Origin of the sequence: uncultured Brachyspira sp. (assembly GCF_910588665.1) — a bacterium.
In the GTDB taxonomy this organism is placed as follows: Bacteria; Spirochaetota; Brachyspiria; order Brachyspirales; family Brachyspiraceae; genus Brachyspira.
Genome location: NZ_CAJUPR010000013.1, coordinates 160 through 45265 on the forward strand (window position 1 = coordinate 160; position 45106 = coordinate 45265).

The window sequence follows — 45106 nt, forward strand, 5'->3', positions numbered from 1 at the left end:
CAATAATATTATACTATAAAATATATTCTCTTTCCTATAAGAATCAATTGCTATTGCAAAACTTTTTTTATAATAAATATATATTAGTTTTTAAAAAAAATTATTTGATCATTAAAAATAAAATTATATATTTTAATATACGCTTTAAATATGCATGCATAATAACTCTTTTCTGCATATATATAATCTGATAAATATTTTTCATCAATTATATATCTCATAAATTAAAGGAGTTTTTTATGTACTTGGCGCCTGTAGGCTTAGTGGTTTATAATAGAATAGAACATACAAAAAGAGTAATTGAAGCATTAAAGAAAAATACTTTAGCCTCTGATACGGACTTATATATATTTTCAGATGCTCCAAGCAGAAAAGAAGATGAAAAAGCCGTTTTTGAAATCAGGGAATATATTAAAACGCTGAATGACGGATTTAAAAATGTTTATATATATGAATCTCAAAAAAACTTAGGCATAAAATATTCCACAATTAAAGCCGTAAATACAATATTTGAAAAGCATGAGTATTTTATCGGTTTGGAAGATGATATTGAAACTAATAAATATTTTCTTGAGTTTATGAATAATGCCTTAAATTATTATAAAGATGATGAAGATGTTATTTCAGTAACAGCATTTTCTCATAAGCATGCCACTGAAAAACATAAATATGATGTTATATTTACTTATGCTTTTCATAGCTGGGGCTGGGGTACTTGGAGAAGTAAATGGCAATGCATAAATTGGGATACATGCGATATTTCTTGGTATAATAAAAGCATTAAGCATAAAATATTAGGCTCTGTTTTTTCTTGGTTTCATTTACTGGCTGTAAAAAAATCGGTGAAGCATAATTATAAAAATAATTTATGGGATGTTTATTTTTCATTTATTATGTATAAAAGAAAAAAATTATGCGTTTGGCCTTCAAAAAAATCTTTTACAAATAATATAGGTTTCGACGGTACAGGATATCATAAGTTTAATTTTCATCATGGTTATTTTGAAATGAATTTAGATAATGATAATATGCATATAGAGTTTTCATCAGATAAAAAAATGAATTTTTTTGAATATTTAATTATATCTATAAAGATAGGAATATTCAGCTGGACTAAAGGATTTATAAGTATGTTTTTCAATAATTTTTTAAAAAAATAATAAACTATAATACAGACCATTTTTCAATCTTTATAACCCAAGCATTTGTTTTATTAGCAGCTTCAAGTCCTACTCTGCTGTCTTCAAATATAATGCTTTCTTTCTCGGACACCTTAAAATGCTCCATACATTTAAAGAATATTTCAGGGTCAGGTTTTTTATTTTCTATATCATCTCCAGTTAAAATTAAATCAAATAATCCGTTAAGGTTAAACTCTTTTAGTATGCCGTATACTCCGTTAGGAGAGGCGGTTGTTGCCAATGCCGTATATTTCTTATTTTCTTTTTTATCTTTATTTTCAATTAAAGTTTCTAACATAAAAGGATGCATATTAATCATATTAAGATTTCCTAAATATATTTCTTCTTTTTTGTTATGTATTTCTTCTATAAGCTGATTATTTTTACCGTCATCATCTGCAAGCTTATTCTTTAATTTTAAAATACTTCTTATAAATACTTTATAATGAAGCCCGAAACATTTATTATAATAATATTCTTTATCCAATTCTATATTAAATTGCTTTAAAGCATTGTAATATGAATAATAATTTAAGCAGGCGCTGTCTATCATAGTACCGTCCATATCGAATATCAAGAGCTTTATTTTTTCTAATTGAATCATTTTTTATTTCCATTTTGAAATTTAATATTAGTCAATTATATCATAATAAAATAAATAATTCCAATTTATAATAAAAATGCTATAATAAATATTATGAAAGATACTAAATCAAGAATAGAAAAAATTATTAAGCTTCTTTCTGAAGATCTTTATGAAAGAGAGGAAATAGCGGCATTAACTTTGCTTAGCGCTTTGGCAGGAAAGCCCGTGTTTTTATACGGTCCTCCGGGTACGGCTAAAAGTTTTATAGCAAAGAGAGTATCTTCGGCATTTAAAGATTCTAAATATTTCGGATATTTGATGCATAGATTCAGCACGCCTGAGGACATATTCGGACCTATTAGTTTAGAGGAATTAAAAAACGACAGATATGTCAGGAAAACAGAAGGCTATCTGCCAGATTGCGATTTTGCATTTTTAGATGAAATTTGGAAAAGCACTCCTGCAATATTAAATACGCTTCTTACAATAATAAATGAAAGAGTTTTTAAAAACGGTTATGAAGAAATAAAAGTTCCGCTTAAGGCATTGATTTCGGCAAGTAATGAAACTCCGCCAGAAGGACAGGGACTTGAGGCTTTATATGACAGATTTATTATGCGTTTAATGGTAAGCCCTATAAAAAATAAAAATAATTTTGAAAAAATACTTCAGAATACTGAAAGTCATTCATATATAGATATTGATGATGATTTAAAAATTTCATCAGATGAATGGATAAAAATAAGAAAAGAAGCAGGCAATATAAAGCTTTCAAAAACGGTTATTGATATAATTCATAATATAAAGCTTTCCATAGAAAAATTTAATGAAGATAATAAGAATATCGCAATATATGTGTCAGATAGAAGATGGCAGCATATTTCATATTTATTAAAAATGTCAGCATATTTAAGCAGAAAAAACGAGGCGGATATTTATGAAGCTTTTTTAATAGAATATTGCTTATGGAGCAGCGAAGAGCATATTGATGCTGTAAAGAAAATCGTTGAAAGCTCTATTAAAAAATCATGCCGTTTTTATAATGATAATATTAATGAATGGAGAGAAAACTTTCAAAAAATTCAGAAAAATATTGATGAAGAGTTTTATAATTTAGAAAAAAAATATGATACGGAAAATATTGATGATAAGCCGCATATAGCTAAAACTTTATCAGTAAATATAGATAAATACGGCAATAAGGGAGAAACAATAATTTATATACCTATAAAACAATTAGGAAAGAAAGGATATTTTTATCCGTTGGATATAGGGCGAAATCAAACCAGAAAATTCAGATGCAATTTTAACTCTTCTGATAAATGCACTGTTGAAATAAACTCAGCCTTATTTGCCAATGGTTTTTCTGCCGATATGCTTTCAAAAAATTATGAGTTTTTAGATTATGCAGAACCTGAATATTATATGAAGAAAACAAGTATGAAAAAGCAGACTAAAGAGAAAAAAGAAGAATATTTAAATCTTATAAACTCTCTGCTATTAAGTATTGAAAATATTATAAATACTTCAAAAAATAATTTTAATAAAAGTAAATCATATTCAAAGAGCGTTTTTATGCCCGGAGAAAAATTCTGCTTATATGAAGATATATTTAATTCCTATACGGCAGGTCTTGAAAGCGAAAAATTGGATGCCGAAAGATTAAAAAGCGAAATAGAAAATTATGAAGCAATTTAATATAGATTCTTATAACAAAGAGATAAATAAAACAGAAGTTATGGCTAGAGGCTTATTTTACGGCTCTTTTAACAATATTGATGATGACAGATTGAAAAATGAACTTGAAATAAAGATTACAAAATGGAAAAAAGATTTAGATACTTTTGTTCATGAAAATAATCCTTATAATGATAATAAAATAGAATTAGATATTGCATTAAAAAAACTAAAAAATAAATATGCATCCGAAGAGGATATATTAAACGATTTAAATAGCTTTAGTATTTTATCAAGTGATGCAAATACCGATTTTTGGAAAGATAAAATAAATAGCGGTTATAATTTAAATATTATTAAAAATAATATTGTTTCATTATGGGAAAAAAATTATAATATAAAAAATAATGATTGGCTTGTATATACCGTAAAAGAAAGAAGAAAAAAATTTATTAATGATATAGAATCTTGGATAATTTTATTAAAAAAATTAAAATATATGTCAAATATTTTAAGAATAAAAACGGGAGTATTATGGGATTTCAGAGCAGGAGAACTTGAGGAAAAGGATATATCTTTATTAAATAGATGGGTTGATTTTATTAATGAGTATAAAGATATAGAAATTATATGCGATACTATGGGAAAAAGAGCTGATGCTGAAAAATCTTTAACGAATATTGAGTTTAAAAATACATACAAATATACAAATAAGATGATAAGTTCTAAAGAAGAGATTGTCGGAATATATTTTGCAAAAGACATAGAAAATATTATTCCAGAGGAACTTTCTCTTTTATGCAATGAAAACAGTGAGAAGCTATTTAAACTAAAATATATAGAAAACAGACTTATGTGTTTTGATAAAAAAGCTTATGCATTTAATGAAAATGAATTTAACAGAATTAAAGCTGGATATAAAGAAGGCAAAGGAGATATGATTATATGCATAGACACAAGCGGTTCTATGAAAGGCATTAATGAATATATCGCCAAAGCCGTAATGTTTAAAATGGTTATGCAGGCTTTATCGGAAAACAGAAATGTTTATCTTATCAATTTCAGCACAGAAATATATTCATGCAGATTCAGCAGATATAACGGGATTGAAGATTTAATAAAATTTTTAAAGCTTAGCTACTATGGAGGATCCGATATATATAAGGCTCTTTATGAAGCAAATAGGATTATGAATACTTCAAGCTTCAAAAATGCCGATGTGCTGGTATTATCCGATTTTATAATGGAAGATATTCCTAATAATTTAGCTGCTATATGCTTAAGCCAGAGAAACAGGGGAAATAAATTTTTTGCAGTATCAATAGGAAAATTTCCATTCGGATATTCATATAGAAAAGTATTTAATAAGCATTGGATATTTGATATTGATAAAGGCATAAAAGAAATTTATTAATTTATAATTTTATTTGATTAAAATCATATATTTCGTCTTTGGACATAAATATATTTATGATTTTTTTTTCTCTTTCTATATTTTCAGTTGTGTATATATTTATTTTTTTTTGATTTCGCATATTAAGAATATTGTTTTTTTCTAAATATTTTTTTACGGATAAGGCTGTATAATAGGAAGGATCTATTATATTTTTTATTGAATTACTAATATCGGTTTTCAGTAAATTTTGTATATCGTTAATTATATGAGGATAATGAGTGCATGCCAGTATTAAAGTATCCGATTCTTTATCTATATTTTTTAAATAATTTTTCAGCACATCGAATCTGTTTTTATGACTATCCCAATTATTTTCTATCATAGGGCATAATTCTTTGCATATTACCTGAGTAACTTCAGCATTCCTGCTTTGTTGTGTTATTTTATCTTTGTATATATTTGAATGTATTGTAAACTCTGTGCCCATTATTGATATATTATTGTTTTTTGTATTATTCAAAGCTTCTCTTATGCCATTTGATATAACCTCTATTATAGGAATTTCATATTTCTGCTTTAAAATGTCATAAGCGCAGGCAGATATGGTATTGCATGCTATTATTAAAATTTTGCATTTTTTGCTTATTAGAAATTCCGTCATTTTCAATGTAAGATTTATTATTTCATCTTTTGATTTGTCTCCGTAGGGAATGTTGATATTATCTCCGATATATATATAATTTTCATTAGGCAGTATTTTTAATAATTGTTTTAAAACTGTTAATCCTCCAAAACCTGAATCAAAAATTGCTATCGGCATATCTGATATAGATGAATTAATATTCATATATTACCTTAATTTAAGCTGACTAAATCGGTATTATTATATAAAGTATTTATATAAAGTCAATAATATTGTGAAATAAACATTGTATTTTGTAATAAAATTACTTGTATATAAGTAAAAAATAGTGTATAATTTAATAATTGAAATTTATATAAATAGGAGTTTTTAATGAACAGCAGTATCATAGAAGCGCTACAAATAATGATCATAGGAATAGTCATTGTTGTATTGTTTTTAATCATATTAGTATATGTTATGAAGCTAGTTGCAGCTATAGTTGCTCAGGTAGATAAATTAATGCCTCCTCCTAAAACGGAAGCTGCTCCTTTACCTTCGGCAGTTCAAGCATCGGGTAATGATAAAATGACGGCTATTGCTATTGCTTTGGCGCATATTCATATCGCTAAAAAATAAAAAAGTTATATAATAGTAAAATAAGGAGAAATGATAATGGCTAAAAAAGAAATAAAATTTATGCTAACGGCATTCAGAGACGGTTTTCAATCCGTTTACGGCGCTAGAGTATTATCTAAAGATTTTATGCCTGCTGTAGAGGCATTTGTAAAAGCAGGCGTTACATATTTTGAATCGGGCGGAGGAGCTACTTTTCAAAGCGCATTTTTCTATAATAATGAAAATGCTTTTGATGTAATGGACACTTTCAGAAAAACTGTCGGTAATGATGTTAATTTACAAACTTTAGCCAGAGGGGTTAATGTTGTAGGTTTGGAATCTCAGCCTAGAGAAATGATAAAAATGCATGCTCAGTTATTTAAAAAGCATGGCATAACTACAATAAGAAATTTTGACGCTTTAAATGATGTAAATAATCTTATTTTCAGCGGAAAATGCATTAAGGAAGCAGGACTTAAGCATCAGGTATGCGTCAGTATGATGGCCTTGCCCCCTGGATGCGAAGGCGCTCATGATGCCGATTTTTATATTAAAGTATTAAAGCAGATTAAGGATAATGTTGATTTTGATTCCGTATGCTTTAAAGATGCTTCAGGCACTACCACTCCTCAAGTTGTTTATGATACAGTTAAAGAAGCTAGAAAACTTTTAGGTTCCGATATGCATATACAAGTTCATAGTCATGAAACTGCAGGCATAGGCGCTGTTCAATACAGAGCCGCTTTAGATGCAGGATGCGATTGCATTGACCTTTCAGCCGCTCCTGTATCAGGAGGTACCTGTCAAACCGATTTAATTGTTATGTGGCATGCCTTGAGAGGCACAGATTATACTCTTAATATAGATATAGATAAAATAAGAGAGGCTGAGGAAGTATTTAAAGACTGCATGAAAGATTATTTCCTTCCTCCTGAAAGCAGAACCGTAGAGCCTATGATTCCTTTTGCTCCTATGCCGGGCGGTGCTTTGACTGCAAATACTCAGATGATGAGAGACATTAATGTTATGAATAGATTCCCTGAAGTTATAAAAGCTATGACTGAGGTTGTTAAAAAAGGAGGATTCGGTACTTCCGTAACTCCAGTATCGCAGTTCTATTTTCAGCAGGCTTTTAATAATGTAATGCAGGGAAATTGGAAAAAAATAGCCGATGGTTACGGCAAAATGGTATTAGGTTATTTCGGCAAAACTCCTTCAGCTCCAGATCCTGAAATAGTAAAAATAGCAGGCGAACAATTAGGCTTGCAGCCTACAACAGAACTTGCTATGGATATAGATGATAAAAATCCTAAAAAAGGAAGAAAAGCCGCTGAACAGGCATTAAAAGATGCAGGCATAACAGATCTTTCCGATGAAAATGTATTTATAGCAGCCGCTTGTAAAGAAAAAGGCATACAATTTCTTAAAGGAGAAGCTAAACTCGGCATTAGAAAAAATGCAGGAGCTTCTTCTTCAGACGGTATTAAAGCTGCAGGTAATGAGGTTACAGTTACTGTTGGGGGGTCAAGCTACGGTATAAAAATAGAAAACGGAAAAGCTCTAGTTGATGGCGTAAGCTATGATTATACAATTAAAGACGGTATTGCTGCAGGCTCCGTTCAGTCATCAGCTCCTGCTTCAGGAGGTTCTGCTACACCTGTTACTGCAGGTTTGCCGGGTACGGTTCTTAAAATACTTGCCCCAGCAGGAACACAAGTTCAGGACGGTACTACTATATTGGTAGTGGAGGCTATGAAAATGGAAGTAGAAATAAAATCAACTATTAACGGCACGGTAAAAGAAGTTAAAGTTAAACCGGGCGATGCTGTAGTTGCAGGTCAGGAATTAGCTATTGTCGGCTAATAATTTATACCTGTCTTTAAGGAGATAAAAAATAATGAAAAAAATATTTTTAGTATTTGCACTTATCTTTATGACAGCATCTGTGGTGCTGCCTCAGGAAAGTACTGATAAACCTCTTAATATAAAAGATTCGCTTATTTCTTTAGTGAGAAATACAGCTTTTGGAGGACTATTTCCCAGAAGCGAGCAGGAAATAGCCGAAACTAAGATGAAAGCTGAAAACAGCAGGCAGGAAAAATATCAAACTAAATTAAACGATATTAAAGTAAAATCTGTACCTCTATGGCAGAATGCAGTAATGATTTGTGTGGGGCTTCTTTTAGTTTATCTTGCAATTGCTAAAGGATTTGAACCTCTTCTTCTTATTCCTATAGGTATGGGCGGAATACTTGCCAATATCCCTATTGCTAATATTGCCTCTTTGCCTATAGTGGAAATTATTAATGGAATACCTATAACTTTAAATAGCGGAGGCTTTTTAGGTCAGATTTATACTTTTGGTATTGAATCAGGATTATTTCCGTTATTTATATTTATAGGTGTAGGAGCTATGACAGATTTCGGCCCGCTTATTGCAAACCCTAAAACTGCATTATTAGGCGCTGCAGCTCAAATAGGAATATTCGGTACTTTGCTAGGTGCTATGATTATATCCGCTTATGTGCCTGTTATTTCCTTCTCTCTAAAAGATGCCGCTTCAATAGGTATAATAGGAGGAGCCGACGGTCCTACAGCCATATTTACATCTTCAAGACTTTCTCCGCATCTATTGGGAGCTATAGCTGTTGCCGCTTATTCATATATGGCTTTAGTTCCTATTATTCAGCCACCTATTATGAAAATGCTTACTACCGAAAATGAAAGAAAAATTGAAATGAAGCAGCTTCGTCCTGTAAGCAAAAGAGAAAAAATTATTTTCCCTCTTGCAGTTATAATTTTGGTTGCTCTGCTTTTGCCTGATGCAGCGCCTCTTATTGGGGCTTTAATGTTCGGAAACCTTATAAAAGAATCTGGAGTTACTGATAGGCTTTCAAAAACGGCTCAGAATGAATTAATAAATATAGTAACAATTATGCTCGGATTATCTGTAGGAAGTAAATTGGCTGCCGATAAATTCCTACGCTTTGAAACGCTTGGTATATTGGTATTAGGCTTAATAGCGTTTTCTATGGGTACTGCAGGAGGAGTTTTTCTTGCTAAATTTATGAATGTATTCAGCAAAGAAAAAATCAATCCGCTTATAGGAGCAGCAGGAGTGTCCGCTGTACCTATGGCTGCAAGAGTTGCTAATAAAGTGGGTCAGGAATCTAATCCTCATAATTTCCTGCTTATGCATGCTATGGGTCCTAATGTTTCAGGCGTAATAGGTTCTGCAGTTGCCGCAGGAGTGCTTTTGGCTATACTTGGTTAATATAATTAATTTAATATTATAAGGGAGTAAATCTTATTTAGATTTACTCCTTTATTATTTGCTAAATAAAAAAAGTGTAAAATATAAAGCAGTCAATATATACCGCATTTTTCCAGTAAATAAAAACAAAAAATATAATTGTAAAATATTAATATTGTATTATAATTAACATAATATTTTTTTATTTTGAATTAAAATGGAAATAAAATGCAGGATATATTAAAAGTAGAAAATTTAAAAATGTATTATCATACTTCAAACGGTATAGTCAAATCAATTAATGATATTAGTTTTGAAATAAAAAAAGGAGAAACTTTAGGAATTGTCGGAGAATCGGGATGCGGAAAAACTAGTCTTGCTGCATCTATTTTAAGAATGCCTCCTGTACCCGGAAAATATGAAGGCGGGAGAATTATTATTGACAATGAAAATATCATTGATATGAAAGAAGAATATATCAGAAAAAATATAAGATGGTCAAAAATTTCTATGGTTTTTCAGGGGGCTATGAATTCCCTTACTCCTGTATACACTATAGGCAGTCAGATGCTTGAAACTTTAAATAGGCATATTGATATGGATAAATCTCAGGCATATAAACTTATAAAAGAATACCTAGAATATGTAGGTCTTCATTCAAGCACCGCTGAAAGATATCCTCATGAACTTTCAGGAGGCATGAAGCAGAGAGCCGTTATAGCATCAGCATTATTTTTAAAACCTAAACTAATTATACTTGATGAGCCTACTACAGCATTAGATGTTATAGTTCAGGCTCAGATAATAAATTTGCTTAAAAAATTAAAAAAAGATTTCGACTTATCATTTATATTTATAACTCATGATCTGGCATTGGAGGCTGAAATTTCAGACAGAGTATGCGTAATGTATGCAGGAAAAATAGCGGAACTTGCATTTAATGAGGATATATATAAAAATGCAAAACATCCGTATACAAAAAGACTGTTAGCAGCTACCCCAAGACTAAATAAATCATTAAGCAAATTAGAGTTTATAGAAGGCGCTCCTCCTGATTTATTAAATCCTCCGAATGGCTGTATGTTTTATGAAAGATGCAAAGAAAAAATAGATAAATGCAGATATGAAGAACCTATACTAAAAGATACAGGAAATAATCATTTATGCGCTTGTCATTTAATTTAATAATATTATTCAACTTTAATTAAAAAATAAAATTATATAAAATAATATTAAAATACTTGATTTCTGTATTATAATATATTACTATTATTTAAGAATTAAACTATTAAGAGATATAAATGAATCCTGATATAATATTAAAACTTGAAAATGTAAAAAAATACTTTACTGCGCATACCAATATTATTGAAAGTTTTATAAAAAAATCAAAAGTAATAAAAGCCGTTGATGATATCAGCTTCAATGTAAATAGAGGAAAAATATTCGCAATTATAGGAGAATCAGGAAGCGGAAAAACCACTGTAGGAAAACTTATAATGAAATTAATAACTCCTACCTCAGGAAATATTATATTTGAAAATGAAAACATTAATAATTTCAACAAAGAAGAAGCATCAAGATATAGAAGAAATGTTCAGATGATATTTCAGGATCCCTATGCTTCTATGAATCCAAGATTTAAAATAAAAGATGTATTAAAAGAGCCTCTTTATATTCATAATATTGAAGGCGATGAAAAAAAATATAATGAAATGGTTATTAAAGCTTTAAGCGATGTAAAGATAAATCCGCCTGAAGAGTTTATGGAAAGATATCCGCATATGCTTTCTGGAGGTCAGCGTCAGAGAATAGCAGCGGCAAGAGCTTTGATACTAAATCCTAAATTGATAGTTGCAGATGAACCTGTTTCTATGATAGACTTATCCACCAGAGCGGAAATTTTATATATGATGAAAGAACTTCAGATAAAAAAGAATTTAAGTTATATATATATTACTCATGATCTATCAACTGCAGGATATTTTGCAGACACAATAGCCGTAATGTATTTAGGAAATATTGTAGAGATAGGCAATTCTGATGAAATAATAAATAATCCTAAACACCCTTATACTAAAGCATTAATTGCCGCAGTGCCTGACGCCTCTTCAGGAAGAGTGAATATAATAAAAGAACTTCCCATCAAAGGAGAAATACCAAATGATGTACCATCAGGATGCAGATTTCATACAAGATGCATATATGCCAAAAGTGAATGCAGAAATACCATTCCTAAATCAAAAAATATTAATGATAATCATTTCGTATCATGCTTATTTGCAGGTTGATAAAATATATTTAATATAATAGGAGATTACAGATAATGGAAAAGCTTAGTAATAAAGAATTAGAAATTATAGAATATATAAAAAAATTTCTGCCTTTTAGAGAAAAACATATATTATCTGCGAGAGAGCTTTCTGTAGAAATATCCAAAAAATACGGCATAGACATATATAAAGCCTCAATTGCAGCTTTATGCCATGATTTGGGAAAAAGATACAAAGACGATGAAATGAAAAAAATAATAATAGAAAATGATAATACAGAATATCCAAGCTATATAACGGGAGCTTTGATACATGCAAGAGTAAGTTCCATAATAGCTGAAAAAGAATTAAACATAACTGACAAAGAAATTTTAAATGCTGTGGAAAGCCATACTGTCGGACATGGAAATATGAGTATGCTTGATAAAATAATATACGCCGCCGATTATCTTGAGCCTACCCGTAATCTTGAAGCAGCCGATAAAATCAGAGAAAAAATTTTTATAGATTTTGATAATGCATTTCTTGAAATTGTATTGGAATCGGTTATTTTTGTTATGAGCAAAAGGCAGTATTTATCTGATAAAACTATAGAACTTTATAATTCACTGATAATTAGGCAGTAAATTTTTTATGCATAGTAAAAATAATATATTAAAAAAAGCATATATAATACTCATACAGCATAAAAACAATAAAATAAATGCAGATAATATTTTAAATGAACTATATATGCTATGCAATACGGCAGGATACGAAGCTGCAGGCAGATACTCATTTATACAGCAGAAAATATATTCAGATGCTTATATAGGAAAAGGTAAATTGGAAAGTCTGAAAGAGAAAGCTTACATTGAGGATGTAAAATATTTTATATTTGATAATGAACTTAGCGGCTCTCAGGTAAATAAAATAGAAGAAGGTTCAAATATAACGGCACTTACAAGAACGGAAATAATATTAGAAATATTTGCCATACGGGCTAAAACTATGACTGCAAAGATGCAGGTAGAATTAGCTTTTTTAGAATTTGAATATCCGAGATTAAAAGGAAAAAGAACAAATTTAAGTCAAATAAAAGGAGGCATCGGATTAAGAGGAGGTGCAGGTGAAAAACAATTGGAATATGACAGAAGAAGGGCAAGAGAAAGAATACATAAATTAAAAAATCAATTAAAAAAAGCAGAAAAATCCGCTGTTACTGGAAGAAAAGGAAGAGAAAATACATTTAGGATTGCAATAGTAGGATACACCAATGCAGGGAAAAGCACATTATTTAATTTGCTTTGCAAAGAAAGCGTATATGTTGAAGATAAATTATTTGCCACTTTAGATACTCATACTAGAAAATTATATATAAGCGATGATGCCCCTATGGAAGTTATAATAAGCGATACAGTAGGTTTTATAGACAGACTTCCGCATACTTTAGTGGCATCTTTTAAATCCACATTGTCTGAGGTTGCAGAGGCTGATTTGCTTTTGCATTTATCCGATGCAGGCGACAAAAATATAGATGAAAAACTTATTCATGTTGAAAGTATTATTAAGGAAATAAATGCATCTCATATAAAAAGTATTCTTGTATTTAATAAATCCGACAGCATAGATGAAATACAGAAAAATAAAATACTAACTTCTTATGATGATGCCCTATTTATAAGTACCAAAAACAATATTAATATAGAAACTTTGAGAAAGAAAATACTTGATATTATATTAGAATTAAAAAAATAATCTGTTTTATCTTACTAACTGTGCAAATATTACAGCCCAATAATCTTCTCCGTTGCTGTAATAATGAGCTATACCTACATGCGTAAATTTATCGCTTAGAATATTAAGTTTATACTGATTTGAATTCATCCAATAACTTACAACAGTCTGAGGATTTTTAAATCTGTAAGCTATATTTTCATCAGACGAATAAACAATCACTCTGTTCTCATAAATTAATTCATCATATTTAGTATTATTCGGTCTGATATGCGAAAAATTAACGGATAGTTCTTTAGCTCTTATATCGGCAATTTCATTTAAAGTATCATTAATTTCCAACGGATATAAATTTTTCTTTTCTCTTATATCATTAAATATTTCTAATGTATCGGCTATATCGCTATTTTGAGTATACAAAAAACTAAATCCGAAAATCATTATAAAGGCAATTTTTATAAAAATATTAATCATATATAATCACTTCATTATTTTTTATATATTTAAAAATATATAATGTTTTTTTATTATTTTTCAAGTCTAATTAATAATTTATTTTTGCTTGTTTCAGAAATATTTGAATGCTTTATATTATAAATAATTCTCTGTTTTATTTTATAAATAATACTTATTTCATTATTACAGTAAGATATAATATCTAAAATACTGCTGGTAATATCAATCAAATATTCGCTGGATTTTTTAGTGCATAATCTGCTGTAAACCTTAAGTACATATTCTCCGAAATATTTAATAAGCCTCACATTATTAGAAAGAATGGCGCTGTTAAAATGATAAAAATATATTTTAAGAGCCTCAACGCTGTTTTCTTTTACATATTTATCCAAAAACATAGAAAACATTTTTATATAATCTAAATTCTTATTTTTAAGACTATTGCATATCTCATCTTTATTTATTATATGAGTTGAATACTGCAAATTTAATATTATTATATTTTCTTTATCATAATCAAATGTAATATTATCTTTAGAACAATCTAATGGATTATCAAGCTTTAATCTTATATCCTCTATATACTTTAAATTCTTATTAACAGAACTTAATTTTTTCTTTTCCGTATCAATTACAAATAAATACTCTATATTTTTAGTTCTATTAACTATAGATCTTTTGGCTCCCCTATACTTAGTGTACTCAGAGCTTACAATACTTAAATGTCCCCTATTTTCTAATATAGATATTAAATCGTCATATTCTATTATACCGTCAGTAGAATAGCTCATAACCACATGCTTTGAATCTATATTGTCCAGCAGACTTATCAAAGTGTCTTTTGCTGTTTTTTTATAGCAATATAAAGATCTTGTCTTTATCCAATCTTTTCTAATACCGCCTTTATTTATTTTTTTACCGTTTAAATAAATATTTTTATTAATATCGGGTTTATCCCATAAAGCTATTGTATTTAACAGATGATAATTGCTTCCGTATTGATGCTGATTATAAGGAGGATCTAAATATACTAAATCAAAATGATTATTCTTATTTTTTACAACAAATTGATTAGCATCTTCCATACTTACATGGCAATTCCTGCCAGAATATAAAGGTATCTGCTTTAATGATATACGAGCCAATATTCTATGCAAAGCATCTTTATTTCTTCCTCCAAAACCTGCATGAAAAGCTTTGAATACTCCTGAAGTATTTGTATGAGTAGCGGCTTCATATATAAGAGAAGCTATTAAATAATAATATTCTTTTTTATCCAAAACATTATTTTTATAAAGTCTCTCTATATTATATCTTATAATATCAATTTTCTTGGCATTGTAATGAGTGTAAAATAATCTTTCATTTTCCAAATCAGGATTATTATCATCTAAAGGAGCATAATATTTGGATATATATCTCTCTTCATCGTCTATATGTTCAATATTATTAATCATATTTATGGTATTAATAAGCCCGCCTGTATGAACAAACATATTATCTAAATCTTCAATATTTATGGATAAATGAGCGTAGTTTAAAATATAAGAATAATATTCCCAATCATTAGAATAAACTTCCAAATTTAAAGTTTTTAAAAGTCTGGATACACTTCCGCTGCCTGCAAATAAATCCAATGCATTTTTTATTTTATTATTTTCTAATATTCTCAAAATTGTACTTTCTATAAATGGAAGAAGTCTTCTTTTATTGCCAATATATGCTATCAAATTTTCTTTTAAGTATTTATCTTTTATACTGTCTTTAGTATTAATTATCATAATCTTATTATCATAATATAGTTTACATAACTATATTAACATAATACAAATAAAATATCAATATAATAATAAATATTTATTTTATGTAAAGTATTTAATATTTTTGCATAATTAAATTATAATATTTAAGTTTTAATGAGAGAAATAAATTTAAATAGGTTATATTTATATTCAATGATAAAAATAATTAAAAAATAAGAATAGCTTAGTCCTTAAATTTTTACTGCTGTATATGGCGGTGTTATTCTTACTCATACTTAAATTTTAATTAACAATTAATAATAAAAAACATACAGATAATATTTCAGTATGTTTTTTATCTATTTTATTATTATACCTTTCATCGGTATATTTAAAACTTTTATTTCAGATTCTATTTTCTTTTTAGAAAAACTATTTTTCATAGCATAAGATACTTCTTTAATTATTTTTTCATCATTTCTGACTAAAGCAAGTATTGAAGAGCCAGCTCCACTTATAGTAACAGAATATGCGCCGCACTTTTTTGCCTTTTTAAATAATTCTTTTAATCCTGGTATAAACTTTGCTCTGTAATCTTGATGAAGTTTATCATCGGTTGCAACTTCAAGCAAATCAAATCTATTTGAATAAAATGCAGATGTGAGAAGAGCAGCTCTGGAAATATTAAACACTGCATCTTTAAAATCTATCTCTTTTGGCAATGCATCTCTTGCAGTTTCAGTGCTTAAATAAAAATCAGGAACGGCTACTACAGCTTTTAAGCTTTTAGGAGGATTTATTTTTACATATTTAAAATCTTCATTTTTACGGACAACTCCTGATATTATACCGCCCAATATTGCAGGAGACACATTATCCGAATGACCTTCTAATTGTACAGCCATATTTAATATATCATATTCAGCCGAAAGCTTATTTCCTAATATATAATTAGCGCTGAGAAGTCCGCCTATTATAGCCGCAGAACTGCTTCCAAGACCTCTTGAAAGCGGTATTCTGTTTATGCATTTTATGATATATCCTCTATTTGGTTTTTCCTTTAGTCTTTTATATACTAATTTCATAGCAGAAAGTATCATATTATCATCTTTAGATATTTCTTTTTCGCCCTCACCTATTATTTCAAATTCTATTTTTTTTGAATTTTCATTAGAGTAAATATGTATTTCATTATACAAATCCAAAGCAATCCCGATACTATCAAATCCGGAACCGATATTTGCAGATGTTGCTGGTATTTTAAAAGTTGCAAGTTTATTATTTTTTAATATTTTAGATTTGCTGTCCCAAAGTCTCTTCATTATTATATTCCTATAGCCTTTCTTATATCTTCCGCATTATTATCAACTTTTATAGGCTTTTCGGATATTTTTACCGCATTATCAGCATCCTTAAGTCCGTTCCCAGTCAGTACGGAAACTACTAAAGAGCCTTTTTTTATTTTTCCTGCTTTGCATGATTTTATAATACCTGCAATAGAAGCGGCAGATGCAGGTTCTGCAAATATTCCTTCTTCCGAAGCAAGCATTTTATAAGCTTCTAATATCTCATCATCAGTAACGGAATTTATAAAGCCTTTTGACTGCTTTGCTGCATTAACTGCAAGTTTCCAGCTTGCAGGATTTCCTATTTTTATAGCGGTGGCTAATGTTTGAGGATTCTCTATAACCTTATTCTGCACTATAGCAGCAGAGCCTTCAGCCTCAAAACCTATCATCTTTGGAAGATTGTATATTTTACCATTTTCCTTATACTCTTTAAATCCAAGCCAATAGGCGGATATATTTCCTGCATTTCCGACAGGTACGGATAAATAGTCAGGCGCCTTGCCCAATACATCGCAAATCTCAAATGAAGATGTTTTCTGTCCCTGAAGTCTGTAAGGATTTATAGAATTTACCAATGTTATAGGAGATTTATTTGTAATATCCACAGCCGCTTTCAAAGCATCGTCAAAGTTTCCTTTAATAGCTATAACCTTAGCTCCGTACATTAAAGCCTGAGCTAATTTTCCTAAAGCAATATTTCCGTCAGGTATGACTACCACACAGCTTATACCGCTTTTAGATGCATAAGCTGCGGCAGATGCAGAAGTATTTCCTGTAGAAGCACACATTATAACTTTAGAACCCTCTTCAATAGCCTTAGAAACGGCCATAACCATTCCTCTGTCTTTAAATGAACCTGTGGGATTAAGCCCGTCATATTTTAAATATAATTCCAAGCCTAAATCCCTGCCTATTCTTTCGGCTTTTATCAGCGGAGTATTTCCTTCATGCAAAGTTATTAATGGAGTTTTATTTGTAACAGGAAGATATTTTTTGTATTCTTTTAAAAGTCCTCTCCATGCTTTCATAATATTGTCCTTTCTTATTTGTTGATTATTTTATTATCATTAATAGTATAGAATATAATATAAATTATATTTTTTCAAGTTTTTAATTAAAGTCAAAATATAAAATATTATATAATCACTGATTAATATAGATTTATTATGCAGTATTAATCTTATATTATTTATTATTATCTGATATTATAAATAAAAATCGGGAGAATTAATTTTTAACTTTACCCCATTTTATAAGCATATATATCTTTATTCGTCTAAAGTTATTAAAACCTCTCTGGGTTTGCTTCCGTTTTCAGGTCCTACTATGCCCTGACGCTCCATTATCTCAACTATTCTTGCGGCTCTGTTATAACCTATTTTTAAACGGCGCTGTAAAAATGAAGCGCTTGCTTTTCCCGTCCTTGCAACGAGCTTCACAGCATCTTCCCAAAGCTCTTCGTCAAGTATATCTTCTTCGTCCGTATTTTTATCGTCTGCATCGCTTCCCTCTAAAGCTGCAATCAAACTCTCATCAAACATAGGAGACATTTGTCCTGATAAATAATCAACAACCTTCTTAACTTCATTATCGGATACAAAAGCCCCCTGAACTCTGTCAGGCATCTGACTTCCTGAAGAACAAAATAAAGCATCTCCTTTGCCTAATAATTGTTCGGCTCCAGACATATCAATTATAATTCTTGAATTGGTTTTATTAGGCACTTGGAATGCCACTCTTGTAGGCAAATTAGCTTTTATAACACCTGTAACTACATCTGCTGAAGGTCTTTGAGTAGCTATAATCAAATGTATTCCAACTGCCCTGCTCATCCCTGCCAAACGAGATATCAAATCCTCAACCTCTTTTGATGCAACAACCATTAAGTTATGAAGCTCATCTATAACAAGAACTATATACGGAAATAACTCTAAGGGCTCTCCGTTAAATTCTGTTTCTCCTTCTTTTAATAATTGCCTAACCTTCTCATTATATGTTTTTACATTTCTTACAAAAAATCTCTCCATTCTCTCATATCTTTTTTCCATTATATCCACAATATATCTTAATACTATAGTGGCTTTTTTCTCATCGGAAACAACAGGCGACATTAAATGAGGTATACCGTTATATATGGAAAGCTCTACTCTCTTTTTATCCACAAATATAAACTTTAATTCATCTGGTCTGAACTTATATAAAAGCGAAAGTATTATTGTAGATAAGCATACGCTTTTACCCGAACCCGTAGTGCCTGCAACAAGTAAATGCGGAGCTTCCGACATATCTGATACAACATTATTTCCGTATATTCCTTTTCCAAGCACAAAAGGTATATCCAATTTTGACTGTCTGAAATCGGTACTTTCCAGAACATCTCTCAAAAAAACTGCATTTCTGACTTTATTAGGTATCTCTATTCCTATAACAGAGCGTCCTGGTATAGGAGCTATTATTCTTACACTCTCAGAAGCTAATGCTAATGCTATATTATCCGTAAGGTTTGATATTTTTGAAACTCTTATTCCTGATGCGATTTCAAGTTCATATCTTGTGATAACAGGTCCTCTTGATACTCCAGTAACTTTTGCCTCTATATTAAAATCAAGCAATGTATGCTCCAGCTGCATTGCCGTTTGCTTAATTGACTCCATCATAGCGCCATCATTAACGGGTATGGATCTGTTCAGCAAATCAAAAGGCGGATATTTATAATGCTTATCAACATATTTTGTATCAAAATTTGATTGTATTCTATCCGAATCAAAATTATTCATTGATTTTGTACCTATAACAGATTTCATAGGTTTTAATGTATCAACCGTTTTCTGAGATTCTATATTTATAAACCCTGCTTCTTTTTGAGGGTTATCTTTTATATATTCTTCTATATTTTTATTTTCTTCATATTCTTCATCTGCTGTATTATACGAAGCAGTATTTTCAGATGATTTATTATAATCTGTTAAATCATTATCAGACTCCAGAAATTGCCCATCGGTATTTACTTTGCTGCTATAATTATCTGCTGTTTTTAATCTGTTATCCTCCATACTGCCTGCATTATAAAGCTCTTTTTCATCTAAATCAAATTTATCTATTTTACTATCTGCAATATTATTATAATTAGGTATATGATTATATCTGTTATACTCTCTTTTTGCTCCGTAGCCCATAGCAAATTCAAAAGCTTTTCTTTTGCCGTTATCTGATGCTGCTGAATTATTATAAGGTGAAACATATTCAATATTTTTATCTGTACTATGCTCATTATTTAATTTAATTAGTATCTCAGCTTCTTCTTCACTTTTTTTATTTTCTTTACTGTCCGTATTTTCTTCAGTTAGTGCTTGAAGTTCATTAAAACCATATTCTTTATCTGCTGATATTTTTTCTATATAATTATAATCATATAGAAAATCATCTGTATTATTTGCTTTTATATATTGCTCTTCAACATTATACTTTGCATAATTATTAACAGAATCATTATAAGCCGCTCTTTTAAACTCGGACTTTTTTAAATAATTAATATTATAATCAAGATTCTCGAATTTATTTAAATCATCTTCAAATTCCTTACTTTTTTTTTTATCTGTAAAATCTATACAAAAATTATATTCCTTTTCAATACTATTTTTATAATAGGTATTATTTCCGCTGCCGAATACGGCTTCCGCCAAAGCTAATCCCAAATCTTCTTCTGTATTTTCCAATGTATTTACATTTATACCATTAAATTTAATATCTCTTAATTCATTTAAAATATTATCAGCTTCTTTATTATCTGAATTTGCATCATTAAAAAATGTACTGGTAAAATTATTTCTATTTAAAAGTTTTTCTCTGTATTTTTTTTCATCAAAATAATAATTTTTATTCTCTATTTTTTCTATAAAAGGCAGAATTTTAAAATCCAAATCTGAAACTTCTTTTGCATAAAATATAGGTATATAATCTTTAGTATAAACTTTTTCATTATTAGAACTATTTATATGAGATTCATTATTTTTTACAGACTTTATATCCAAATCTTTTATTCCGTTTACAACTTTTTCTTCTATATATCTAATTTTTTCAAAATCAACATTTTTTAAAATATCTCTAAAATAATGAACTAAATCCATTATGGAAACTTTGGCAAAAATTATAGCAGTTATTATAAGAGCTGATATTACTATCATAACAGCGCCTGTTTTTCCGAATATTAACACTAAAGAGCCCCCGATAAACTCTCCAAGCATACCGCCTTTATTATAAAAATCCAAACTTCCTAAAAATATATTTAATAATACGCTTAAAAGTATCATTAATACAGATGAAGATACGGAAGACATTAATATTTTATCAGTTGAATTTTTTAATATAATATTAACTCCAGCATATATAAAAAATGCAGGTATAACATAACAGGAAAATCCGAATGCTAAAAATGAATAGCTTGATATATAAGCCCCAAATATACCAAGCAAATTTCTAATTTCATTATTAGAATTCAAATCCTCCATATTCATACTGAAATATGAAAGCAGCAATATTCCCGCAGACAAAAAACATAAAAATCCCGCTATATCAAAAAAAGGATTTCTATTTTCATATTCTTCATAAAAATTATTATTATAATTTTCATCTTCTATATTTTTTTCAAATTTCTTATGCTCTGCTCTCTTTTGTATTGTTAATTTCTTTTTAAATAATCCTAACATAATAAAACTCCAATACCTAAAAAATCATACTTTCATGAAATAAAAGAAAACAGCCATTCCAGCTATAATACAATAAAAACCGAAATAGAAAAGTTTTCCGTTTTTTAAAAATGACATCAAAAACTTTAAAGCAATAAATCCGAATATAAATGCAGTAATAAAACCTACAGCTGCATATTTAATATCAAAATATACAATATCTTTTAATGATAAAAGAAGCGCTCCGAATATTGCAGGCAAAGATATTAAAAATGAAAATCTTCCAGCCAAATCTCTATTAAGTCCTAAAAATAAAGCAATACTTATAGTCATTCCAGATCTTGATATTCCCGGAAATATAGCTGCAGACTGAGCAAGCCCTATAAAAAATGAATCTTTATATGTCATAGTAAATATATCTTTTAAATCATTGCCGTAAATATTTTTATCTAATCTTCTGGTAAGGAGAAGTATGGAGCCTGTTATAATAAGATTAATACCTATTCTGTCTAAATTTAAATTGCTTAAATACTTTTCTAAAAAAAGACCTGTTACGGCAATAGGTATGGAAGCTATTATTACCATAACAGACATTCTGAACCCTTCATTATTAACGCTTGAATTACGGAAATCTTTAAGTCCTAAAAAAAATCCGCTTACAGCTTTTATTATATCTTTATTAAATATAATGCAGGTTGCTAAAAATGTTCCGAAATGAAGAGCAATCTCAAATGATAATATATTTTCCGAATAAAAATTCAGAAAATACTCAGCTATTCTCAAATGCCCCGAACTTGATACAGGTAAAAACTCCGTTACCGCTTGTATAAAACCTAATATTACAACTTTATTCATTAAACTACCCCGACGTTTACATAATATCACTATAATTTTCGGATTGTTTAAAAAAAACAATAGAAAAAAATTATGTAAACTCAATTAATAAAAATAAACTGAAAATAAAAAAATATTTTGCAATTTTTATCTACTCTAGTATAATTTAACGATACAAAATTATGAGTATTTTTTATGAAAGATATATTAAAATATATAAAATACAGAATTGACCGAATGCTTAATAGAGGCTTATTATACCAGTTAATACTATTAATATTTGCAATAATAATTCTTCTTTTAATAGTTTCAGTATTTATAATAATATTTTTTAAATATCCTGCAAAAGATGCATTTTGGGATAGTTTAATGCAGTTTATTGATACCGGCAATATATCATCTGTGGAGGGAAATAAAGGAATATTAATAACTTTTTTAATTGTTACTTTTATAGGAGTATGCGGATGGGGTTCTCTTATAGCTATGATAAATAAAGCGCTTCAGGACAGAATTAATAATCTAAGCAAAGGAAATGCTTTTATTATGGAAAAGAATCATTCTATTATTTTAGGATACGGAGAGGAAGCCCTAACTATAATAGAAAACTTTATAAAAACCAAAGCAAAAACTATTGTAATACTTTCTGAACATAATATTGATATAATAAGAAAAAGAATATCTTTTATAAAAGGATATAAAAAAACTAATATAATAATAAGAGAAGGAGCTCTGGGCAGAATTGAAAATATTAAATTACTTAATATAGCAAAATCATCAAGCGTATCAATAATAAATAATGATGATACAGAATCACTTAATATACTTTTGGCTTTAAAAAAAATTGTAGAAGAAGAAAAAATTGACAGCAGAATAAATATATGCATGCTTGTGCATGAAGAAGATACAATTGAAATTATAAAATCTATTGAAGATAAATATTTTGTCATACATATAATTTATAAGTATGAAATATTATACAAGCTTATAGCTCAAAGCATAATTTATACGGGGCTAAGCAATGTTTATGAGGAATTATTTTCCAATGATGGAAATGTGTTTTATATAGAAAAAGATCATAATTTTAACGGCTCTAAATTTGAAGAAGCCGCTTTAAAATATCTTGACAGAGGAATGATATTATTGGGCATAACCAAAGAAGACAGAAGTCAATTATTAATACCAAACTATGAGCATTTATTAAAAAAAGAAAACAGACTTGTACTGCTTTCAAAAAACAATAATGATGATTATTCAAAAGAATATGATAATATAAAGCCGAATATTATAAAATATAAAAATAATATATTACTGATATGCGAGGAAAAAAGATATGATGAAATAATAAAAGAAATTTCTGAATATATGGAAAATCATAATATAAGCATACTCAGCTATAATTTAATAAAATCTCAAAAAAATAAATATAAGTTCATAAGGCAGAAATTAAAAGATGAAGCTATAACAAAAATAGTATTAATATCCGAAGACAATATTACTGATGTTAAAAGCATCAATATACTTCTGATTATAAGACAGGTTATAAGAAAAGAAAATTTAAATATAGCCATATTATCTTTATTGAACTCCATACAAAAAAGAAATTTAATATACTCCGATGATGTGAGAGATTTTATAGTAAGCGGTAAATTAATAGGAATGCTTATGGCTCAGGCATCATTAAGTTCAAATATATTATATATTTTCTACGGACTTTTAAGCAAAAACGGAAAGGATATAATAATATCGCCTTATTCAGATTACTTTGACGAATCTAAAATTTTTAAAGAAGCATATTTATATTTGCTTAGAAAAAAAATTATAATAATTGGAATAAAAAGATATAATGATATTGTTTTAAATCCTAATAATAGCTGCATGCTAAACAGAAAAGATGAAATTATAATAATAACAAATTATATTTTATAATAAATGAAGCTATTCAAGCAGTTTTATTATATCTGTATAATTTTTTTGCTTAGCGTAAAACAAAGCATTATTTCCGTATTTATTTGCTATTAACTTATCGGCATTAGCTTTTATAAGCAATTCAACCGATTTTATATGTCCACCCATACTTGCTAGTATAAGAGCTGTATTTCCTACATCATCTTGTATATTAATATTGATATTTTTATCAATAATTTTTTCTATAATATCCTCATCGCCGAAAACTGCAGCATCTAAGAAAGCTTCCTCATCTTGACTTAAAGCGTATATATTACTAAAAGGGATTAATATAATGGACAGCATCATAGTTATGGATAATAACATCTTCATAATTCTGATAAGTTCTTAAAATCATAAAATTATATTGTATTTAAAAATTACTTTTTAATAAAAATATGGAGGTTATGGGGATCGAACCCACGACCTACTGCTTGCAAGGCAGTTGCTCTCCCAAACTGAGCTAAACCCCCGTTATATGCAATAAAAAAGGAACCTGAGCGTGTGGGCCTGGGAGGAATTGAACCACCGACCTTTCGATTATCAGTCGAACGCTCTAGCCATCTGAGCTACAGGCCCTTAGAATCATTTATTAATAATATGGGCTGAATTATACCACAAATAAAAAAAATAGCAATACCATTTATTAAAAAATACAATATTTTTCAATAAAGTTTATAAATATCATTGTAAAAAAAATATTTATATTATATTATTAACATAACTAATTTAAATAAAAAATATATTATATGATTAACAAAAACGGTTATACTTCCAAAGACAATAATAATTCTCTGACACATAACAGAGTTTTAATTATAGGAGGAGATATATTATTAATAGCAATAATAACCAGTGCTTTTTTTTATTTTTGCTATTTAATAAAAAATATAATAAATCCTATTATCTTATTTATTATTATTATAGCAGCATTAATACCTTTTTGGAAATATATATGGGCAAAAATTTCATTAGTATTAATATTAGCGCTGTTCTCTTTATGGATTATAAAAGAAGCAGGATATTTAGTTGCACCTTTTATATGGGGTATATTTACTGCATATTTATTTAATCCTCTGATAAGTAAAATACAATATAAAATGCCTAGAATATTAGCGGTGCTAATGATATTCATACCGCTTTTAATAATAGCTATAATATTCGTTGTATTTATAATACCAAGAATCATAGAAGAGATTGGAATAATATTAAAAAGCCTGCCTCAATATGTGGATAAAACATATAACTTAATTTCATCAGTTTTAATTTCAATATCAGATAAATTAAACAGAACCATAGGAAAAAGTTTTGATATAAACTTAGAAATAGATTCTAATGCAATAAAAGATTTTCTATTTGGAAATAACGGAATTATGACTTTATTTTACAAAAAAGCAATGGATTTAAGATTTCAAAATATAAACAGCGTTATTTCCATATTCAGCATTATATTTTCATATTTTGTAATACTGCCTTTTGTTACTTTTTATTTAATGCTGGATTTTAAAAATATACAGGTAAATATAATAAAATTAATACCTATAAGATGGCAGAAATATGTAAGTAATATAATAAGAAGATCAAATTATATTATAAACAGCTATATAAGAGGAATGACAGTACTTGCTGTATCATTCTTTATAATAACTTATATGCTGCTTTCTATAGCAAATATGAAATACGCACTTGTACTAGCTTTACTTAGAGGATTATTAAATTATATACCGTTTATAGGACCTTTCATCGCTTTTGCAAGCGCATTATTTACAGGAATTATAACCGATATTGTATGGTGGCATGGAGCTTTAAAAATATGCGCTATATACGGATTTATACAGATACTTGATTCAGGACTTATTGCGCCTAAAATACTTGGAGATTCCGTTCAAATTCACCCTATTGCCGTAATGTTCAGCACAATTATAGGAGGCGTATTATTCGGATTTTTAGGAGTTTTATTTGCAGTGCCTTTCTGCAGTATAATACTGTTAATACTAAAAAATTTCTTTGATAAATATTACAATTCAAAATTTTATACTTTAAATAGAAGGGAAAATAAATGATTATTTATGTAATACCTATATTCATAATACTGCCTCTGATACTTATGGCTGTTATGATATTTCTTCCGACTTTTATAGGAAAAAGAATCCCTCCTTCTTTTTCAAAAGAAAAAACTCAAATACTTAATATGCAAAGAAATGAACTATATAATCTTATCATAAATTATGAAAATTATCCCGCTTGGTTAAAATATATTTCCACAGTTCATACCGAAAAAATATCTGGAAACAAATTAAAAATTATGCAGACTTATTCAAACAGAAGAACTTATCAGGAATTAATAGAGGTAAGAAGAATAGAAAACAGCGAAATATCTATAGTAAAAACAGAAAATGAATTTACGGCTTTATGGACTTATATATTTGAAGATGCAGAAAACGGCAAAACCAAAATGACTATAAAAGAAACTATGTATGTATATCATCCATATTTGAGATTTATGCTTAAATATATACTTACAGATGAAAACTGCAAAAGCGATTTTTTTAGAAGAGTAAAAATCTTTATTAATAAAAACAGCCAATAGTATATATGCATCATTTACATTAATTAATTTTGATATATAATATGCAGTCAATAAAATAAAAAGGATAAAATATATGCTTGATTTTGAGCCTATCACTTTAGAAAAACAAGAACTTTATAATAAATATTTTTCCATAACTCCTCAGCAATCGGCAGATTATACATTTATGAATATGCTTGGACTGAAAGATATATATATGATTGAATGGGCATTTACTGAAAAATTAGTTTGGATAAGACAGAAGTCTCCGTATACTATATATTGGGCACCTGTCGGAGATTGGTTTAATTCCGATTTCTGCAATGGTATCAGTCCTTGCGAAATATCAGGAGAGGCTATTATAAGAATACCGAAAGAACTTGCCTTATTTTGGGAAAAAACTACAAAAATAAAAATGAAAGATTCCAGAGACGAATGGGAATATATATACGATTTTAATGAGCTTGCATCCCTCCCTGGCAAAAAATTTCATAACAAAAAAAATCTGTATAATCAATTTATAAAAAATGAATTTGAATACAAACCTATAGATAAAACCATTATACAAGATATACTTGATTTTGAATCCGAATGGGAGGAATATGAAAAAAATAATCAAAATTATATGGAAGAATGCGAAACTTTCAAAAGCGGAAAATTATTATCGCATGAAGTAAGAGCTGAGGCTGATACTATAATGATAAAAACATTGCTTGCTAATTGGGATATTATAAAAAATATAATAGGAGGTGCTATTTATATTGATAAAAAAGTTGCGGCATATACGATAGCTGATTTGAGTATGAGAGATACTATAGTAGTTCATTCTGAGAGAGGAGATAGAAACTATAAAGGAACTTATCAGGCAATAAACAGAATGTTTTTAGAAAATTTAAAAAATTATATAAGCGATTATGAAAGATTTAAATTTGTAAACAGAGAGCAGGATGTTGGGGATTTGGGACTTAGAAAGGCAAAACTGTCCTATAATCCGATTAGCTATATAGAAAAATATAAAGGTTTTTGCACAGACTTTTAAATAAAAAAAATATATATATATGCATTTTATTTTATACAGCTCTTAAATATAATAATAAATAATTATACTTGACAGATTTTTATTTAAATATATATTATTCAAAATAATTTAAAATAAGGAAAAACTATGCCTACTTATGAATATAAATGCGAAAATTGCGGAAATGAGTTTGAAGAGTTTCAGTCAATAACAGCCGAAGCTAAAGCGTACTGTACTAAATGCGGAAGCGAAGCTAAAAGAATGATATCATTAAACAGCGGTATTATTTTTAAAGGCAAAGGATTCTATGTTAATGATTATAAGTCAAAAAATGATAATTCAAGTTCTGCCGGCAATAATGATAATACCCCACCTAAAATAAGCTGCTGAGTAATATAAGTTTATAGAAAAAATAAAATTATTAATAATAAAAATAATAAACTTTTAAGAATAATTATGGCTAAAAAGATATCTATAATGAATATATCGGAAAATGAATTATCAAGATTCTGTATAGAGAATAATTTTCCTAAATTTCATGCCTCGCAAATACTTAATTGGATATATAAAAAATATGCATTAAGTTTTGAGGAGATGAGCAATATACCTAAAAATTTAAGAAACTTATTAGATGAATACTATTTTATACATAATTCAAAAATAGAAAATATATCGGAAGATGAATACGGAACGCAGAAATTATTAATTTCATTATATGATAAGAAAAAAATAGAATCCGTTATACTGAATAAAAAAGACAGAGTAACTTTTTGTTTATCATCTCAGGTAGGATGCGGATACGGCTGTGCCTTCTGTGCAACGGGAAGTATGGGCTTATCTAGAAACTTAACAGCAGATGAAATACTTGCCGAGTTTATTTTAATGAGAGCTGTAACTAAAAAAGTTAATTCTATTGTTTTTATGGGTATGGGAGAGCCTTTAGCAAATACAAAAAACCTTTTCAAAGCAATAGAAACCATCAATTCTTTTAAAGGTTTTAATTTAGGTATAAGACATATAACAATATCAACTTCAGGAGAGGCTGCAGGAATAAAACAGCTTATAGAAAAAGATTTAGACTGCAGATTAGCTGTTTCATTACATTCTCTGAAAAATGAAATCAGAGATAAAATTATGCCTATAAATAAAAGATATCCGATAGAAAATCTTACAGCTGTTCTTAAAAGATACAGTAAAAACGGAAAAAGAATGATAACTTTTGAATGGGTTCTTATTAAAGATATAAATGATTCGGTTAATGATGCATACAGAATAGTTAACTTAAAAAAAGAATTTCCTTTCAAAGTTAATGTCATACCTATGAATCCTGTAGATCATGCGCCTCATTTACAGAGACCTAATAAAGATATTATATTAAGATTTAAATCCATACTTAAAGATAACGGAATTGAAGTAATTGAAAGATTTAAGCAAGGTCAGGAAATACTTGCAGCCTGCGGACAATTAGCTGTTAAAAATTTTTAAGTTAATATTATAGTATTTATTTTAATAATAGTATAATATTAAAAACAGATAATTTTTATAAATAAAGGGTAATTTATGGAGAAATTTAATAGTTCTTTATTCAGCAGAAGATACGATGGCTATAATTTAGAAAAAGAGATATGCATTATTAATAAAGGAATAATTGAAAATGATGTATATGCTTTAGACTTTTTAAGAGAAGCCAATTGTACTTATAATAGAGACAGAGAATATTTCTATTCATTATATAAAACCTTAGAAAACAGCAGCAATTGCGGAATGTATCTAATATTAACAGCCGTACTTTTAAAAAATGAAGATGAAAAAGCTAATTTGGAAATAGCCGATAAAAAAATAGATTTACTTATTCAAAAAATGTACAATTCATACTATGTAAAATATAATATTGCGGAACATATAGGAACTCCAAACAGTATAACTGTAATAAATAATGATATTATATATGAAGATGATAAAAGATATGAGTTAATAAAAAAATTTCATACAAAAAAATCGGCATTCGGATATTACAGTGCTTTAAGACCATATAGACCTTACAATATAAAAAAAACTCCAAGCGCAGATGATATAGAGTTTATAAAAAAATGTATATTAAACAATTACAGAATATATTATATTTTACTGCTTTCCGATTACTCTAAAAAATCCAAAAAACTTCTTAATATAATACTAAAAACCAATAATTATAAATGCTTAATATATTTAATTTTAATCAGAAAAGAAGGCTTCAATATAACATATCAGGAAAGTTTAGACTATCTTCTTAATCTTGATATGCCTTTATCAGATATTATTATTTCTTATATATTTTTCTATTCATATAATGATAGAATATCATATTACAATTCATTTGCAGTACAAATAAAGAATAATGATTTTAATAATTTCTTCTATTCTATTATAAAGAAAAACTCTGAATATTTTGAAAACTTATTCTCAAATAAAAATTTCATAAACAGAGTCACAAAAAACAGTAGAAACTTTATTCCGTTTTTAAATGAACTTTACAGCAAAGAAATAGATTTTAAATCAAGCAAGATATTATGTTCTCTTTTAGGAAGTAAATCGCCTAATATAAGAAAAGCATCTATAAAAATAATAAACCGTAAAAAAAATGAATCTTATAAATACCTAAAAACTTTAAATAGCAATTTAGCTAAAGATATATTAAAAAAATGGAAAAATAAAAAGATAATTAAATCGGGCTTCAAAGATATTAATAGCATAGTAGCTTTTGTTAATAAAAATTATAATAAAAAATATGAAAAAAATCTATTATGCTTAGACGAATCATTATTATACGGCGTTAAAATGAAAGATTCTAATGAAGTTATACCAATAATTATTATAAAATATATATATTTGGAATATTCAAAACTCAAACTGCCTACAAAGATAAAATATTTAGATAAAATTATTTCATATTTCAATTTTGATTCATTTATCAATGTAATAAAAAACATATATGACAGATGGATATTTGAAGGAGCTGATATAACTTATAAATATGTTATGATGCTGTATTTAGTATATGAATCGGAATATAAAATAGAAAAAGTAATTTATAATTTAAAAAATTGGTGCGAATCTGGAAGAATTTCGCTTGCAAATTATGCTATATCAGCATTAGCTTTCAATGGAAGTATTTACTCCCTCATTCTTATAGATTATATACAAACTAATTTTAAATACTATCAAATAAAAAATACTTCCAAATCGGCATTTAAATCCGCTGCAAAGAAACTTAATATTTCAGAAGATGGATTAGAAGATAAAATAATACCTAATTTTTCTATAAATAAATACGGTAAAAAAATATTAAAAGACGATTTTAATTCATTTACTTTAACTATAAATGAAAAATTATATATTGAAAAAATATACGATAATAAAAATAAAGAATATATATCAAAAATAGATAAATACTGCAATATAAGTGAAAAATTACTAGATGAATTTCATAGCTTAAAAAACAATATAAAGTCTATATATAGATTTCAATCTCTAAGACTGCATAAAGCATTGATGACTGGAAAAAAATGGCAGGCAAATAATTGGAAAAATATATTTATAGAAAATTATATTATGAGTCTGCTATCGGATATTTTTATATGGACTGTATATAGTAAAAATGATAAAATATTAAAACATGTCAGATATGATAAAAAATCAAATAAATTCTTTACATTAGATAACGAAGAATATAAAATAAACAGTCGTCATAAATTATCATTAGCAAGCTCTATAGAAATGACAGATGAAGAAATTAAAAAGGCTAAAAAACTATTGGCTAATTTAAATATAAAACAGCCTTTTAATCAAATGCAGAAAATTAATTTTAATTTTAAAGAGGGAGATATAAAAGAAAATATTATTATAAAATACAGAAATAAAGAAGCAAAAATAAAAGTATTCAAAAAATTAGCAGATTCTATAAATATGGAATTAGACTATGAAAACTCATATATAGTGGGATATAAGATTATAGAAACATCAATATCTGTTGGTATAAAAATTAATTTAATAGGTATAGATAATGCTATAGATGATAATGATATAATTATGTTCGGAGATATCGTATTTTATAATATAGATAATAATGAAGTATTTTCATATAAAAATATAATGGATCCTAGAACATCTCATGAAAGATATGTAAAATACATAATGTTTAATATAGATAATCATATAAGAAAAAATAAAATCAATAAATTTTAAGGAAAAAAATGAAAGCCGTTATAGTACTTCCAACATATAATGAAAAAGATAATATAGAAAAAATGTTAAACACCGTGTTAGAACTGCCAAAATATATAGAGATATTAGTTGCAGATGATAATAGTCCTGACGGTACCGCAAGTATAGTTGAAAAATATCTTAATAATAACAGAGTACATCTTTTAAAAAGAGAAAAAAAGGAAGGACTTGGACCTGCATATATTGCGGGGTTTCAGCATTCATTTAAATACAATCCTGATTATATAATAGAAATGGACGCAGATTTTTCTCATGATCCTAATTTTGTAATAAAGTTTATAAATAGAATGGAAGAAGAAAAACTTGATTTGGTTATAGGCTCAAGATACTGTAATGGAATAAGTGTTGTAAACTGGCCTCTAAGAAGACTTTTTTTATCATACTATGGAAACAGATATGCCTCATTTATATTAGGATCTAAAATTATGGATATTACAGGCGGATTTAAATGCTTTAGAGCATCCGTATTGAAAAATATGAATTTCAAAAATATACTTTCTGCAGGGTATTCCTTTCAAATAGAGATGAATTACTCTTTTGAAAGCAACGGATATAAGGTGAAAGAAGAACCTATAATATTTTATGAAAGAAGAAACGGGCAATCAAAAATGTCTAAAAACATAATAGCAGAGGCTTTATTCAGGGTAATAAGGTTAAGATTTAGAAATAAGAAAAAATATTTTAATAGTTAGATAATTACAGCGCCTATACTTCTGAACTGATCTATAAAATTAAAAGAAGATTTATTAATAGACATAGCATCATCTATTACAATATCACTCTCAGAAACAATTGAAGCTACTGCAAGAGACATAGCTATTCTATGATCATTATGAGAAGTTGTATTTCCTCCTTCCAGCTTCTCAACGCCTTCTATATATATTTCATTTTCAGTAACTTTTATCTTAGCGCCTATTTTGTTAAAACTATCTTTAAGATCATCTATTCTATCGCTTTCTTTATATTTCAATCTGGAAGCATTATATAATTTAGTAACGCCCTTAGCTGTGGACGCCAATGCAGTAATAATAGGAGCCAAATCTGGTATATTGGAAACGTCTATATCCATAGCATTAAGTCTCCCAGTTTTTTTTACTGTTATGGAATTATCGCTATTATAAATTATAGAAGCCCCCATAAATTTAAGTATATTAATAATTTCCTTATCGCCCTGTATTGAATATTTATTAAGACCGTATAAGGCAACTTCTCCTCCCAAAGCACCCGCAGCAGCAAAAAATGCGGCATGAGACCAATCAGATTCTATTTCATAATCAATTGAACAATATTTCTGATTACCGTATACTTCTATTATATTATTTCCTTGTCTGCAAACTTCTATGCATGCGGATTTAATAATTTTTAAAGTCATCATAACATAAGGAGCGGATTGAAGCTCGCCTTCTATAATAATTTTAGAATCTCCGTCTAATAAAGGCAATGCAAATAAAAGTCCGCTTACAAACTGGCTGCTTACATTTCCAGCAACTTTAAAATCTCCGCTTTTTAATTTTCCTGAAACATTAAGAAAATCTTCACCTAATTCAAATTCCAATCCCTGCTCTTTCCATATATTTTTATAAATATCTATAGGCCTTGAAAATAATTTTTTAGATCCTTCAAATTTACAATCAATACCCAATGCTGATATAATAGGAATTAAAAGTCTTAAACTAGTGCCTGATTCTTTTACATCTATATTAAGTTTATTTTTAATAATATCTTTAGGTATAACTTTAAGTCCGTCATCAATAATTTCTAAATCGGAAAAATTAGAGACAGCTTCTTTAGTAACTTCTATATCAGCACCTATATTCTTAATCCAAGGCTTTATTATGCTTGGCTTTTCAGATAAAGATGATGCTATTAAAACCCTATGCGCATCGCTTTTGCTCATTTGAATATAAATAGATCCGAATATCTCAGAAGGCTTAATAGTTAAAGACATAATACAACTCCAATATAAAGTTTAATTAAATTTCACTGCAGTACGGCATCAACAAAACTCTCAGCATTAAACTCTTTAAAATCATCAACTTTCTCTCCTAATCCTTCATAGTATATAGGAAGCGATAAATAATGCGCCACGCTTAGGGCAACACCTCCTTTAGCGGAACTGTCCAATTTTGAAACTATAGCTCCTTGTATATCCAAAGCATTAGTAAAAACTTTAGCCTGTTCTATGCCGTTATGCCCCACATTGGCGTCCAATACCAATACAGGAATAAAATTAAATTCGGAAAATCTTTCCTTAGCTATTTTTTTCATTTTTTCAAGCTGTCTTAGTAAATTTTCCTGATTATGAAATCTTCCTGCGGTATCTACTATTACTATATCCGCATTTGATGATTTAGCTTTATCCAATGCTGAAAATAATACGCTTGCAGGATCTCCCGCCTGCTGACCTTTAACTATTGCAACAGAAAGCCTATTAGCCCATTCTTCCAACTGCTCTATAGCCGCCGCTCTAAATGTATCAGCCGCCGCTATTATAATTTTATGTTCATCTTTAAGTATATTTGCCAGTTTTGCTATTGATGTTGTTTTACCTACCCCATTAACTCCTACTATAAATAATATGTTTTTATCTTTTAATTCTAATTTTTTTGATATGAATTTTGATACTAATATTTTTCTTAAATATTCTTTTGCATCGGAAGGCTCTTTAATATTGTCTTTTTCTATTGCTTCTCTTAATTTTGAAATAATATCTTTTGTAGTTTCGACACCTGCATCTGCGGTTATCAATTTATTTTCTAAACCTGCAAAAAACTCATCATTAATTGACGATGTATTAAAAATAGATGATAAAGAAAATTTATTTTTAGAACTTGTTAAAGATACTTTAGGCTTGCTTTTAGATTTTATTATTAATAATACTGAAAGAATAATTAAAATTATTATAAAAGTGCAGACTATAACATTCATATAAGGCATTTATTAACTTCTCCAATTAAAAATTATTTAAAATATAATATAAGCTATTAATAATTTGTCAAGTTATAATAAAATAAAAAGCATTGATAATAATTAAATTATCAATGCTTTAATTCTTAGCTATAAATATAATTAACTAAAAGCCTGAAAAGAACTAGCTGAGGCATTGCATAAAGGACATTTATCAGGAGCCGAACCTGCTTCAACATATCCGCAAACAGGGCATAAATAATAAACTGTAGGCAAAGTTTTATTAGCATTTAAATCCTGCATAGTTTTATTGTATAATGCAGCATGAGTTTTTTCAACGGAAGCTATTCTATTCATTAAATCGGAAACATTTTTATTATTTTCTGATAAGGCAACCTTGCTGAAAACTGGATACATTTTTGTATACTCATAAGTTTCGCCTGCTATACCGCTTTTTAAATTATCATTATCAGTACCTGATTTAACAGTATTAATTTTAGCCGTTAATGCCTTAGATGATATTTTTGAAGATACAGCCATATCGCTTAAAAGTTTGGCATGCAAAGCTTCCGCAGCAGAAGCGGCTTTAAACATTGCAGCAACACTTTTATTCTGAGTTCTTTTAGCAAACTCGGCATAGCTTGCAGATGCATTCATCTCGCCATTATATGATTGCTCAATAGCATCTAAAGTAGATTTAGCTGTTTGTCCGTATACAAAACTAGCAAAAATAAATAAAGACAGCATAAATAAAGTTAATTTCTTAATCATTTTTTTTCCTTTTGACTTAATTTTTATATGCGCATATATATAATATAGAACAATTAATTTAAATGAAAGTAAAACAAAAATAATTTATTATTATACTTGACAACTATGTACTCCTTAGGATCGCTTTTTTTATTATAGTTTTATATTTTATTATTTCTATTATTGTTTTTTTATTTTTTAATTTATTATTTAATATATTTATAATGTTATTTTTTGCGTCATCAAAAAAGAAGCTAAAGAACGAGTACAATAATATTTTAAATAAATAATAAAAATTATTATTTACGCATTTTTTCAATAACTTTTGACAATATTAATATGCCTTTGTCAATATCTTCAGGTTTAGAATTGGTATAATTAAGTCTTACAGTGCCTAAACCTCTTTTAGCTTCATAAAAAGGCTCTCCTGCAGCAACTGCAACTCCTTCATCGGAAGCTTTCCTTGAAAATTCAACGGCATCAATTCCTTTAGGAAGCGACGCCCATATAAACATACCTCCTTCAGGATGCGTCCAATGCATATCGCTGGGAAAATATTTATTCATAGCTTCCAGCATATAATTACATTGCCTGCCGTATAAATCTATTATTCTTTTTATATGTTCATCATAGTCATTATCCTCAAGATACTGACTCACAACCAACTGAGAAAATGTAGATGTATGCAAATCTATAAGCTGTTTATAATCTTTCATTTTAGTATATAATTCTTTATTTCTGCATGCTATCCAGCCCAATCTCATACCTGGAACAACAGTTTTAGAGAAAGTTCCAAGCAGTATAGCCTGCTCTCCCAAATATATTCCTAAAGATTTTTGAGGCTCGCCTCTGAATCTTAACTCTCCGTAGGGATTATCTTCTATAAAAAAAGTATCCTTATCTTTTATAATATCTGCTATGCTCTCTCTAACGGCATTTGTATATGTTATTCCTGTGGGATTTTGAAAGTTAGGAACGGAATAAAAAAACTTATGATTATATTTATTCACAGCCTCTTTAAACTCGTTAATATCCGCACCGTCTTCATTTAAATTAATAGTATGAATATTAGGATTATAAAGATGAAATGACTGTAAAGCAGCCAAATAAGACGGATCTTCAACTAAAACATCATCATCAGGATCTATCAGACATGAAGAAATAATATCCAATGCCTGCTGAGAACCATTAGTAATGAGTATATCATTAGAATTAATATCAATACCTTGTTTTTTATATCTGTTTGAAATAAACTCTCTTAAAGGTCCGTATCCTTCAGCACTATTATATTGCAGAGAATAGGCGCCTTTAGTATCCAGAACTTTATTTACAGCGGCTTTAATTTCTTCTACAGGAAAAGATTTTGGATTAGGCAAACCGCCTGCAAATGATATTAAATCGCCCTTAGCTGCAACCTCAAGCATAATTTTAACAAAACTGCTTTGAAAATCTTCTTTTAATGCTCTTTTTGATAATCTTAATTTCATAGTAATATCCATTTAAAAATTTGTTCTATATTATACACTACTATTAACAATAATGCTACATTATTTTTTGATTTTTTATATATAGTAATTTCATAAAACTAACTGTATATAAAAAATACAGACTTTTAAAAATCCGCAGATTTATATTAATTTGCTATATTTTCCAATTAGGAAAGCGTTTTATAACGGCAGAAATAATATCCGTTTTATAATGCTGCTCCAAATTAACAAGCTTTTGAAATTCACTGAATATTATTTTAACATCATCTTCAGATTCATTTTCTATAAATTTAAGCAAATAAGCTTTATCAAATACCAAATCATAAACAGACTTCAAAAGTTTTCTGGACTGAGCGGAAGTTTCTTTTTTATCAACTATCTTTAATAAATGAGGTATTATATTAAGAAGTCCTATCATAAGGGAATTTTTATTGATATTTATATTAACTTCTGCATTATCATAATATTCACCGTCTAATATCTTTTGTGCAAAATAAACAAACGATTCTGGACACTCTCTGTAATGAAGAAATATATCATCTATAGTTTTTGCAAGCATATTAGCTTTCCCATCTTCAAATAATTTATTTACTATAAGATAATGATTTTTAACATGAGAAGAATAAAGCATTTTTAATATTATATTATAATAGTCATCTCTTCTTCCGTCCCAAATTGCTTTTATAAATTTTTCCCTGTAATTAGATGAAGGAAGAATTTCATAAATATGAGTATAATCATCAATATCTTTAACTATATCCGAAAGCAAAGGTATGCCGCTGCATAAATTTGACTGACTTCTTAAATATATTATGCTTACTATTCTTGCATCATTCGGCGATTTTTTATCCTTAGAAACATTAACAAAATAGCTGTTCATTTCTTCTGCTTCTTCGGAATTCATATTGGAAGTATATGTCAAATATTCCATATATATTTGATATTTTTCAAAGAAATTATCCGCTTTATTAAATTTAGATAAACTCTCGGCATCATAAGTATCAGCTTCTTCATTATATAGGAAAGTATTTTTATCAAATTTAACAGCAGTAGAAGCTCTCACATATTTCTTAGCGCCTTCAATCCACTTAGTATACAATGACTCTGACAACACAACATAAGGTTTTGATGTTAATTCATGCTTTAAATCTTTTGTAGTAATGCTTTTTTTATATTTTAAAATAATAGTTAAAAGCTCTGTAGGGTTTTCCTCAGCTATTTTTTTAATTTCATTAATTCTATAAGCCTTATATACATTAATGTCATCATCAGGCAATGTTGTAAGGGATTGTATAGCCATATCAAATGTCATTTTTCTAATATCTTCCTGAGATACAAATTTTATATTAACATTATTAATATCTATAGACTTAATTTTACCTACACCGAAGTTTCTGTGAATAACATATTTATCAACATCATATTGTATATACTTCTCAAAAATATCTATGCAGTCTTTAGGCTTCTTATTTACATTCGTAATAGAAGATATCTCCTCTATTTTTTCAAAAAGCGTATGATTGGGATATAAAGCCTTATATACATCTACAAGTCTGTGTCTGAAAAATTTAGCCTTTTTATTATTCTGCGCCACTATATCCTGTTCATAATTAAGAAGATTTTTTATAGTTTTTAATGCATCGCTGTATCTGTTATTTTCAAAGTAATGAAAAAATATTATCTTCCAAACATCTATCATTATATTAGAATCTACTAATGTGTTTAAAGCATTTTCATACTTAAGCAGATAATTATAATTATCAGGCTCATATTCCAATACCTTTTTAATATCGCTTTCTGCATTATTTCTTTCTCTTAAAAGATTCCTTTCAAAAGCAATTTTATAATAATGCACAGCGCTGCTTATATCTCCTGACATCTCTTTTGTATGCGCTATCTTTTCTGGAAGTTCAGGATTAGAAACATCAAATCTTATAAGTCTTTCCCAAATCTCCAATGCTTCGGCATCTCTATTGCTGCTTTGATAATAGCTTGCCAAATATCTTAAAGCATAATCGCTTTCATAATATTCATCTAAAATCTTATGGCATATAAACTCTACTATATTCCACTTTTTAGCATTTTTAAAAATACCTAAAAGTTTCTCCAAACTCATATCCGAATAATTTAAAGTCTTTAAATTTAAAAATCCGTTTGCATATAATGCTGATATATGATTAGGATTTTTCTCAAGCTGCATCTTCGCAGTCTCCATAGCCGTATTTATATAATTAATGTCATTTATATCGTTAATAATACTTGATAAATCTGCAAAGTATTTAGCGGTATAATTAAGCAGCGGTTTTCTAGTGAATGTTTCTTCTGAAAATATCTTTTCCAATTTTTGCAGAGCTTCTGACATGTTAATCACTCCTTATATAATATTTTTATGTAGTATTGCAGTAAGTCTTTATCTATCATAGCCATTTTTCTGCCCCATACTTTAATCTCTTCTGCATCGGAATCGCTTTGTCTCATAATAAGATATGCCGTTAAAAAAGAGTATGAAGATAAAAGCTTTGGGGCTGTTATTTCTCTTAATTTTAACTTTCTGTAATCTGCCTCCAGACGAGATATATTTCTTCTAAGCTCAAACTCTTCCTGTTCGCTCAAAGGCCTTTTCACATCTAATATATTCATAAGTTCGCCGTAAGCGCTCATCCATAATATTATCTCTTCCTGACTATTATTATGAACTCCTCTTTTAATTATTATATCTTTGATTTCTCTAAGTATTTCTATTCTTATATTTTCAAACTCTATGCTTAAAGGATCATAAAATAAAGCATCTCTTATATACATTTTGCACTTTTTCTCATCGCCTAATATATTATAAAGCATAGCAATATAACTGAGAGTCTTTGAATTATAAGGCTCTATAGTATTTAAATATTCATAAGACTTTAATGCTCTGGAATAATCCTTTAATTCTATAAAAGCATTGGAAAGCAAATGCAGCTCTTCAGCGCCTTCAATATCATTGGTATTCAGCTGCATTATTAATTCTATAATTTTATTATATACATAATAATGTATAGCTTTAATTGATATTAAATTATCATCATAAGATTTACCTCTTACAAAAATACTAAATTTTTTATACGAAGCATCTAAAAGCCTGCAATATTCTATACTGTTTCTCTCTGCGCTTTTAAACTTTTCCAGTCTGTTAATCCAAAATTTAACGCAAGATATATTTTCATATAGATTTTCACATTCAAAATCTTTTGACATAATCCTATCAAAATCTTCCATAGATTCCGTAAACAAACCATGCTTTAATTTAGTTTCTATAATGCCGAAAATATCTTTAACCGTCTCCTTTCTAGAAAATAATTCTTCTTCCATTATAATTTAAAATAAACTACTCCTATAAAGTTAAAAACGTATAGAGATATACGCATACTATCTATAAATATAATCAAATAAATACAAATTGTCAAGCAAAAAATACATTAATTATTATAGGCGCATATAAAACCCGACTTTTAATAATATTCTTTATATATTAAGATAAGAATTATATAAATTGTAAGAAGTTATTAATACAACATATTCTTAAAAGTAAAAATAATATAATAATATAAATATAATCAAAAATAGATGACTGCAATCCCACTGCTGTATTTTCACTTTAAAAAATCTATAACATAAGAAAAAATATCTTACCAATTATTCCCACTATTATTATGCCTAATGCGGGAAGAGTTGATATTTTAATATTTATAAGACTGTCATGCTTTATATTAAATACGGCAAAAGTATACAAACTCATAGATAAAATGGTGCAAGATAATAAAAAACTTATTTTACTTACTTCAAACATATTAAGAGAATCCAAAACAGGCTTTGTTATTATACCTCATTCTATTCCTCATACTGCACCTATGGAAGAAACAAAAAATCTGATAATTAAAAAAATACTATCATTTTTCTATATTAAGATATCCAATCAATCTGTCATAATCAGCATTGAGTACAAGTCTTTCAGGAAAGTCTATAGATTTTAATAATTCCAAAGCATCTTTATGATCTCCGACTTTATATTTTGAATGGGCATCGGATGTAACTACAATATTAACTTCATATTTTTTACAGGTTAAAGCAATTTCCCTGCATATAGCAAAACTTCCTTTTCTTATAATAAATGATGAAGAATTAATTTCTATAAGCTTATTATATTCTCTGCATAACTTTACTATATATTCGATATCAAATTCAAATTTAGGATTTCCTATATGTCCCAAACAGTCAATATCATCATTTTTTATAACTTCGGCGTATCCGTTAGTATGTTCTTTTTTAGAAAAGGGATGTATAGAATCTTCATGATAGGAAGCTATAGCAAAATCTAAATAATTTAATATATCTGAACTCAAATCTAATTTTCCATGATAATTAATTATATTAGCTTCGCAGCCTCTAAGAAGTCTTACTCCGTTTATATAATCAGGCAGATTATGCATAGCTCTGAAATGCACAGCTTTAGCTCCGTCGCTGGAAGCAGGTCCATGATCGGTTACAGATAAAACCAAAAAACCTTTTTCTTTAGCCGAAATCATCATTTCATCAACTGTACTGTAAGCATGTTCGCTTACCAGCGTATGAGTATGTAAATCAGCTATTATTTTCATAAGATTTACCTATTTATCAGATATTGATTTTACCGCATCCAATATTATTTTTACAGTATTATCTGCTCCTATAAAATCACTGTTCAAGCAAATATGATAATTTCTTGCATCTCCCCAATTCTTTCCAGTATAATAATTATAATGCTTAGCTCTTAATTTATCCCTTTCTCTAAGTATTTTCTCTATATTTGAACTGTCTAATTTATATTCGCTGACTGCTCTTTTAATTTTACTGTTCATATCCGAATAAATAAATACATTAATACAATTATCCATTCCCTCCAATACATGATTAGCGCATCTTCCAACTATGACACAGGAATTTTTTGATGCTATTTCTTTAATAACATTACTTTGGGCAAAAAACATAGTATCTTGCAAAGACTCTCCGCTTCCGAAAACCATATTTCCTGCATAAGAACAAGTTATTGCAAAATTAAAAAGAGAAGATCCCGTTAATTTCTGTTCATTTTCTTTTATATATTCTGATGAAAAACCTGTCTTATCCGAAGCCATTTCTATTATAGCTTTATCATAAAAAGGTATATCTAATTTTTTTGCAGTCATTTCTCCTATATATCTTCCGCCGCTTCCGAATTCTCTGCTTATAGTTATAACAATATTTTTACTCATAACATATACTCCATAATATGCACTTGCAACAGTTTAGCAGTATTATATATATTTGTCAAATTAAAAAACATAGCGCATAATAATTTAAAATACTTTTATTAAAAATCAGAAAAAGTCTGAAAAAGTTTTTTCTTTTGCATTTTCATCTTTCATAACTCCTATATCATACAAATACCTAGTAACCGATAATGAAAAACTACCTTTTATAGGAGTTTTAGGATATAGTATTATAATAGGCGTTCTCTTTTGTACTGAAATCATAACTTTTTCTTCATCAAAAAGAACAGGGCCCAAAAGAACCAAATTAATATCTAATGAAAATTTTGCAGTTACTTTTTTAACTTCTCTATATAAATTAATAGCCCAGTCTATATTTTTTACTTTATTAACTATAAGATACATTTTATCGGTCATATTATTAACATATATCATCTTCATAAGCCTGTAAAGATCCGTAAGCGATGTTATTTCAGGATTAGCTATAAGAATAATATCATCAGACATCTCATAAAAACGCATCATAGGCTGAGTAATTCCAGCAGCATAATCTATGACAACATAATCATAATCTTCAGCCAAAATCTTTAAATCCTTAGCAAGATTTGACAAATTAAAATCATTTTCAAATTGTACAAATCTCTGTATATTAACTCCTGCACTTATAACATCTATGCCATGTTCGCTTTTTATAACGCAGTCTTTTAATGTCAAAGCACCTTCAAAATATTCCTGTAATTTAGATTGAGGTTTTACATGAAGCAGTATAAAAACATTAGAACAGTTAATATCTATGTCAAATATTAAAACCTTATATCCTCTAGAAGCCAGTTCTGCAGAGAAATTTACAGAGCATAAAGTTTTTCCTGCACCGCCCTTTCCGCTGGAAAAAGATATTATTCTTCCCATATTATTGTCCTGTATACAATTTTAATACCTGAGCCACTCTAAAACGAACATTCTCGTCCCAATCCAGTATATGCGGCTTTAATGCTTTAATTACAGCCGTTTTGTTGGTATTATCTACATTTTTTGCCAATTCTTCAAGAGCTTCAAGTCTTTTTTCAACCTCTTCGCTTTCCAAAAGTGCAAAAATTTCTTTCATAAACTTTCCTTAAAAAATCAAACAAATAATACTTTACTTAATTATACATTATATAATATTTTTGTCAAAATATAAAATGATTAATTAAATTTAATTTTTATTCTGTTTAATAAAATTATCGTCATTATAAAAAAGGTTTTTCTTTAGTAAAATCGGGCAGATAATTTTCAGAACTTTCTATTTCCTGAATTAATAGATTCTCAAATCCCAAATCCAAAGCATAATTAACTATATCATCATATTCTTTTTTATACAATTTTCTGTTAATATTTTCAAAACTCAAAGCTTTAAACTTAGGACTATACTGCGACATTAAAGATATAAAGCTATTTAAAAATCCTCTTTCCTTAAGCTCTATCAATATATCATAAGAATCCGATTCATTATTAGGAAGAACTAAATGTCTTATTATAATGCCTCTTTCAGCAATTTTTCTGTCATTAATATATAAATCTCCAACCTGACTTTTCATTATTTCCAAAGCATTTACTGCAGTATTAAAATAATTTTCAGCTTTTGAATATTTAAAAGCTTTATCATCAAAAACATATTTTAAATCAGGCAGATATATATCAACAATGCCTTCTAAACAATCTAAAAGTTCTTTTGTATCATAACCATTTGTATTATAAACTATAGGCAAATTGAGCCCTTTTTCCAAAGCGTATTTTAATCCTTTCAAAACAGGATATATCACATGAGAGGCACTTACCAAATTTATATTTTCAGCCCCCTGATTTTCCAAATACAAAAAATAATCGCCCAATGTTTTGGTATTAATTATACTGCCCAATCCTTCAGAGCTTATCTGATAATTCTGACAAAATACACAGTTTAAATTACATCTTGAAAAAAATACCGTACCGCTTCCGCCTTCTCCTGCAAGCATAGGTTCTTCTCCGAAATGCAAAGTATGAGAAGCTGTTTTTATATGCTCCGTATCTTCAAAAATTTTACATCTTCCTATATTGTTTTTATTTCTATCAACATGACATATATGTCCGCAGCATATACAGCTGTTATAAAGAAGTTCAGCTTTTTCTAAAGCTTTGTATATATTTTTTAAATGTTTTTCATTATACATAATTTATCCCTATTAATTAAAAAATTATATATAAAAATATTATGCCTTTAAAATTAATAATTATTTATTGTCTGCTTCTAAATATTTAATAGCCCATTCAACTATTATGATGCATTGTGTTCTTACTCAGTAATTTTTTTGAGAAACATGCATTATTTTATCTTAAAATGCAAACTATAATACTGATTAATTTAACGCAATACATTTTATTAATAACTTTATAATATTCTTATAAATCGCTGTATTAAGTAATAATTATTAAACTGATATAAAAAAATTATAAAATAAAACAGCCTATTATATTATAATAATAGACCGCTTCATTTT

39 protein-coding genes and 2 tRNA genes are annotated in these 45106 nt (G+C 28.1%); 18 read left to right on the plus strand and 23 right to left on the minus strand.

The genetic code is table 11. The features are described 5' to 3' along the window. Window positions 1-239 precede the first annotated feature (239 nt). Window positions 240-1160, plus strand: a complete 921-nt coding sequence (locus QZ306_RS10675) for a hypothetical protein (protein WP_295163299.1) — start codon at window positions 240-242, stop codon at window positions 1158-1160. A 4-nt stretch (window positions 1161-1164) separates the two neighbouring features. Here the strand turns inward: QZ306_RS10675 and QZ306_RS10680 are convergent, their stop codons facing one another. Further along, window positions 1165-1785: an HAD family phosphatase gene (locus tag QZ306_RS10680; protein WP_295163300.1), complete on the minus strand. Its 621-nt coding sequence runs from the start codon at window positions 1783-1785 to the stop codon at window positions 1165-1167. A gap of 93 nt (window positions 1786-1878) precedes the next feature. Between QZ306_RS10680 and QZ306_RS10685 the strand changes: the two genes are divergently transcribed. Both QZ306_RS10685 and QZ306_RS10690 read left to right on the plus strand, forming a co-directional pair. Beyond that, window positions 1879-3465, plus strand: coding sequence for an AAA family ATPase (locus QZ306_RS10685; protein ID WP_295163302.1), 1587 nt, complete (start codon window positions 1879-1881; stop codon window positions 3463-3465). Next, the gene (locus tag QZ306_RS10690) at window positions 3452-4858 is read left to right on the plus strand and encodes a VWA domain-containing protein (RefSeq protein WP_295163304.1); all 1407 of its coding nucleotides are present in this window, start codon (window positions 3452-3454) and stop codon (window positions 4856-4858) included. Before QZ306_RS10685 ends, QZ306_RS10690 begins: the two co-directional genes overlap by 14 nt. A 1-nt stretch (window position 4859) precedes the next feature. On the opposite strand, the gene murI is transcribed toward QZ306_RS10690, so the two are convergent. Then, window positions 4860-5687, minus strand: coding sequence for a glutamate racemase (gene murI / locus QZ306_RS10695; RefSeq protein WP_295163306.1), 828 nt, complete (start codon window positions 5685-5687; stop codon window positions 4860-4862). Between the two features lie 168 nt (window positions 5688-5855). Between murI and QZ306_RS10700 the strand changes: the two genes are divergently transcribed. From QZ306_RS10700 to hflX, 7 genes are all read left to right on the plus strand, one after another. Continuing rightward, the gene (locus QZ306_RS10700; protein WP_295163308.1) at window positions 5856-6101 is read left to right on the plus strand and encodes an OadG family transporter subunit; all 246 of its coding nucleotides are present in this window, start codon (window positions 5856-5858) and stop codon (window positions 6099-6101) included. A gap of 36 nt (window positions 6102-6137) precedes the next feature. Next, the gene (locus tag QZ306_RS10705; protein WP_295163310.1) at window positions 6138-7943 is read left to right on the plus strand and encodes a biotin/lipoyl-containing protein; all 1806 of its coding nucleotides are present in this window, start codon (window positions 6138-6140) and stop codon (window positions 7941-7943) included. 34 nt (window positions 7944-7977) lie between these two features. Then, a complete protein-coding gene (locus QZ306_RS10710) occupies window positions 7978-9354 on the plus strand; it encodes a sodium ion-translocating decarboxylase subunit beta (protein WP_295163312.1) in 1377 nt (458 codons plus the stop codon). Between the two features lie 207 nt (window positions 9355-9561). Beyond that, the gene (locus QZ306_RS10715; protein WP_295163314.1) at window positions 9562-10518 is read left to right on the plus strand and encodes an ABC transporter ATP-binding protein; all 957 of its coding nucleotides are present in this window, start codon (window positions 9562-9564) and stop codon (window positions 10516-10518) included. Between the two features lie 116 nt (window positions 10519-10634). After that, window positions 10635-11624, plus strand: coding sequence for an ABC transporter ATP-binding protein (locus QZ306_RS10720; protein WP_295163316.1), 990 nt, complete (start codon window positions 10635-10637; stop codon window positions 11622-11624). A gap of 35 nt (window positions 11625-11659) precedes the next feature. Then, window positions 11660-12232 carry a bis(5'-nucleosyl)-tetraphosphatase (symmetrical) YqeK gene (gene yqeK / locus QZ306_RS10725; RefSeq protein WP_295163318.1) on the plus strand — a complete coding sequence of 191 codons (573 nt, stop codon included), beginning with the start codon at window positions 11660-11662 and terminating at the stop codon, window positions 12230-12232. A 7-nt stretch (window positions 12233-12239) separates the two neighbouring features. Continuing rightward, the gene (hflX, locus tag QZ306_RS10730; RefSeq protein WP_295163320.1) at window positions 12240-13343 is read left to right on the plus strand and encodes a GTPase HflX; all 1104 of its coding nucleotides are present in this window, start codon (window positions 12240-12242) and stop codon (window positions 13341-13343) included. Between the two features lie 6 nt (window positions 13344-13349). Here hflX and QZ306_RS10735 read toward each other — a convergent pair whose 3' ends face one another. From QZ306_RS10735 to QZ306_RS10760, 6 genes are all read right to left on the minus strand, one after another. Further along, complete coding sequence (locus QZ306_RS10735; protein ID WP_295163321.1) at window positions 13350-13742, minus strand: CAP domain-containing protein; 393 nt, start codon at window positions 13740-13742, stop codon at window positions 13350-13352. Between the two features lie 107 nt (window positions 13743-13849). After that, window positions 13850-15559, minus strand: coding sequence for a DNA adenine methylase (locus tag QZ306_RS10740; RefSeq protein ID WP_295163322.1), 1710 nt, complete (start codon window positions 15557-15559; stop codon window positions 13850-13852). A 320-nt stretch (window positions 15560-15879) separates the two neighbouring features. Continuing rightward, window positions 15880-16842, minus strand: a complete 963-nt coding sequence (gene thrB / locus QZ306_RS10745; RefSeq protein WP_295163323.1) for a homoserine kinase — start codon at window positions 16840-16842, stop codon at window positions 15880-15882. A 2-nt stretch (window positions 16843-16844) separates the two neighbouring features. Next, entirely contained in the window at window positions 16845-17897 is a 1053-nt protein-coding gene (gene thrC / locus QZ306_RS10750) for a threonine synthase (RefSeq protein WP_295163324.1), read from the minus strand. 240 nt (window positions 17898-18137) lie between these two features. Then, window positions 18138-21575, minus strand: a complete 3438-nt coding sequence (locus QZ306_RS10755) for a DNA translocase FtsK (RefSeq protein ID WP_295163325.1) — start codon at window positions 21573-21575, stop codon at window positions 18138-18140. A gap of 24 nt (window positions 21576-21599) precedes the next feature. Then, window positions 21600-22409 carry an undecaprenyl-diphosphate phosphatase gene (locus tag QZ306_RS10760; RefSeq protein WP_295163327.1) on the minus strand — a complete coding sequence of 270 codons (810 nt, stop codon included), beginning with the start codon at window positions 22407-22409 and terminating at the stop codon, window positions 21600-21602. 174 nt (window positions 22410-22583) lie between these two features. On the opposite strand from QZ306_RS10760, the gene QZ306_RS10765 reads away from it, so the two are divergent. Further along, complete coding sequence (locus QZ306_RS10765; protein ID WP_295163329.1) at window positions 22584-24314, plus strand: hypothetical protein; 1731 nt, start codon at window positions 22584-22586, stop codon at window positions 24312-24314. A gap of 9 nt (window positions 24315-24323) precedes the next feature. Here the strand turns inward: QZ306_RS10765 and QZ306_RS10770 are convergent, their stop codons facing one another. The 3 genes from QZ306_RS10770 to QZ306_RS10780 form a co-directional block, all read right to left on the minus strand. Then, window positions 24324-24665 (minus strand): ankyrin repeat domain-containing protein, encoded by a 342-nt coding sequence (locus QZ306_RS10770; protein WP_295163331.1) that lies wholly within the window; start codon window positions 24663-24665, stop codon window positions 24324-24326. A 66-nt stretch (window positions 24666-24731) separates the two neighbouring features. After that, window positions 24732-24805: transfer RNA gene (locus tag QZ306_RS10775), tRNA-Ala, on the minus strand. 32 nt (window positions 24806-24837) lie between these two features. Continuing rightward, window positions 24838-24911: transfer RNA gene (locus QZ306_RS10780), tRNA-Ile, on the minus strand. A 170-nt stretch (window positions 24912-25081) separates the two neighbouring features. Between QZ306_RS10780 and QZ306_RS10785 the strand changes: the two genes are divergently transcribed. From QZ306_RS10785 to QZ306_RS10815, 7 genes are all read left to right on the plus strand, one after another. Next, window positions 25082-26395 carry an AI-2E family transporter gene (locus QZ306_RS10785; RefSeq protein WP_295163333.1) on the plus strand — a complete coding sequence of 438 codons (1314 nt, stop codon included), beginning with the start codon at window positions 25082-25084 and terminating at the stop codon, window positions 26393-26395. Next, on the plus strand, window positions 26392-26922 hold the full coding sequence (locus QZ306_RS10790; protein WP_295163335.1) for an SRPBCC family protein: 531 nt from the start codon (window positions 26392-26394) through the stop codon (window positions 26920-26922). The genes QZ306_RS10785 and QZ306_RS10790 overlap by 4 nt, the downstream gene beginning before the upstream one ends. Before the next feature lie 73 nt (window positions 26923-26995). Further along, window positions 26996-27940, plus strand: a complete 945-nt coding sequence (locus QZ306_RS10795; protein WP_295163337.1) for a phosphatidylglycerol lysyltransferase domain-containing protein — start codon at window positions 26996-26998, stop codon at window positions 27938-27940. A 126-nt stretch (window positions 27941-28066) separates the two neighbouring features. Next, window positions 28067-28309: an FmdB family zinc ribbon protein gene (locus tag QZ306_RS10800; RefSeq protein WP_295163339.1), complete on the plus strand. Its 243-nt coding sequence runs from the start codon at window positions 28067-28069 to the stop codon at window positions 28307-28309. 66 nt (window positions 28310-28375) lie between these two features. Then, a complete protein-coding gene (gene rlmN / locus QZ306_RS10805; protein ID WP_295163340.1) occupies window positions 28376-29404 on the plus strand; it encodes a 23S rRNA (adenine(2503)-C(2))-methyltransferase RlmN in 1029 nt (342 codons plus the stop codon). A 75-nt stretch (window positions 29405-29479) separates the two neighbouring features. Then, window positions 29480-32143 carry a DUF4132 domain-containing protein gene (locus tag QZ306_RS10810; protein WP_295163342.1) on the plus strand — a complete coding sequence of 888 codons (2664 nt, stop codon included), beginning with the start codon at window positions 29480-29482 and terminating at the stop codon, window positions 32141-32143. Window positions 32144-32151: 8 nt separating this feature from the next. Then, complete coding sequence (locus QZ306_RS10815; protein WP_295163344.1) at window positions 32152-32874, plus strand: polyprenol monophosphomannose synthase; 723 nt, start codon at window positions 32152-32154, stop codon at window positions 32872-32874. Here QZ306_RS10815 and aroA read toward each other — a convergent pair. The 12 genes from aroA to QZ306_RS10875 all read right to left on the minus strand — a co-directional run bounded on the left by aroA (window position 32871) and on the right by QZ306_RS10875 (window position 44779). Next, a complete protein-coding gene (aroA, locus tag QZ306_RS10820) occupies window positions 32871-34130 on the minus strand; it encodes a 3-phosphoshikimate 1-carboxyvinyltransferase (protein WP_295163346.1) in 1260 nt (419 codons plus the stop codon). The genes QZ306_RS10815 and aroA overlap by 4 nt on opposite strands. Window positions 34131-34162: 32 nt before the next feature. Then, window positions 34163-35119, minus strand: a complete 957-nt coding sequence (gene ftsY, locus QZ306_RS10825; protein WP_295163348.1) for a signal recognition particle-docking protein FtsY — start codon at window positions 35117-35119, stop codon at window positions 34163-34165. A gap of 132 nt (window positions 35120-35251) precedes the next feature. Next, window positions 35252-35860: a rubrerythrin family protein gene (locus tag QZ306_RS10830; RefSeq protein ID WP_295163350.1), complete on the minus strand. Its 609-nt coding sequence runs from the start codon at window positions 35858-35860 to the stop codon at window positions 35252-35254. A gap of 278 nt (window positions 35861-36138) precedes the next feature. Further along, the gene (locus tag QZ306_RS10835; RefSeq protein ID WP_295163352.1) at window positions 36139-37326 is read right to left on the minus strand and encodes a PLP-dependent aminotransferase family protein; all 1188 of its coding nucleotides are present in this window, start codon (window positions 37324-37326) and stop codon (window positions 36139-36141) included. Window positions 37327-37480: 154 nt separating this feature from the next. Beyond that, window positions 37481-39688 carry a transcript cleavage factor gene (locus QZ306_RS10840; protein WP_295163353.1) on the minus strand — a complete coding sequence of 736 codons (2208 nt, stop codon included), beginning with the start codon at window positions 39686-39688 and terminating at the stop codon, window positions 37481-37483. A 5-nt stretch (window positions 39689-39693) separates the two neighbouring features. Continuing rightward, entirely contained in the window at window positions 39694-40674 is a 981-nt protein-coding gene (locus QZ306_RS10845) for a hypothetical protein (protein ID WP_295163355.1), read from the minus strand. A gap of 295 nt (window positions 40675-40969) precedes the next feature. Continuing rightward, entirely contained in the window at window positions 40970-41152 is a 183-nt protein-coding gene (locus QZ306_RS10850) for a hypothetical protein (protein ID WP_295163356.1), read from the minus strand. Window positions 41153-41252: 100 nt separating this feature from the next. After that, a complete protein-coding gene (locus QZ306_RS10855) occupies window positions 41253-41960 on the minus strand; it encodes a phosphatase (protein WP_295163358.1) in 708 nt (235 codons plus the stop codon). A gap of 9 nt (window positions 41961-41969) precedes the next feature. After that, a complete protein-coding gene (locus tag QZ306_RS10860; protein ID WP_295163360.1) occupies window positions 41970-42593 on the minus strand; it encodes an AAA family ATPase in 624 nt (207 codons plus the stop codon). 105 nt (window positions 42594-42698) lie between these two features. Next, the gene (locus QZ306_RS10865) at window positions 42699-43499 is read right to left on the minus strand and encodes an AAA family ATPase (RefSeq protein ID WP_295163362.1); all 801 of its coding nucleotides are present in this window, start codon (window positions 43497-43499) and stop codon (window positions 42699-42701) included. A gap of 1 nt (window position 43500) precedes the next feature. Further along, entirely contained in the window at window positions 43501-43695 is a 195-nt protein-coding gene (locus tag QZ306_RS10870; RefSeq protein ID WP_295163364.1) for a hypothetical protein, read from the minus strand. Between the two features lie 124 nt (window positions 43696-43819). After that, entirely contained in the window at window positions 43820-44779 is a 960-nt protein-coding gene (locus tag QZ306_RS10875) for a radical SAM protein (RefSeq protein ID WP_295163366.1), read from the minus strand. Window positions 44780-45106: the final 327 nt, after the last annotated feature.

Excerpts from the sequence above, each read along its gene's own strand:
- QZ306_RS10675 (WP_295163299.1), top strand. The coding sequence starts at position 240 with ATGTACTTGGCGCCTGTAGGCTTAGTGGTTTATAATAGAATAGAACAT.
- QZ306_RS10680 (WP_295163300.1), bottom strand. The coding sequence starts at position 1,785 with ATGATTCAATTAGAAAAAATAAAGCTCTTGATATTCGATATGGACGGT.
- QZ306_RS10685 (WP_295163302.1), top strand. The coding sequence starts at position 1,879 with ATGAAAGATACTAAATCAAGAATAGAAAAAATTATTAAGCTTCTTTCT.
- QZ306_RS10690 (WP_295163304.1), top strand. The coding sequence starts at position 3,452 with ATGAAGCAATTTAATATAGATTCTTATAACAAAGAGATAAATAAAACA.
- murI (WP_295163306.1), bottom strand. The coding sequence starts at position 5,687 with ATGAATATTAATTCATCTATATCAGATATGCCGATAGCAATTTTTGAT.
- QZ306_RS10700 (WP_295163308.1), top strand. The coding sequence starts at position 5,856 with ATGAACAGCAGTATCATAGAAGCGCTACAAATAATGATCATAGGAATA.
- QZ306_RS10705 (WP_295163310.1), top strand. The coding sequence starts at position 6,138 with ATGGCTAAAAAAGAAATAAAATTTATGCTAACGGCATTCAGAGACGGT.
- QZ306_RS10710 (WP_295163312.1), top strand. The coding sequence starts at position 7,978 with ATGAAAAAAATATTTTTAGTATTTGCACTTATCTTTATGACAGCATCT.
- QZ306_RS10715 (WP_295163314.1), top strand. The coding sequence starts at position 9,562 with ATGCAGGATATATTAAAAGTAGAAAATTTAAAAATGTATTATCATACT.
- QZ306_RS10720 (WP_295163316.1), top strand. The coding sequence starts at position 10,635 with ATGAATCCTGATATAATATTAAAACTTGAAAATGTAAAAAAATACTTT.
- yqeK (WP_295163318.1), top strand. The coding sequence starts at position 11,660 with ATGGAAAAGCTTAGTAATAAAGAATTAGAAATTATAGAATATATAAAA.
- hflX (WP_295163320.1), top strand. The coding sequence starts at position 12,240 with ATGCATAGTAAAAATAATATATTAAAAAAAGCATATATAATACTCATA.
- QZ306_RS10740 (WP_295163322.1), bottom strand. The coding sequence starts at position 15,559 with ATGATAATTAATACTAAAGACAGTATAAAAGATAAATACTTAAAAGAA.
- thrB (WP_295163323.1), bottom strand. The coding sequence starts at position 16,842 with ATGAAGAGACTTTGGGACAGCAAATCTAAAATATTAAAAAATAATAAA.
- thrC (WP_295163324.1), bottom strand. The coding sequence starts at position 17,897 with ATGAAAGCATGGAGAGGACTTTTAAAAGAATACAAAAAATATCTTCCT.
- QZ306_RS10755 (WP_295163325.1), bottom strand. The coding sequence starts at position 21,575 with ATGTTAGGATTATTTAAAAAGAAATTAACAATACAAAAGAGAGCAGAG.
- QZ306_RS10760 (WP_295163327.1), bottom strand. The coding sequence starts at position 22,409 with ATGAATAAAGTTGTAATATTAGGTTTTATACAAGCGGTAACGGAGTTT.
- QZ306_RS10765 (WP_295163329.1), top strand. The coding sequence starts at position 22,584 with ATGAAAGATATATTAAAATATATAAAATACAGAATTGACCGAATGCTT.
- QZ306_RS10770 (WP_295163331.1), bottom strand. The coding sequence starts at position 24,665 with ATGAAGATGTTATTATCCATAACTATGATGCTGTCCATTATATTAATC.
- QZ306_RS10785 (WP_295163333.1), top strand. The coding sequence starts at position 25,082 with ATGATTAACAAAAACGGTTATACTTCCAAAGACAATAATAATTCTCTG.
- QZ306_RS10790 (WP_295163335.1), top strand. The coding sequence starts at position 26,392 with ATGATTATTTATGTAATACCTATATTCATAATACTGCCTCTGATACTT.
- QZ306_RS10795 (WP_295163337.1), top strand. The coding sequence starts at position 26,996 with ATGCTTGATTTTGAGCCTATCACTTTAGAAAAACAAGAACTTTATAAT.
- QZ306_RS10800 (WP_295163339.1), top strand. The coding sequence starts at position 28,067 with ATGCCTACTTATGAATATAAATGCGAAAATTGCGGAAATGAGTTTGAA.
- rlmN (WP_295163340.1), top strand. The coding sequence starts at position 28,376 with ATGGCTAAAAAGATATCTATAATGAATATATCGGAAAATGAATTATCA.
- QZ306_RS10810 (WP_295163342.1), top strand. The coding sequence starts at position 29,480 with ATGGAGAAATTTAATAGTTCTTTATTCAGCAGAAGATACGATGGCTAT.
- QZ306_RS10815 (WP_295163344.1), top strand. The coding sequence starts at position 32,152 with ATGAAAGCCGTTATAGTACTTCCAACATATAATGAAAAAGATAATATA.
- aroA (WP_295163346.1), bottom strand. The coding sequence starts at position 34,130 with ATGTCTTTAACTATTAAGCCTTCTGAGATATTCGGATCTATTTATATT.
- ftsY (WP_295163348.1), bottom strand. The coding sequence starts at position 35,119 with ATGCCTTATATGAATGTTATAGTCTGCACTTTTATAATAATTTTAATT.
- QZ306_RS10830 (WP_295163350.1), bottom strand. The coding sequence starts at position 35,860 with ATGATTAAGAAATTAACTTTATTTATGCTGTCTTTATTTATTTTTGCT.
- QZ306_RS10835 (WP_295163352.1), bottom strand. The coding sequence starts at position 37,326 with ATGAAATTAAGATTATCAAAAAGAGCATTAAAAGAAGATTTTCAAAGC.
- QZ306_RS10840 (WP_295163353.1), bottom strand. The coding sequence starts at position 39,688 with ATGTCAGAAGCTCTGCAAAAATTGGAAAAGATATTTTCAGAAGAAACA.
- QZ306_RS10845 (WP_295163355.1), bottom strand. The coding sequence starts at position 40,674 with ATGGAAGAAGAATTATTTTCTAGAAAGGAGACGGTTAAAGATATTTTC.
- QZ306_RS10850 (WP_295163356.1), bottom strand. The coding sequence starts at position 41,152 with ATGTTTGAAGTAAGTAAAATAAGTTTTTTATTATCTTGCACCATTTTA.
- QZ306_RS10855 (WP_295163358.1), bottom strand. The coding sequence starts at position 41,960 with ATGAAAATAATAGCTGATTTACATACTCATACGCTGGTAAGCGAACAT.
- QZ306_RS10860 (WP_295163360.1), bottom strand. The coding sequence starts at position 42,593 with ATGAGTAAAAATATTGTTATAACTATAAGCAGAGAATTCGGAAGCGGC.
- QZ306_RS10865 (WP_295163362.1), bottom strand. The coding sequence starts at position 43,499 with ATGGGAAGAATAATATCTTTTTCCAGCGGAAAGGGCGGTGCAGGAAAA.
- QZ306_RS10870 (WP_295163364.1), bottom strand. The coding sequence starts at position 43,695 with ATGAAAGAAATTTTTGCACTTTTGGAAAGCGAAGAGGTTGAAAAAAGA.
- QZ306_RS10875 (WP_295163366.1), bottom strand. The coding sequence starts at position 44,779 with ATGTATAATGAAAAACATTTAAAAAATATATACAAAGCTTTAGAAAAA.